Source organism: Corynebacterium propinquum DSM 44285 (assembly GCF_000375525.1).
Classification (GTDB): Bacteria; Actinomycetota; Actinomycetes; order Mycobacteriales; family Mycobacteriaceae; genus Corynebacterium; species Corynebacterium propinquum.
Genome location: NZ_AQXC01000007.1, coordinates 57672 through 115342, shown reverse-complemented (window position 1 = coordinate 115342; position 57671 = coordinate 57672). Strand labels below are relative to the sequence as shown.

56 protein-coding genes and 5 tRNA genes (2 of these 61 cut by a window edge) are annotated in these 57671 nt (G+C 57.0%); 24 read left to right on the top strand and 37 right to left on the bottom strand.

The annotated features are described in order from the left end of the window. The 5 genes from B142_RS14220 to B142_RS12230 form a co-directional block, all read right to left on the bottom strand. A protein-coding gene (locus B142_RS14220; RefSeq protein ID WP_018120914.1) for an acyl-CoA thioesterase crosses the window boundary here: on the bottom strand, nt 1-410 show its 5' portion. Its footprint begins 241 nt before the window's first position; the window shows 410 of its 651 coding nt (coding positions 1-410); it begins with the start codon at nt 408-410; the stop codon falls past the left edge of the window. A gap of 60 nt (nt 411-470) precedes the next feature. Next, complete coding sequence (gene ettA / locus B142_RS0107415) at nt 471-2141, bottom strand: energy-dependent translational throttle protein EttA (RefSeq protein ID WP_018120913.1); 1671 nt, start codon at nt 2139-2141, stop codon at nt 471-473. A 118-nt stretch (nt 2142-2259) separates the two neighbouring features. Continuing rightward, nucleotides 2260-2820 carry a single-stranded DNA-binding protein gene (locus tag B142_RS12960; protein WP_018120912.1) on the bottom strand — a complete coding sequence of 187 codons (561 nt, stop codon included), beginning with the start codon at nt 2818-2820 and terminating at the stop codon, nt 2260-2262. A 241-nt stretch (nt 2821-3061) separates the two neighbouring features. Beyond that, nucleotides 3062-4063 carry a GDSL-type esterase/lipase family protein gene (locus B142_RS12955; RefSeq protein WP_018120911.1) on the bottom strand — a complete coding sequence of 334 codons (1002 nt, stop codon included), beginning with the start codon at nt 4061-4063 and terminating at the stop codon, nt 3062-3064. A gap of 66 nt (nt 4064-4129) precedes the next feature. After that, on the bottom strand, nt 4130-6376 hold the full coding sequence (locus B142_RS12230) for a bifunctional copper resistance protein CopD/cytochrome c oxidase assembly protein (protein ID WP_018120910.1): 2247 nt from the start codon (nt 6374-6376) through the stop codon (nt 4130-4132). A gap of 250 nt (nt 6377-6626) precedes the next feature. Here B142_RS12230 and B142_RS0107395 point away from each other — a divergent pair. From B142_RS0107395 to B142_RS12225, 6 genes are all read left to right on the top strand, one after another. Next, nucleotides 6627-6700 (top strand) — tRNA-Arg (locus B142_RS0107395). Nucleotides 6701-6913: 213 nt separating this feature from the next. Continuing rightward, nucleotides 6914-7711 carry a mycolate reductase gene (gene cmrA, locus B142_RS0107390; RefSeq protein ID WP_018120909.1) on the top strand — a complete coding sequence of 266 codons (798 nt, stop codon included), beginning with the start codon at nt 6914-6916 and terminating at the stop codon, nt 7709-7711. A gap of 57 nt (nt 7712-7768) precedes the next feature. Then, nucleotides 7769-8449 carry an oligoribonuclease gene (gene orn / locus B142_RS0107385; RefSeq protein WP_018120908.1) on the top strand — a complete coding sequence of 227 codons (681 nt, stop codon included), beginning with the start codon at nt 7769-7771 and terminating at the stop codon, nt 8447-8449. A 49-nt stretch (nt 8450-8498) separates the two neighbouring features. Further along, nucleotides 8499-8574 (top strand) — tRNA-His (locus B142_RS0107380). A gap of 307 nt (nt 8575-8881) precedes the next feature. Further along, nucleotides 8882-10405, top strand: coding sequence for a molybdopterin-dependent oxidoreductase (locus B142_RS0107375; protein WP_018120907.1), 1524 nt, complete (start codon nt 8882-8884; stop codon nt 10403-10405). Between the two features lie 70 nt (nt 10406-10475). Further along, nucleotides 10476-10745: a hypothetical protein gene (locus B142_RS12225; RefSeq protein WP_018120906.1), complete on the top strand. Its 270-nt coding sequence runs from the start codon at nt 10476-10478 to the stop codon at nt 10743-10745. 3 nt (nt 10746-10748) lie between these two features. On the opposite strand, the gene B142_RS0107365 is transcribed toward B142_RS12225, so the two are convergent. After that, a complete protein-coding gene (locus tag B142_RS0107365) occupies nt 10749-11999 on the bottom strand; it encodes an NAD(P)/FAD-dependent oxidoreductase (RefSeq protein WP_018120905.1) in 1251 nt (416 codons plus the stop codon). A 51-nt stretch (nt 12000-12050) separates the two neighbouring features. Continuing rightward, complete coding sequence (gene brnQ / locus B142_RS0107360) at nt 12051-13466, bottom strand: branched-chain amino acid transport system II carrier protein (RefSeq protein WP_026167944.1); 1416 nt, start codon at nt 13464-13466, stop codon at nt 12051-12053. A 125-nt stretch (nt 13467-13591) separates the two neighbouring features. On the opposite strand from brnQ, the gene B142_RS0107355 reads away from it, so the two are divergent. Beyond that, complete coding sequence (locus B142_RS0107355) at nt 13592-14554, top strand: ornithine cyclodeaminase family protein (protein WP_018120903.1); 963 nt, start codon at nt 13592-13594, stop codon at nt 14552-14554. A 23-nt stretch (nt 14555-14577) separates the two neighbouring features. Further along, nucleotides 14578-15246, top strand: coding sequence for a GntR family transcriptional regulator (locus B142_RS0107350; protein WP_018120902.1), 669 nt, complete (start codon nt 14578-14580; stop codon nt 15244-15246). A gap of 3 nt (nt 15247-15249) precedes the next feature. Here B142_RS0107350 and B142_RS0107345 read toward each other — a convergent pair whose 3' ends face one another. Together B142_RS0107345 and B142_RS0107340 are read right to left on the bottom strand one after the other, a co-directional pair. Further along, entirely contained in the window at nt 15250-17715 is a 2466-nt protein-coding gene (locus tag B142_RS0107345; RefSeq protein WP_026167943.1) for an ATP-dependent RNA helicase, read from the bottom strand. Nucleotides 17716-17808: 93 nt separating this feature from the next. Continuing rightward, entirely contained in the window at nt 17809-18957 is a 1149-nt protein-coding gene (locus B142_RS0107340; RefSeq protein ID WP_018120900.1) for a L,D-transpeptidase, read from the bottom strand. A gap of 475 nt (nt 18958-19432) precedes the next feature. Here B142_RS0107340 and B142_RS0107335 point away from each other — a divergent pair. Continuing rightward, nucleotides 19433-19505: transfer RNA gene (locus tag B142_RS0107335), tRNA-Lys, on the top strand. Nucleotides 19506-19669: 164 nt separating this feature from the next. Here the strand turns inward: B142_RS0107335 and B142_RS0107330 are convergent. Both B142_RS0107330 and B142_RS12220 read right to left on the bottom strand, forming a co-directional pair. Next, complete coding sequence (locus B142_RS0107330) at nt 19670-20452, bottom strand: enoyl-CoA hydratase-related protein (RefSeq protein WP_018120899.1); 783 nt, start codon at nt 20450-20452, stop codon at nt 19670-19672. Between the two features lie 126 nt (nt 20453-20578). Continuing rightward, complete coding sequence (locus tag B142_RS12220; protein WP_018120898.1) at nt 20579-22012, bottom strand: glutaminase; 1434 nt, start codon at nt 22010-22012, stop codon at nt 20579-20581. A 114-nt stretch (nt 22013-22126) separates the two neighbouring features. Between B142_RS12220 and B142_RS0107320 the strand changes: the two genes are divergently transcribed. Then, nucleotides 22127-22735: a nicotinamidase gene (locus tag B142_RS0107320; protein ID WP_018120897.1), complete on the top strand. Its 609-nt coding sequence runs from the start codon at nt 22127-22129 to the stop codon at nt 22733-22735. Between the two features lie 53 nt (nt 22736-22788). Here B142_RS0107320 and B142_RS0107315 read toward each other — a convergent pair whose 3' ends face one another. Further along, the gene (locus B142_RS0107315; protein ID WP_018120896.1) at nt 22789-23070 is read right to left on the bottom strand and encodes a DUF3618 domain-containing protein; all 282 of its coding nucleotides are present in this window, start codon (nt 23068-23070) and stop codon (nt 22789-22791) included. Between the two features lie 130 nt (nt 23071-23200). Between B142_RS0107315 and bcp the strand changes: the two genes are divergently transcribed. After that, nucleotides 23201-23671: a thioredoxin-dependent thiol peroxidase gene (gene bcp, locus B142_RS0107310; RefSeq protein ID WP_018120895.1), complete on the top strand. Its 471-nt coding sequence runs from the start codon at nt 23201-23203 to the stop codon at nt 23669-23671. A gap of 53 nt (nt 23672-23724) precedes the next feature. Next, on the top strand, nt 23725-24345 hold the full coding sequence (locus tag B142_RS0107305) for a TetR/AcrR family transcriptional regulator (RefSeq protein ID WP_018120894.1): 621 nt from the start codon (nt 23725-23727) through the stop codon (nt 24343-24345). An 18-nt stretch (nt 24346-24363) separates the two neighbouring features. Here the strand turns inward: B142_RS0107305 and acpS are convergent, their stop codons facing one another. The 4 genes from acpS to B142_RS0107285 are packed head-to-tail and all read right to left on the bottom strand — an operon-like array spanning nt 24364 to nt 27870. Further along, entirely contained in the window at nt 24364-24768 is a 405-nt protein-coding gene (gene acpS, locus B142_RS0107300) for a holo-ACP synthase AcpS (RefSeq protein WP_018120893.1), read from the bottom strand. A gap of 3 nt (nt 24769-24771) precedes the next feature. After that, nucleotides 24772-25449 (bottom strand): ATP-dependent dethiobiotin synthetase BioD, encoded by a 678-nt coding sequence (gene bioD / locus B142_RS12215; RefSeq protein ID WP_018120892.1) that lies wholly within the window; start codon nt 25447-25449, stop codon nt 24772-24774. Between the two features lie 24 nt (nt 25450-25473). Continuing rightward, on the bottom strand, nt 25474-26850 hold the full coding sequence (locus B142_RS0107290; protein WP_039734034.1) for an adenosylmethionine--8-amino-7-oxononanoate transaminase: 1377 nt from the start codon (nt 26848-26850) through the stop codon (nt 25474-25476). Nucleotides 26851-26889: 39 nt separating this feature from the next. Continuing rightward, nucleotides 26890-27870, bottom strand: coding sequence for an SPFH domain-containing protein (locus B142_RS0107285; protein ID WP_236658156.1), 981 nt, complete (start codon nt 27868-27870; stop codon nt 26890-26892). A gap of 197 nt (nt 27871-28067) precedes the next feature. Here B142_RS0107285 and B142_RS0107280 point away from each other — a divergent pair, with 197 nt between their 5' ends. From B142_RS0107280 to B142_RS13580, 4 genes are all read left to right on the top strand, one after another. Continuing rightward, nucleotides 28068-28904 carry an SDR family oxidoreductase gene (locus tag B142_RS0107280; protein WP_018120889.1) on the top strand — a complete coding sequence of 279 codons (837 nt, stop codon included), beginning with the start codon at nt 28068-28070 and terminating at the stop codon, nt 28902-28904. Nucleotides 28905-28934: 30 nt separating this feature from the next. Next, nucleotides 28935-29546: a class I SAM-dependent methyltransferase gene (locus B142_RS0107275; protein ID WP_018120888.1), complete on the top strand. Its 612-nt coding sequence runs from the start codon at nt 28935-28937 to the stop codon at nt 29544-29546. 132 nt (nt 29547-29678) lie between these two features. After that, nucleotides 29679-29882, top strand: a complete 204-nt coding sequence (locus B142_RS0107270; protein ID WP_018120887.1) for a hypothetical protein — start codon at nt 29679-29681, stop codon at nt 29880-29882. A gap of 19 nt (nt 29883-29901) precedes the next feature. Continuing rightward, a complete protein-coding gene (locus B142_RS13580) occupies nt 29902-30180 on the top strand; it encodes a hypothetical protein (RefSeq protein ID WP_152671630.1) in 279 nt (92 codons plus the stop codon). 342 nt (nt 30181-30522) lie between these two features. Here the strand turns inward: B142_RS13580 and B142_RS0107260 are convergent. After that, a tRNA-Leu gene (locus B142_RS0107260) sits at nt 30523-30604 on the bottom strand. 72 nt (nt 30605-30676) lie between these two features. Between B142_RS0107260 and B142_RS0107255 the strand changes: the two genes are divergently transcribed. Both B142_RS0107255 and B142_RS0107250 read left to right on the top strand, forming a co-directional pair. Then, nucleotides 30677-31114: a hypothetical protein gene (locus tag B142_RS0107255; RefSeq protein ID WP_018120885.1), complete on the top strand. Its 438-nt coding sequence runs from the start codon at nt 30677-30679 to the stop codon at nt 31112-31114. Continuing rightward, nucleotides 31114-31476, top strand: a complete 363-nt coding sequence (locus B142_RS0107250; RefSeq protein ID WP_018120884.1) for a DUF3817 domain-containing protein — start codon at nt 31114-31116, stop codon at nt 31474-31476. The genes B142_RS0107255 and B142_RS0107250 overlap by 1 nt, the downstream gene beginning before the upstream one ends. 97 nt (nt 31477-31573) lie before the next feature. Here the strand turns inward: B142_RS0107250 and B142_RS0107245 are convergent, their stop codons facing one another. The 8 genes from B142_RS0107245 to clpS all read right to left on the bottom strand — a co-directional run bounded on the left by B142_RS0107245 (nt 31574) and on the right by clpS (nt 37574). Continuing rightward, nucleotides 31574-32215 carry a non-canonical purine NTP pyrophosphatase gene (locus tag B142_RS0107245; RefSeq protein WP_018120883.1) on the bottom strand — a complete coding sequence of 214 codons (642 nt, stop codon included), beginning with the start codon at nt 32213-32215 and terminating at the stop codon, nt 31574-31576. After that, nucleotides 32215-33006: a ribonuclease PH gene (gene rph / locus B142_RS12210; RefSeq protein ID WP_065420306.1), complete on the bottom strand. Its 792-nt coding sequence runs from the start codon at nt 33004-33006 to the stop codon at nt 32215-32217. The genes B142_RS0107245 and rph overlap by 1 nt, the downstream gene beginning before the upstream one ends. 31 nt (nt 33007-33037) lie before the next feature. Continuing rightward, complete coding sequence (locus B142_RS0107235; RefSeq protein WP_026167938.1) at nt 33038-33811, bottom strand: MBL fold metallo-hydrolase; 774 nt, start codon at nt 33809-33811, stop codon at nt 33038-33040. 79 nt (nt 33812-33890) lie between these two features. After that, nucleotides 33891-34724 (bottom strand): glutamate racemase, encoded by an 834-nt coding sequence (gene murI, locus B142_RS12205; RefSeq protein ID WP_018120879.1) that lies wholly within the window; start codon nt 34722-34724, stop codon nt 33891-33893. A 154-nt stretch (nt 34725-34878) separates the two neighbouring features. Then, entirely contained in the window at nt 34879-35589 is a 711-nt protein-coding gene (locus B142_RS12200; protein ID WP_018120878.1) for a rhomboid family intramembrane serine protease, read from the bottom strand. A gap of 15 nt (nt 35590-35604) precedes the next feature. Then, nucleotides 35605-36663: a P1 family peptidase gene (locus tag B142_RS0107220; RefSeq protein ID WP_018120877.1), complete on the bottom strand. Its 1059-nt coding sequence runs from the start codon at nt 36661-36663 to the stop codon at nt 35605-35607. 14 nt (nt 36664-36677) lie between these two features. After that, nucleotides 36678-37211 (bottom strand): DUF2017 domain-containing protein, encoded by a 534-nt coding sequence (locus B142_RS0107215; RefSeq protein WP_018120876.1) that lies wholly within the window; start codon nt 37209-37211, stop codon nt 36678-36680. 51 nt (nt 37212-37262) lie between these two features. Continuing rightward, a complete protein-coding gene (clpS, locus tag B142_RS0107210) occupies nt 37263-37574 on the bottom strand; it encodes an ATP-dependent Clp protease adapter ClpS (RefSeq protein WP_026167937.1) in 312 nt (103 codons plus the stop codon). A gap of 218 nt (nt 37575-37792) precedes the next feature. Between clpS and B142_RS0107205 the strand changes: the two genes are divergently transcribed. Together B142_RS0107205 and B142_RS0107200 are read left to right on the top strand one after the other, a co-directional pair. Next, nucleotides 37793-39136, top strand: a complete 1344-nt coding sequence (locus B142_RS0107205) for a nicotinate phosphoribosyltransferase (protein ID WP_049148541.1) — start codon at nt 37793-37795, stop codon at nt 39134-39136. Further along, nucleotides 39137-41209: an ATP-dependent DNA helicase gene (locus tag B142_RS0107200; protein WP_018120873.1), complete on the top strand. Its 2073-nt coding sequence runs from the start codon at nt 39137-39139 to the stop codon at nt 41207-41209. Here the strand turns inward: B142_RS0107200 and serB are convergent. From serB to nrdF, 3 genes are all read right to left on the bottom strand, one after another. Beyond that, on the bottom strand, nt 41206-42450 hold the full coding sequence (gene serB / locus B142_RS0107195; protein ID WP_018120872.1) for a phosphoserine phosphatase SerB: 1245 nt from the start codon (nt 42448-42450) through the stop codon (nt 41206-41208). The genes B142_RS0107200 and serB overlap by 4 nt on opposite strands. Before the next feature lie 353 nt (nt 42451-42803). Then, a complete protein-coding gene (gene ctaD, locus B142_RS0107185; protein WP_018120870.1) occupies nt 42804-44561 on the bottom strand; it encodes an aa3-type cytochrome oxidase subunit I in 1758 nt (585 codons plus the stop codon). Between the two features lie 415 nt (nt 44562-44976). Further along, entirely contained in the window at nt 44977-45960 is a 984-nt protein-coding gene (gene nrdF / locus B142_RS0107180; protein WP_018120869.1) for a class 1b ribonucleoside-diphosphate reductase subunit beta, read from the bottom strand. A gap of 147 nt (nt 45961-46107) precedes the next feature. Between nrdF and B142_RS0107175 the strand changes: the two genes are divergently transcribed. Next, on the top strand, nt 46108-46902 hold the full coding sequence (locus B142_RS0107175) for a FadR/GntR family transcriptional regulator (RefSeq protein ID WP_018120868.1): 795 nt from the start codon (nt 46108-46110) through the stop codon (nt 46900-46902). Nucleotides 46903-46974: 72 nt separating this feature from the next. Here B142_RS0107175 and nrdE read toward each other — a convergent pair whose 3' ends face one another. The 5 genes from nrdE to B142_RS0107150 all read right to left on the bottom strand — a co-directional run bounded on the left by nrdE (nt 46975) and on the right by B142_RS0107150 (nt 52195). Beyond that, nucleotides 46975-49137, bottom strand: coding sequence for a class 1b ribonucleoside-diphosphate reductase subunit alpha (nrdE, locus tag B142_RS0107170; RefSeq protein WP_018120867.1), 2163 nt, complete (start codon nt 49135-49137; stop codon nt 46975-46977). A 93-nt stretch (nt 49138-49230) separates the two neighbouring features. Continuing rightward, nucleotides 49231-49671, bottom strand: a complete 441-nt coding sequence (nrdI, locus tag B142_RS0107165) for a class Ib ribonucleoside-diphosphate reductase assembly flavoprotein NrdI (RefSeq protein WP_018120866.1) — start codon at nt 49669-49671, stop codon at nt 49231-49233. A gap of 105 nt (nt 49672-49776) precedes the next feature. Further along, nucleotides 49777-50022, bottom strand: a complete 246-nt coding sequence (gene nrdH, locus B142_RS0107160; RefSeq protein WP_026167934.1) for a glutaredoxin-like protein NrdH — start codon at nt 50020-50022, stop codon at nt 49777-49779. Nucleotides 50023-50519: 497 nt separating this feature from the next. After that, a complete protein-coding gene (gene ykgO / locus B142_RS0107155; protein WP_018120863.1) occupies nt 50520-50642 on the bottom strand; it encodes a type B 50S ribosomal protein L36 in 123 nt (40 codons plus the stop codon). Nucleotides 50643-50746: 104 nt separating this feature from the next. Beyond that, a complete protein-coding gene (locus B142_RS0107150) occupies nt 50747-52195 on the bottom strand; it encodes a sugar porter family MFS transporter (RefSeq protein WP_018120862.1) in 1449 nt (482 codons plus the stop codon). A 41-nt stretch (nt 52196-52236) separates the two neighbouring features. Between B142_RS0107150 and nadE the strand changes: the two genes are divergently transcribed. Next, nucleotides 52237-53091, top strand: a complete 855-nt coding sequence (gene nadE, locus B142_RS0107145) for an ammonia-dependent NAD(+) synthetase (protein ID WP_018120861.1) — start codon at nt 52237-52239, stop codon at nt 53089-53091. Nucleotides 53092-53132: 41 nt separating this feature from the next. Here nadE and B142_RS0107140 read toward each other — a convergent pair whose 3' ends face one another. After that, a complete protein-coding gene (locus B142_RS0107140) occupies nt 53133-53936 on the bottom strand; it encodes a fructosamine kinase family protein (protein WP_328706752.1) in 804 nt (267 codons plus the stop codon). 41 nt (nt 53937-53977) lie between these two features. Between B142_RS0107140 and B142_RS12190 the strand changes: the two genes are divergently transcribed. Next, nucleotides 53978-54787: an SNARE-associated domain-containing protein gene (locus B142_RS12190; protein WP_018120859.1), complete on the top strand. Its 810-nt coding sequence runs from the start codon at nt 53978-53980 to the stop codon at nt 54785-54787. A 51-nt stretch (nt 54788-54838) separates the two neighbouring features. On the opposite strand, the gene B142_RS0107130 is transcribed toward B142_RS12190, so the two are convergent. Beyond that, nucleotides 54839-55381 (bottom strand): hypothetical protein, encoded by a 543-nt coding sequence (locus B142_RS0107130; RefSeq protein WP_018120858.1) that lies wholly within the window; start codon nt 55379-55381, stop codon nt 54839-54841. Between the two features lie 96 nt (nt 55382-55477). Here B142_RS0107130 and B142_RS0107125 point away from each other — a divergent pair, with 96 nt between their 5' ends. After that, nucleotides 55478-56668 carry a cytochrome P450 gene (locus B142_RS0107125; RefSeq protein ID WP_018120857.1) on the top strand — a complete coding sequence of 397 codons (1191 nt, stop codon included), beginning with the start codon at nt 55478-55480 and terminating at the stop codon, nt 56666-56668. 574 nt (nt 56669-57242) lie between these two features. Here the strand turns inward: B142_RS0107125 and B142_RS0107115 are convergent. Both B142_RS0107115 and B142_RS0107110 read right to left on the bottom strand, forming a co-directional pair. Then, nucleotides 57243-57315: transfer RNA gene (locus B142_RS0107115), tRNA-Ala, on the bottom strand. 204 nt (nt 57316-57519) lie between these two features. Continuing rightward, nucleotides 57520-57671: the final stretch of a DsbA family protein gene (locus B142_RS0107110; protein WP_018120855.1), read on the bottom strand. 568 nt of this gene lie beyond the right edge of the window; the window shows 152 of its 720 coding nt (coding positions 569-720); its start codon lies off the right edge, out of view; the stop codon is at nt 57520-57522.

Sequence of the window (57671 nt, the reverse complement as noted above, 5' to 3'; positions counted from 1 at the left end):
GATTCCAAACGCATGACCTCGCGCTCTTGCTCAGTCAACGGCCGCGGCATCTGGGTGTCCATGTCGACGGCGACGGAGACAGTTTCAATCACGCACGCTACCCGACCATGTTTATCTTTAATCTCCTGGCGGGTAACGAAAGAAGAATTGCCGACCTCGACAACCTGAGATTCCACAAGCAACACCGAATTGCCCTCTGGCTCAATGGGTTTGCGGAAATCTAAGTCCAGCTTGCGCACGAAAGCGGCGAAGTCTTGCATGCCAGCCGGATCGAAGTAGGCCTCTTTGTACGCCAAGCGAGCTTCCTGTGCGATTTCCACGTAATTGGCATTCATCACATGCCCATAGCGGTCGAAATCCGACCACCGCAGGGGTACACGATATTGATGGATTGCAGGATTATCCGCCATAAAACCTCGGAAACCTTTCTGGAATACTCGCGCGCGGTTGGCAGCCGCGACGCAGCAAAACTAGCGAGTCAGCTTGCGGTGGGTGACACGGGATGGACGCGCAGCATCTTCGCCGAGGCGCTCCACCTTATTCTTCTCATAGTCGCCGAAGTTACCTTCGAACCAGAACCACTGGCCTTCTTCCACATTGCCTTCCCAAGCCAGAATGTGGGTACAGGTGCGGTCCAGGAACCAGCGATCGTGCGAAATGACCACGGCACAACCCGGGAATTTCTCGAGCGCGTTTTCCAAAGAACCAAGGGTTTCGACATCCAAGTCGTTGGTTGGCTCGTCGAGCAGAATCAGGTTTCCGCCTTCTTTCAGCGTCAGCGCCAGGTTCAAGCGGTTACGCTCACCACCGGAAAGCACCTTGGATGGCTTTTGCTGGTCTGGGCCCTTGAAGCCAAAGGCAGAAAGGTAGGCGCGCGAAGGCATTTCGTTTTGGCCGACGTGAATATAATCCAAACCGCCCGAAACAACCTCCCAGACCGTAGCTTCTGGGTCAATGTTTTCCCGGTTCTGGTCCACGTACGACAGCTGCACCGTCTCACCAACGGTGACCTTGCCATCATCCGGTTCTTCCAAGCCCACGATGGTCTTAAACAGCGTGGTCTTACCCACACCGTTCGGGCCGATCACACCGACGATGCCGTTACGCGGCAACGTGAATGACAAGTCCTTGATCAAGGTGCGATCGCCAAAGCCCTTGGTCAGGCTGTCTGCTTCGACAACCTTGTTGCCCAAACGTGGCGGGGTTGGAATCTGGATTTCTTCGAAGTCGAGTTTCTTGTACTGCTCGGCCTCGGCAGCCATTTCCTCGTAGCGCTCCAGACGCGCTTTGTTCTTCGCCTGACGAGCCTTGGAACCTGAACGAACCCATTCCAGCTCGTCCTTCAAACGCTTGCGCAGCTTGGCATCCTTCTTACCGGCAACCTGCAAACGTTCCTGCTTCTTTTCCAGGTACGTCGAGTAGTTACCTTCATATGGGTGCAATTTGCCGCGGTCAACCTCACAGATCCACCCCGCGACGTTATCCAAGAAGTAGCGGTCGTGAGTCACAGCCAACACGGCACCCGGGTAGTTTTCCAGGTGCTTTTCCAGCCAGTGCACGGACTCAGCATCCAGGTGGTTTGTAGGCTCGTCGAGAAGCAGCAAGTCTGGTTCCGACAAAAGCAGCTTCGCCAGAGCTACACGGCGACGCTCACCACCAGAAAGGTTGGTAACCGGTTCATCCGATGGCGGGCAGCGCAATGCCTCCATGGCCTGCTCAATCTTAGAATCGACTTCCCACGCATCCGCGTTATCCAGGTCTTCCTGGAGTTTGCCCATTTCTTCCATGAGCTCATCGGTGTAGTTGGTAGCCATTTCTTCAGCAATAGCTTCGAAGCGCTGCTTCTTTTCGAAGATATCGCCGAGGCCTTCTTCCACGTTGCCGCGAACGGTTTTTTCTTCGTTCAGCGGCGGCTCCTGCTGCAAAATGCCGACGGTAGCACCGGGGTCCAGAAATGCTTCACCGTTGGATGGCTCTGACATTCCGGCCATGATCTTCAAAATCGACGACTTACCAGCACCGTTCGGGCCGACGACGCCGATCTTTGCGCCGGGGTAAAAAGCCATGGTGACGTCGTCAAGAATGACCTTGTCACCAACAGTTTTGCGTACATTTTTCATCGTATAGATGAACTCGCCCATATTTCCCCTTCGCGAAATTAGGTGGAACGACACTAAATCTTTATCTCTGACGAGAATACATGACTTTCACTGCCGCCCCACCACGGATCCCGCACGATATGGGCATCGCTGTGGCTAGCTACCGTGCACCGACAGGTACTGCGGCGTTGTCTGTAGCTTGCTTATTCGCCTTCTTATTATCCGTTGCTGATTGTTCGCCAAACGGAGTCGCTGATTCGTCCGTAAACCCAGATGCAGATGGGCCAGCCAGCGCATCCTGATCAAAGACGACGCCTTCGACGTTAAGAATTACTCCGCCATTATCATCGCGATCTGCTTTCCGCTTGGTCAGCGCGGCGGCATAGTGTGCAAGGTCTGGGGCGATGTGGGTGGCTTTCAACACCGTTTTCGAGTGTCGTTTTTCCTCACTATCTTCCCACTGCTGGGTCACCAGCGAGCCCACCAGCACTACTGGATAGCCCTTGTGCAGGCTCGCAGCTGTGTTCACGGCCAACTGTCCCCAGGCTTCAACGTCCAGAAACAGATTGTCATAATCACGCCAGCCGGATTCTTGTTCATCGTCACGCACGGCACGCGAGGAGGCAACACGCATATCAAGCACGCAATTTCCTCCAGCGACGCGACGCAGGCTGGGTTCTTGGGTAATTCGACCGGTGATGGTGATGTGGTGTTGCGACATGGTTGTGTGCTCCCCTTCCAAATCTTTAGGTGACCAACGCGATCTGCGCTGGTAGCACCTAGTGTCTGGGGAAACGATGCCCGCAACAACTACAAAGACTGCCCGGCTGTGGATAAACAAAGTTATCCACAGAAACTGCAGAAATTGTCCTGGTTGGGTTGCGCAAACAAATGCCCTGCCGCACCGAAGATAACGGTGAGACAGGGCAGCATACGCCACAATCTGTGGCTAATGGTCTAACTTAACGCGCAATTTCAGCGGCTATGGCCTGTGAGCCTTTCACGGTTGGGTGCATAGCCATGGTATGAGTCGGCGCAGTCGTGTCCACCCAGATGGCAGAGACATAGCGCTCCGCATCAGGTGCACAGGTGTGGTGGTCGCGGGTTGCAGAACGGACATCCACAAAACGTGCACCTGCTTCATGGGCAGCCTCACGCTGGATATCCGCTAATGCCTGCTCATAACGCTGCGCGCCCGGAACCACAAACCCCAAAGGCTGATTCGGGATTACATTAACGAAGCAAACGTGCCCTTGCGGTGAGGAAACACTCAAATACGAAGGGATAGTCACCCGCGCATTCGGTGCGAGTTGACGCACCTGGTGAGTGATATTCGCTACGCGGGCTTTGTAGCGGTCAATAACTGCCTGTGGGTATGGAAACGGAACCTCATCCAATTTAAACCGCCACGGATCAAGGCCGCCCACCGCAATCACAACTTCCTCGGTAGCCGGGCCGATATTGCCATCGCGCAAAGCTTGCTCCAGCTGATGCTCAACGACGCTGCGGGACGTTGCACCGTTGCATGAGTAATCACCCAAGCTACGCTCAGTCATGCCTGCCAACTGACGTGGCCAGTTATCTGGATCCTGCCCACACCCACTCAGGCCTAATTCCACCGGCCGGACGAAACCTTTACCGGAATCACTCGAACCAGACGAAGAACCCAAACTTTCTTGCGGGATTCCCCGCTGCAACCAGCGGAAACCACGAATGTGGCCGTTAGCGGTAAATGAATCCCCCAGTGTGACCAATTGCTTGCCTGGGTTTGTGGAATCCCCTGGCGCTCCAACCGCATCGCGGCTAGAGCTTGAACTAGAGCTACCACCGTCGGACGACAAACTGGAGCCCGAGCTCGAGGCCTCCATCGACGGCGACGCAGCAGCAATACCTGGCGTAGCAGTCAAGCAGAGTGCAGCAGTAGCCAATGCGCTCAGCGCAACGGCGAGTGGGCTCTTTTTCATAACGAAAAATTCCTTGGTGGTTGACAGTCAGAGGATTACCGGCAAGTGTTGGTGCGCTCCAAACCGCTATTCCGGGGCGTTCCCCCAACCGGAACCACTCCCGCCACGCTTCTTACGGAAACGGGATTGGCCCATCTCGGATTCGTGATACTCATCCTCGATGTGTTCTCCGCGGCTCATCTTTTCCAACATCGCATTATATAAATCTAATTCATTACCAGAATCGTTACCGAATCCAGAGTCTTTTTTCGGCGTTTTTACAGACTGTTGAACACCAACAGTTTTCTGTGCAGCGAGACGGCCATCAGCGGCAAGGTCGTCGTTGACGAGGTCGTCGGCAAGATTATGATCCGGCACCCGGTCCATCTCCGCATCGATAGCCTCTTGCTGTTCGCGGTCATAGGTAAACAGTTGCCGGAACAGCTCACCAAAGACGACGATCAGCGGGAACGAACCGGCAGCCCAGCCGATACCAGCACCGACGCGCTGGTCCGCCAACAAATCAATCGCCCACGGCAAATTAATCGAGGTATAAAACTCCTCGCCGTAAATTTCGGTCAGCTGCATCATGTAGACACCCAAATACAGGTGGATCGGCATAGAGAAAAACAGCCACGCCAAACGCACCAGCGGCTGCTTGCGCCCCGGCAACGGATCCGGCCCCATGACTTCCCAGAAATAGATATAGCCAGAGACTAAAAATGCCCAGTTCATGATCACGTGCCCGGCATGATCGGAAATCGCTGCTTGGTACCAATCAAAATTCAAGTACAGCGCATAGAACACGAAGATAAATTGCGCCAGGTTGATCGGTGGATATGTGATTATGCTCAGGCCACGGGACTGGCAGAAAGCGCGGGTCCAATCGTGCAGGTTCGGTTTACCAGCCTCACCTGGCTCCCAGGCGGTCATGATCAGCGTGAGCGGCGCACCCAGCACGAGAAAAACCGGGAATGTCATCGACAACAACATGTGGCCGATCATGTGCATCGAGAATGTTGCCGGAATAATCATGCCGACGCCTGAACTCATAATCACCGCCATGCCCAGTGATCCCAGCAAGAACCACGCCGTGCGACCACGCGACCACTCGTGCCCGGCGCGACGCGCGCGACGAACCGCATACAGGTAACCAGCAGCCAGAAGGATTCCCAGTGCGCTGAACATGACGTCGAAACGCCAGATAGTCCACACATTGAGAATGTCTGGCTCAAATGGGATGTCGTAGCCGACGGTGATTTCCATCGTCGACAAGTTCGGGTCATCCGGTGCAGGTGGCGGGGTGCGCCCCATGGTTACTGCGATTCCGGCTGTCAACGCCATGACGAGGACTTCCACGATGGCTATGCGACGGAAAACCCCCGGGTTTTTCGCTAGTTGCGGGATGCTGCGCTGCCGGTGCAACCAGCCTAGGCCGACGAGGACGAGGGTGAGCACGGTTTTGGCGGTGATGATCCAGCCATAGTTCGTCGTAAAGAGATGGTGCGGACCAATACGTAAGGCAGCGTTGACGACGCCGGAAATCACCATGACCGCGGCGGCAAACAGCGCCAAGGTGGAATAGCGGCGAACGGCCAGTGCAAGATGGTCGCCGAGGCGACGCGAGTGTGCGATTAAGGCCGTAAGCCCACCGATCCACAGCACCATGAAAACCAAGTGCCACAGATAGGAGTTTGTGCCCCAGTCGTGGTCACCACCAGATGCCGAGTGGCCTTCCATACCCAACGGGAAGACGGTGAGTACCGCGCCGATCAGCAATATCGGTTGCATGGTCCAGCGTCGCGCGAACAATCCGACGACGCCGACGACAGCAGCCATAAGCGACATGATCAACCACGATTTCGCTTCAGCTACCTGATCTAGGGCCACATCCCAGTGCGCAAAAGTACTGAAAAACGGGGTGCCGGAGACATCAGAAAACGTCATCGACACCATGACCAACGCAACAGCGGCAACGGCGAGCAGACTCAGCGCGCCAGTGCGTGCCGCCAGATGCCCGTCGACGCTTAAACGAGCCTCGGCGAGGCCAGAATTGGGAGTGGGAGCATCCGGTGCTGCTTCGGGCATTCGCGGTGGAATGAGAAATGCCGTGAGCAGGTAGGAGCCGACGGCGAGCGCGACCAGGATCCAGGCAGCCGCGCGGAAAAACGGCAGGCCAAAGGTGGTCAGCATACCTGGATCTGGGATACCCAGCGCTGCGAGTGATTCCGCGAGGAATTGCGCAGAGATAATGCCGGCGGCAAGGCCTGCGATCAGTAGCATTGCCAGGTACCAGGGCCAGGTGGAACGCACACGTTGGGTCGGGGTAGCCATAGGCTCTAACCTACAACTGATCGGTGCGGATCCTGAACCCGTGTGAACTGGCTAGCATTGTTCTCCGGCCAGTCGATTACGCCATCATCCATCAGCAACGCTTTTGTCTGTGCTGCGATCGGTCACTATTGCCTGTGCTGTATCCGGGCGCGGTGACGGCGTTGTCGCTTGCGTGGACAATCCGGTATAGTTTCCACCCGGATCACCGCACAATCACGAGGCATTTTCCTAGATTGCGCGCGGTCTATCGGCCTCCATAGCTCAGTGGATTAGAGCAACGGGTTTCTACCCCGTCGGTCGCGGGTTCGAATCCTGCTGGGGGCACTTTTCGGGGTGAAATCAGAGCAAGCCCAACTGTATGAACTCACAGCGACAATCACAAGCACTGCCGTCAGAAAGCGCAATTACCACTATCTCCAGCCCCGCGCTACTTACGCACCAAGGTAGGGTTGAACCAACAAGATCCCGAAACAGCGAGACCCCGGTGTGCCTTCTCCCGCGACAGCGGTACGGCGCGTCCATTTCATAAGGAGAACCATGGCTCTTCCCCACCCGCGACCAGACTCGTATGCCCTGGTTACAGGCGCAAGTCAAGGCATCGGCGAGGCCATGGCACGCGATCTCGCCAAGGCCGGCCACAACCTCATCCTCGTTGCCCGGCGTGAACAGGTCTTGCACAATCTTGCCGACGAACTTAGCTCCCACGGCATCACTGCCGAGGTTTTCGCCGCAGACCTGTCCGACTACGACGAAGTGACGAGGCTGCTGGATTACCTTGAAAATAAAAAGGTCGTTATCGCAATAAACTCGGCGGGCATTGCGAGCTTCGGCAAATTCGTCGAACAAGATTGGGATTATGAAACCAACCAATTCCACCTGAACGCCACGGCGGTGCACCGAATCACCAATGCGGTTGTCCGCCCCATGAGGGAACGCGGCGAAGGCGCGATTTGCAACGTCGGCTCAGCCGCAGGCAATATCCCGATCCCGAATAATGCCACCTACGTATTCACCAAGGCGGGTGTCAATGCTTTTACCGAGGCGCTGCACTACGAGTTGAAGGGCACTGGCGTCAGCTGCACTTTGCTCGCCCCAGGGCCTGTGCGCGATGCCGTCGTGCCGGACGAGGAACAGTCAATCGTCGACAAGGTCGTGCCAGATTTCCTATGGACCACCTACGAGTCGTGCTCAGCAGAAACCCTGGACGCCATGGCGAAAAACAAACGTCGCGTGGTTCCCGGACCGCTATCAAAAGCAATGAACGTGCTTAGCCAGGTAATACCGGTGCCAGTGATCGCGCCGCTGGTTGGCAGTTTTTATTCCAAGATGGGCTAAACAGGTTTTGCTTAGTTAGAGCCGCCCGCACAATTTTCACGCAAGGAAGTTTTACTCATGACAACTGCTAATTCTGAAAATTCCGCGCCACATCACGCTGCTTCTACAAACGGAATTCCCGCGAAAAGCAACCGTCTAGTGTGGATCGACCTGGAAATGACCGGCTTGGATCCGAAGCAGCATGTCATCGTCGAAGTTGCAGCTTTGGTCACCGATGCCAACCTGAATATTCTTGGCGACGGCTATTCCGCGGTCATTCATGCCAGTGCAGAAGAACTGGCAAAGATGGATGATGTCGTTGTTCGCATGCACCAAGCTTCTGGCCTGGATAAAGAAATTGCGGAGTCCACCACCTCCATTGGCGAAGCTGAGCAAGCTATGTTGGATCTGATTGCGCAGCACTGTGAGGAAGATTGGACGGTTCCATTAGCCGGTAATTCGATCGCTACTGACCGCCGGTTTATCCAGGAATACATGCCAAAGCTGGATCAGCGCTTGCATTACCGCATGGTGGATGTCTCTACGATCAAAGAGCTTTCTCGTCGTTGGTTCCCTCGCGCATATTTCCAGCAACCGGATAAGGGCCAGGCGCACCGCGCGTTAGCCGATATTGTGGAATCAATCCGTGAGTTGGACTACTACCGCCGCGCGGTTTTTGTGGATCCAGACGAGCTTTCTAGCAACGATGCCGCCTGCGCGAAGGACGACGCAACCGCCGCTTACCAGTGGTTTTTGTAAACTCGCAATGATGCGCTAATCTAGTGCGTGCTGCTTTAGAGCAGCGATGGTGGCTGTAGTTCAGCTGGTAGAGCACTAGGTTGTGATCCTAGGTGTCGCGGGTTCGAGCCCCGTCAGCCACCCCAAAGTTTCACCCTCTTGGTCGCGGAAATGCGGCCAAGAGGGTGTTGTCGCGTGGCAGACTACATACATCCGGAACAGAGCGTGGGCGAGACTTTCGCCAGAATAATCCCATTATTTGTTCTATTTTCTGATAACTAACCCTGCACACACAAAGAAAAGCTAAGGCTTTTCAAGCATAAATCCCTAGCTCGCCGAGTGTAACTGACTCTCTTTTTCTATTTATAAGTGTTATGTTATAAAGAGGAATTTTCAAAGATTTTTCTCAATCACGCCCCATGACTGCTACCCCCTTGATTGAAGGAACAGCCAATGGAAATTAATCCAGATTTCCCACTCTGGCTCCGCGCCAGCCACCTCATCAACTTTGTCCTGATCGGCATCCTCCTACGTTCCGGCTGGGAGATGCTCGCCTCCATGCCTCGCCTGTGGTGGCGCAATGACTGCGCACCAGGCACGGAGTGGTTGAAGTTCACCAAGCGTGAGCTTCCCAAAGAAGAAGGCATCTACACCTCCCTAATGGATGAAAAGTCCGCTTCCCCAATTTTCACCCTCCCGGGCCGCGAAAACATCGGCTTAGGCCGTCACTGGCACGGCCTAGGCGTGATGCTGTGGGTGCTTAACGGCGTCTTCTACGTCATTATGCTATTTGCCACCGGGCTGTGGAAACGGCTAATCCCAACTTCCTGGGATGTTTTCCCCGAAGCCTGGGACTCGTTCAAAACGTACATGTCGTTCACCGCGCCAGGCATCGAACACTTCCAGCCTTACGACGCGTTGCAGCAGCTGACGTACTCATTCGTGATCTTCATCCTGGCTCCGTTCATGATGCTGACCGGCGTCGCAATGTCGCCTGCCGTGCGCCAGTCCATGCCGTGGTACGTAAAAATGTGGGGTGGGCATCAAGGTGCACGTTCCCTGCACTTCATCGGCATGGTGATGATGTCCGGCTTCGTAATCATGCACGTCGGTCTGGTCATGCTGGTACACCGCGATCACAACACCACGAACATGGTCTTCGGCGTTATGTCCACTGAACGCGCAGGCCAGGCGCTTTTCATCATGGTGCTTACCGTCGTGCTGGTCGTCTCTTTCTGGATCGGACTTTCCTACTGGTCGCTGTCGGATCGCGTCCGCGCCCACAATTTCTTGGTGCTTACTACCGAATGGGGCCGCAAAATCTTCCTGCAGAAACTGCGCCCACGCGGAGCTAAGCAGAAAGCCTACACTGACGACGATATTTCGGAATTCCACTGGACCAACGGTCTGCCACCAACGGAAGACGAATCCGAGTACTGGATTGAACAACGCGATAGCAACTGGGACGGCTATGAAATGACAGTCTTTGATGATGTCCGTGACGTCAACAAGACCATCACCTTGGGTGACCTCCGTGCCCTTCCCCAGCACTCGTACATCGCCACCCACACCTGTATGCAGGGATGGTCGGCCACGTCGCGCTGGAGCGGTCCGAAACTTACCGACGCGCTGGAGCTATTAGGCGAACGCCCAGAAGGGGCCCGCTACGTATTAATCGAGTCCTATGGTCTGGCGCAAAAGATGATTGATGATCGTCCCCGTGAGCCATTTTACGCCGCTATTGACCTAGAAACTGCCTACGAAGATGACACCATCCTCGCGCTGGACCGTAATGGCGAACCTATCGATAACCACCTGGGTGCACCGGTGCGGTTGCGCGTAGAATCTAACCACGGATACAAGCACGTGAAATGGGTATCGCGGATCGGCTGGATTAAGGATTACCAGGACTACCAAGATGGTCGTGGTGGAACCCGTGAAGATTCCGCACTGCAAGCCTTTAACGGCCGCATCTAGATACTCTTTTCGGTAGTGCTAGAACCTCTCTAGACCCGTAATTCTGGAAATCGTATTTCCGAGGAGAATAATGGCACCATTACAGACCACGCACTTTGCCGTTGCAGGTGTAGACAATAAAGACGGTGGCAAGACAAGCAAGAAGATTTTGCAGGCGCTTTACGACATCTTCAGCAGCGAAGGGATGGGCTATGCTGCCTTCGAATTCTCCCCGGATGCACCCGCACGGTTGATCATCAAGCACAAAGCTGACCAACAACCAGATATCGACGCACTCAACGCGCAAATGGCGAAGGTCAGCAAAGCGGAAATCTCAGAGGTGCTGTTCAAATCACGGTAGGTTTCATCCCAGCCACGTAAACCGTTCCGGATGAATCTTTTTCATCCACTCGGGCATCGTCTCGCCCGCGATCACACCAGCTACCAACTGTGCAGTCCGGGGCGCAAGGCTGATTCCTTGCATCGCATGCCCGGTCGCAACCACGACATTCGGGAATTTCTGCAGCGCGCCGATATGCGGCAAACCATCCGGAGTCATCGGACGCATCCCCTGCCACGGTTCCAGATCAAACTCGTTGACCGGCCAATCGGGAAAGAAGCTTTGCACACCTTTGAGGATGCCACCAGCCCGGACCTGGTTGAGGCTTTCGTCAATCCCACTAAACCCCATCGTTCCGGCAACACGCACGTGATCGCCCATAGGGGTGGCAACCACCTTGGCATCAGTCATGTACAGCGTGTCGGTGAGCCAGCCTTGTTCCACAGGGAAATCAAAACCATAGCCCTTACCTGTCTGAAGGGAGATATTCTGCCCCAGCTGCTTCACTACTTCGCCTGTCCAGGCTCCGGCAGCCACCACAACGTAATCCGGGTCAATAAACGACCCGTCAACAATCACGCGGGCTTTTCCGGAACCACGATCACGCAGCCACGCCCGAGAGGCGACGAATTCTACCCCGGCTTCCTGGCACGCTTTATGCAGTGCAGCTGTAAACTTCGCGGGATCGAGGTGTGCATCCCCGCGCGATTCAATTCCGCCCTGCACGTCTTCCGAAAGCTTCGGCTGGAAAGCACGCAATTCCGCATCATCCATGCGTCGGTAGCTCAATCCCGGAAAGTTCTCCGCAAAGTGCGCAAGCTCATCCAAGCGCGCATCCATGCCTGATGTGTCTTTAAACAATGTGCGCATCGTCGCAAAATCCAGGTCAACGTCGACGCCTTCGTCGACGAATTCGTCGAAAGTGCTAAAAGTCTCTTTGGACAGCTGAATCAGCGTTTCGGTGCCAGCGGCATAGTGCTTACTGCTGGTGTGCTGCAACATCCGCAACAAAAAAGTATAAAAGCGCCAGTCCGTCGACGGGCTAATATACAGCGGCGAATCCTTTTTCCAGAGCCATTTCATGGCCTTGGTGAGTACACCTGGGGCTGGGACTGGCTCGCTCATGGTCGGCACTACCCAACCAGCGTTATGGCTCGAAGCCTTGGATCCCGGCGCGACCGGGTCCACAATTGTCACGTTATGGCCTTCTTTGGCCAATCGAAAAGCACTGGCCATACCGATGGCACCAGCACCGATAACGACGATGTCTTTCATGGTTTCTGCCTTTCCTATCTCGCTGTTGTTGGCTCAAACAGTTTGCTTGCGCTAGCTTTCTGCCTTTTCGTCGGCAAGCTCTTCCATTGACTGTTCTTCGACCACTTCCGGTTTTCCAGCGGTGGCTTGCGCGTAGATATAACCGACCACTGCCCCCAGGATCGCTGGGATAATCCAACCACCGTAGTCAGTAAACAGCGGGATGAACGACAACGCGGCATCAATGCTGCTCATGTCGACGTTGGCAGCACGGATCGCATCAAGAATCGCGAAAGGCGCAGTAGCAATAGTTGCACCCACATAGACGGCGCGCGCTTTACCGAAAACACCGTCGACAAGGGTTAACAGAATCAGCACCATCGAGAGCGGATAAAGCAAAAACAGCACGGGAAGTGCGGCAGAAAGAACCGTCTCCAACCCCAAATTAGCGATGCCAAAGCCTAATCCCGCGTTGATCCAGACCCAGCTTTTGTACCCGACACGGGGGAATACACGGGCGAAATAATCAGCAACGGCAGTAAGGCAGGCAACGTTGGTGGTCAGGCCAGTCAAGAAAACGACAGTACCGATGACGTAAAGGCCGGGTTGACCGAGCAAGTATCGAGAAGCTTCGGCAAGCAATTGACCGCCATTATCCATGCGTCCGATAGCGTCAACGGAGCTTCCGCCTATCCATGCCAACGAAATGTGCAAGATTGCCAGCGCAACGACGGTGAACAATCCGGCTTTGAAAAAGACCGTGGAAATTCCATGGTTGCTGTTCACACCCTGGCTACGAATGGCTTGAATAAATACGCCAGCAAAAACCAGTGCGGCAGCGGCATCCATCGTCAGATATCCTTCGATAAACCCAGTGAAAAACGCGCCATCGGTATATGCGTCCAGCGGTTCGTGCACCTGCCCCATTGGGTTCACGATGGAGGTCACGATGATGATCAGCAACAAAATACCGAAAGCTGGGGTCAGTACCTTACCGATGCGGTCTACCAGCTTGTTTGGGTTTAAAGAGAGCCAGATAGTCGTTGCTATGAAAATAACCGAAAAGATCAACAGTGGCAGACGATGCGCGGTGTCTTGATTCGACAGCGAGGGCACAACACCAATTTCAAACACCACGGAAGTAGTGCGCGGAATGACGTAAATCGGCCCCAAGGTCAAAAACAGCACGAGGCAGAAAACAATCGCATACTTATTGCTTACCCGCGATGCCATTCGGTGTACGTCGCCGCTGGTTTTTGCTAATGCGACGATCGCCAAAAACACCAAACCGACGCCAGTGATTAAGAAACCGGTCATGGGGATCCACATGTCAGTACCGGCTTCTTGGCCGACCATTGGTGCGAAGATTATGTTACCGGCGCCTAGGAACATGGCGAAAAGCAGAAAACCTAATGCCCCAAGCTCAAAAAAATTCAGTTTTTTATCTGATGTCATCGTTGTCTTTCCACGTTGTACAGCAGCAGTCATGCTGAAGTACTCACTTGGTGATGGTCGTGATGTGATACGAAATCTAAAAATGTGCTCATTGTGATCTAGGTGAAACCTTAGAGCGCCAACGGTACAATTGCAATGACACCAGAAAGGACCTGACGATGCCCGAACACACTCCACCGGCTCCACAATTCATTTCCCACGACCAGGTTTATTCCGCGTTTACCCCGGCAGACGCCGTCGCCAAGCTTCGCGATACCCTGCGCAACGGCTTCGACCCCGCAGGTGATCAGTCACGTTCCGCCATCCCAGTCGAAAATGGCGAATTCCTGATCATGCCGTCCACCACCCCATCGGCATTCGGCATCAAGCTGTTATCGGTAGCCCCTCCCGGATACCAGGACGATCTGCCACGTATCCAAGGCTCGTACCTACTTTTCGACGGCACCACCCTGAGCCCGAAGGCACTAATCGATGGCATCGCCGTGACCAATTTGCGCACCCCAGCTGTGTCCATCTCGTGTGTCTACGATTTTCTTGCCGACGGCTCAAGCGAGTCACCTGCCCCACTCCACGTCGCCATCTTCGGCACCGGACCACAGGGGCGGGCCCACGCAGCTACCGTGGAATCCACCTTTCCCCATCGGGAAATATCCATCACGTTCCTATCGCGCACGGAACCGCACGATCTCGAAGACCGCTACACCTGGGTGCAAGCGGGAAGCCGCCAGGCTCGCGAGGTCACCCGTGCAGCCGACCTGGTTCTGTGCACCACCACCGCATCGAAACCGATACTGGCCAAAGATGATGTTTCGGACAGTGCGGTCATTGTCGCGGTCGGATCGCACTCACCACAGGCGCGGGAGCTGGCATCTGACCTCGTTGCCTCCTCCACGGTCATCGTGGAAGACATGGGCGCTACCCTGCGCGAAGGCGGCGATATCATTCAGCCGCTGAACGAAGGCGTCATTAGCAAAACTGATTTGCTGAGCTACGCCGACGTCGTCAGTGGAAAAGTTCAGGTTGCCCGCGATAAACCCATCGTTTTCAAATTCACGGGCATGCCTTGGGAAGATCTAGCACTCGCAGAAGCGATCGCCGAGAAGGTATCCGCTCAGGGCTAATCAGCGACACGTAAACTTGCACCATGACTCACGCTCAGATCCCCCAGATTTCTGCTCGCGCGGCGTCCCTGCGTGATCAAGTATCCGAATCCATCCGCGCCGGGCTGATTTCCGGCGAACTCGCCCCCGGCCAGATTTATTCGGCGCCACAACTGGCTGCGCAAATGGGGGTTTCCGCGACCCCAGTGCGCGAGGCCATGCTGTTTTTCGAACGCGAAGGCATGGTCACCAAAATGCGCAATACCGGGTATAAAGTCACCGAGCTTTCCGACGAGATCCTCGACGGGGCCGCCGAGGCCCGCATTCTGTTGGAAGTGCCCACTATGGCGAAAGTCGCGCGGATCTGCACCGGCGAAATCGCAGAAAAAGTCGAAGATTTACGGGCCCTGGCACATGAGTTGAATGACGCCGCCGAACGCGGGGACCTGGTCTCTTATTTGCAGGCGGATCTGCGCTTCCATTGTGATTTCCTGGCACTAGCCGGAAACCCGGTCATCGTGGAAACCGTTTCCAGTCTACGCACCCGCAGCCGCGTCACCGGCCTGCGTCGGCTCGCCGAAGCTGACAGTTTGGTTGCCAGCTCCCGCGAGCACGAAGCCATGATCGACGCTGCGCTCGCACAAGACGCCAACGCGATGGAAGCCATCGTGCGCACCCACATCGGGCACGTGCGCAAGGAATGGGCTGACTAAGCATTAGTTTTTGCGCAGCTTCGCATTTGTTTTTGCCGTCGCGGTTGCCTGCCACGGATCTTCCGGCCATGGGTGCTTTGGGTAGCGCCCCCGCATATCTGCGCGCACCCCGGCATAAGGCCCGGACCAAAAACTCGCCAAATCATCAGTAATCGCGAGCGGTCGCCCCGCTGGCGAAAGCAAGTGAAACTGCACCCGTTTACCGCAGTACGCCGGCGATTCCGCCAAACCGAAACATTCCTGCAATTTCACGCTTGCCACTGGTCGCTCCCCAGACCAATCCAACAGCACACCTCTTCCCGAAGGCACCGGCATCCGCTCTGGCGCTAACTCCTCCAACCGGGTGGCCTCCGGCCAAGGCAAAAGGCGCTGCAACGCGGGGTACAGATCCACCTTGGCAATCTGCATTCCTGAAGCGACCTTGTCTAATTCCGGAGCCAACCAGATAGCTGGGTCTGCAGCTGCCACATCCGGCCACGGCAAGCCGTAGTGCTCGTGCAGGTGGCGCAGCCGGTGGTATAAGTTGCTTGCCGACGCCGACCACTCGAATAATCCGAGCCCGTATTCCCGAATGCTTTCTGCCAATGCCTCGGCAGCGGCGTCGCCAGTGACCTGCACCGGAGTCGAGGACAGCTCGATTGCTCCGGCCATTTTTCGCTTCCGGCCACGGATCTTGCCGCCGTCCACCGTCGCGGTTGTGGTTTCTTCCACCCCGATGGCTTCCAACGCATCATCTTCCGTAATCCGCGCGGCGGACCGGATGATCGCGTTTCCTGCGTTCGACAACGAAATCTCGGAAACCGCAAGCCAGTCTGCATCCGCCAGACCGGAATCCGCCAACAAGCGCGCCCGCGTACCGCTCGCCAGAAGATATTCGCGGCTAGTCCCAGCCCCAGCGCTAGGGCCAGAACCAGAGCCCGAACTAGGACCAGAGTTAGAACCAGATGCCCCGGCAGACACCGCGCGGGCTACTTGTTCCGGGAAAGCGGCAGCCACCACTGCTCCCGGATCCGCCGGCCCCAAATCTGGCACCAAAGCCGCCAGCCGCTGCACTAACCGTTTCTGGGCACGCGCCCGAGCGATATCTCCGCGCGGGTTCTCATCCATTTTCGCGACGGTGTCCGCGGCCCCGGCACCATAACGCAATAACGCGGCACCCAGGCGCGGGTCCGTCGGCAAGAGGGCTAATTCTTTGTTGGCGCCAATGCGTTGCAAGGTGGTGCGGGCGGCAGCCATCGCTGTGGCCGGCGGCTGGTCCAATAACGGGAAATCCTGCCCAGCGCCCCAGGTGTCCAAAAATAGGGCGGCTTGTGTGAGGTCCGCACTAAGAATTTCTGGGGTCGTATGCGGCGCGAAGTGCTGGTAATCTTCCTGCGAATAGCAGCGCACGACGGTTCCCGGCCCTTCGCGCCCGGCACGTCCTGCACGCTGATCCGCACTAGATTTGGAAGTCGACGACGTCACCAACCCCGACATTCCCCTCTGCGCGTCACGCCGCGGCATACGAGCCAAGCCAGCATCGACGACAGCCCGCACCCCGGGCACCGTCAGCGACGATTCCGCGATCGAGGTTGCCACCACGATGCGCGTGGCATCGGTAGACAACGCGCGGTCCTGCTCTTCGGTGGATTGCTGGCCGTGCAGTGGGAAAACGGGGAGGTCAGCGTCGACAAACGTGGCTAATTCCGCGCACACTTGGTTGACTTCCCGCACCCCTGGCACGAAAACCAACGTCGACCCTGCGCTCGGCTTTCGTTGCTCAGACGCGTGCCCGCTCATCGGCTGTGCTGCCTGCTGTGCGTCTTGTTGGGCTACTTGCTGTGCTGCTTGTTCTGCGACGTGGCGGTAAAAACCACGCTCTCCTGCTGCCCGGCCGGGCGCCGGCGCATAATTGATTTCCACAGGATGAATGGCTGCCTCAGTGACGTGTATCGGTGCATCCATGAGCTGGGAAAACCGCTGTGCATCGACGGTGGCAGACATAGCGATCACGCGAAAATCTTCGCGCAACTCGGCCAACTCCAAGCACATGCCCAACACCAGGTCGGTATCGAGTTGGCGCTCGTGGACCTCATCAATCGCCACAGCTGCTACCCCGGGAAGCTCTGGATCACGCAATAAACGGCGTAGTAACACCCCCGGGGTCACAAATTCCACTGCTCTACCCGGCACGGATTCGCCCCGAATGGCATGGCCGACAAGCTTCGGCTGGCCGGACAGGGCTCGCAGCCGATGCGCGGCTGCACGCACCGCAACCCGGCGTGGGGCAGTCACGATAATCTTGCCGACGCCCGATGCGGTGTGTTCGGCCGCATGATTGTGCGCTGCCTGATTTGCCAGCGCTGGTGGAATCAGTGTGGTTTTACCGGTCCCTGGCGGGGCTTGCACGACGACGTTGCCGTCGGCCGGCAGGCTAGCAATGGTCTCGGCAACAGGCAGGCCTGCACCGATGCGTGTGAGATCAAAAATGCGCGTCATAGTTATTCACGCATTCTAGTGTTGCCGGTCCCGCTGTTAGGCTTGGCCACGACGGGGGTGCTGCAGCCGCGTCTGGCCTGGCGGCTACCAAGAGCCGATCTCGTCGGTGTTACCCGCCGACCATGTTTCCCAGTCAATATTCCAGTCACCCAGCCCGTCGTAGCCCGACAGGGTGCCACCGCTGGTGTTTTTCACCTCAATGACGTCACCGCGCTTGACGGTGTTCATAAACCACTGCGCATCGGCATCGGTGACGTTAATGCAGCCGTGCGAGGTATTCGATTTGCCCTGCGCCCACTCCGACCACGGTGCTCCGTGCACGTAGATGCCGGAATACGACATCTGCGTCGCAAAGTTCACCTCGGTGCGATACGAGCCTTCGCCGGTCAGCCCGAAGGTCGTGGAATCCATCACCAGCTCGTTGTGCTGATCGCCAACCAAATAGGTTCCGTTCGGGGTTGCATACTCCGGACGGCCCAACGACACCGGCACGCTGCGCAGGGTCTCACCATTACGGGTAACCGTCATGGTTTTGGTGGCATCGTCGACGACCGCGCGCACATCATCACCAATGGTGAAGCTCGCGGAGTTGTCCTTACTACCCCACATGCCGTTGCCCATGTCTACGCCATAAATATCGGCGTCGACGCTGACCTTGGTTCCTGGCTCCCAGTACTCTTTCGGGCGCCAGCGCAGCTCACTGTTGCTGATCCAGTAGAACGCACCAACGGTGTCATTGGACGTCTCAATGGTGATGGCATCCTGCACCGCCTGGCGATCGTACACCGTGCCAGCGAAACGGAAGTTGATTGTCTGGCCGATGCCCACTGTGGAATCCGGAAGCGGCACCATCGACACCGCGGACTGACTGGTTGGCTGTGGCGTCGTAAAGCTTGCCGACGTCGTGTTGCCCTCCACATCAGTAGCCTCGATGGTGTAGCTGCGGTTATAGCCGAGGACTTCGTCGGTCTTCCACGTTTTTCTGTCATCAGAAAGAACGGATTCCACCTCATAGCCAACCTCGTTGACCATCGTAACGGATTTCAGCTCGTTTTCGCCGGTGACCTCAACAGGAACGGTGGGGTTTACTTCCGTGGCGCCGTCTTTCACGCTGATCGACGGCGGGGTTTCCAAACTCTGACTTTCTGCTGCCGATGAATGCTGCGTGTCAGAACTGGTATCCGCGCAGGCCGCAAGGCCTAACACCAACCCTCCGATTGCGAGGGTGGACACTGTTTTAGACCAGAAGGTCAACGCGGAGCTCCTTTCGCAGCACACAGCTGCATTTAGTTCAATATCGGGATGGCAATAAGGCCTGCCCAGCAGGCAGGCCGGTAATTAAGCACTGCTAGCGAGACTAACCCATTGATGCTGGTTTTCCAGCACTTATGGACATGAGTTATCCAGTTTTAACCGAATCGTTGCATAAATGGAGTGTTATTAATTAATCGCTTCCCACATCCGTTGTGTTAACGCCTAACGTTTTGTTAACACCTAAGGAGATACCGCCCGAAGAGTTAGCGCAAAACCATGCCCCTACATGACACCGCAGATAACCCTAGAAGCTTCACATAAAGGGTGAAAAACCGCAGCTCAGCGGTGCGATTTTTCTTATTCCAGAACCACTGCTAGAGTACTTATTCGTTGCACACGGTACAGTGTTTTACACAGAGTGTTCAACAGTAAGGGTTGAGTGATCAACACTTACGCGCCATTAGCTCAATTGGCAGAGCAACTGACTCTTAATCAGTGGGTTCGGGGTTCGATTCCCTGATGGCGCACAGTATAAGCAGGTCAGATGATTGTGATTTCAATCACCTGACCTGTTTTCGCATAGCGGCCTCTAAACCACAGTTGATGCACATGCATAGTTAGCTCACGTGATCGTAGCCGCTACACGCCACTAGCTTAGTAGCCGAGCGCGCTAGCCAGCTAATTAAACCAGTTATCTAAACCGAGGCGCGCGACGCTCCGCAAAGGCCTGCACACCTTCGCGGTGTCCCTCACTACGCAGCAACTTCGGCTGTTGTTCAGCCTCATGTGCCAATGTTTGCGACAACCGCCCCAGGCTGGCCGCGTTTACCCCACGTTTAGTAGCAGCTAGCGCTTCCTGCGAAGCCATCTGCAGCGCCGCTGCACACCCTCTGGCGGCATCTAACGCACCACCGTCGTCGGCAAGCTCAGCCAATAAACCCGCTTGGTGCGCAGCCGCAGCCGGCAAAGGCTGCTGCAACAACGCCATGCGCATCGCGACTGCCCTCCCGAGCGAAGCCGCTAAAGTCTGCATCACGCCGCCGTCGGGAAGCAGCCCGATCCGGCCAAAAGGCAACACAAAAAACGCACTGCGCGCAGCCACCACCAGATCACACGCCAACGCCAACGACGCCCCCACCCCAGCTGCGGCACCTTCTACGGCCGCAATAACCGGCACCTCTGCTTCGACAATAGTGCTGATCATGGAGTTAAGCTCACCCATCGAAGCCTGCATGTGCTCATCACTAACAGAACTCAATGACACACTTGCAGTCAGATCCAAGCCGGAACAAAAATGCTCGCCCGCACCTGTAATAACGATCGCGCGCACCGAATCATCAACGGCTAGCTCCGCGACGGTATTCGCGATCTCGCCGAAAGCCGTGTGCGTGAGCGCGTTGCGTTTATCCGGATTAACAATCGTGATGGTTGCCAGGTTGCCGTCGATGTTTTGCTGAATGAGCTCGTGCGCCATGTGCGCCCCTTTGTGCGTTTGTGTTCCACTTCTGGGCACCACAATAGCAAAGTTTGAGTGATCTTCCACACATAAACTTTAGGGTTGGCGCTACATCACGAACACATTGGCTAGCTCATTACAGCATTAGTTAACGTCAGCGGGTTCCTTCGGCGCAGCAGACTCAGCTTCTGCGCTGGGATCTTCTGCACCGTCTTCTTCTGCACCGTCAGCCCAGTCTTCCCAGTTATCCGGGCGTTGTGGCTGGTCTGGGTCCGGGCAATCGTCGTCATGATAGCGATCGTCTTCGCGCTCTGTAGCAAACGGCGCGGATTCCTGCTCGTTGACGTGGATCTCCGTACCATCCACCCGTCGGTAATCGGGCACGTGATCGTCCGGGTCCACAATCGAGATGCGGAAGCCTTTTTCTTCCAACAGGTGCATACCTTCTTTGAGCAGGTACCTGCCCATCTTGCGGATGCCAGAAACCCGAGTCATATCGAAGATGACGTGGTCCCCGGAGATCTCATGCTGCGAGAGCTCATACAGAATAGACTCCGCCGAATTGAAATTGATCATGCCCTGCAACGTGACGACGGTATCTTCCTGGTAGGTCACGATCGAGCGCACCGCATCCACACCCGCTCGGTCATCGGCCGCCATCAAGTGCAAGCCCATGTCCTGCGAAAGCAGCTTGAAAATCCGCACACCACGCACGGAATTGCCGTATTCATTCAGCCGCGGTGAATACGACGCAAAGCCCAACTGGCCCGGCAAAGTTCCCAGCAAACCACCGGAAACACCGGATTTTGCGGGGATTCCCACGTGCGCCATCCAGCGACCAGCTTGGTCATACATGCCCGCTGAACTCATCACCGCTAGCGTCAACCGGCACACATCCGGCTCGAGCACCCGCTTGCCATTCAACGGATGCTTGCCACCATTGGCCAACACGGCAGACATAAACGCCAGGTCACGAGTGTTCACAATGATCGAGCACTGCGCGGTATAACTGACGACGGCATCGTGGGCATCATCCTGAATAATGTCGTAATTACGCAGCATGTGCGCCAACGACAGGTTACGGTCCGCGAATTTCAGTTCGGATTCGCACAAGTCATAATCCACCCGCAGCTGTCGGCACGCCATCTCAGATAGGAAAGAGCGAATCATTTCGATACGGTCTTCCACCGTGGCTTCCGTACCACCAATCAACTGGGTTACGGCAATCGCACCCGCGTTAATCATGGGGTTCACCGGACGGTGGCCCTCGCGGTCCAGCGAGAGCTCGTTGAAGGCCTCACCGGATGGCTCCATGCCGACGATTTCGCTGACCACATCAATGCCGTGTTCCTGCACAGCCATGGCGTAGACGAACGGTTTAGAGATCGATTGGATGCTAAATTCCACCTCTGCATCACCGGCGCTGTAAATATGCCCGCTGGTAGTGCACATCGCCGCGCCCAAAGCATTCGGGTTTTTATCCGCCAATTCCGGAATATAGTCGGCGTTCGCGCCTGCGTCTTTGTAGCGGACCTCGTCCAGGATGGTGTCGAGGTAGGAAGAAATAGGTGCTTTCACAATCACTCTCCTGGAAAATTCAATCGAAAACGAAAACAGCGGCAAAATCCTGTGCCAGAATACGCGTTCCACGCACGTGAACAAACAGCCGGGGGAATACTAGACTGGAAAACTATGAGCGACAACACTGATACCCCAACTGATACCCCAGAAAACACTGCGCACACCGCCCTGATCGTCGTCGATGTGCAAAACGATTTTTGCCCGGGAGGCTCCCTGGGCACCGAGCATGGCGACGACGTCGCAGCGCGCATTGGCGCACTTGATACCAGCGGTTACGATCACGTCGTGGCGACGATGGACTGGCACATCGATCCGGGCTCACACTTTGCGCCAGAAGGTGAGGAACCGAATTTCACCACCACGTGGCCAGTGCACTGCGTCGCTGATTCCCACGGTGCACAGCTACACCCCGGCGTTAGCGCGATGGAATTCGACGCAATATTCCGCAAAGGCGAATACACCGCAGCATATTCCGGATTTGAAGCCGCAAATTCCGAGGGCACCGGATTAGCCGAATGGCTGAATGAACGCGGCGTTACACAGGTGGATATTGCAGGCATTGCCACCGATTATTGCGTGCGCGCGACGGTGCTGGATGCATGCGAGCAAACACAAGCCCGCGTGCGCGTACTGCGGGATCTGTGCTCACCGGTAGCGGAGGAAACAGAACGCAGCGCTATCGAAGAGATGCGCGACGCGGGTGCGGAGATCGTCGACTAGGATCGTCGACTAGCTTTTCAACGAGCGCGACCTAGTGAAACACGCGTGACGGGCTAGACGTCGTGTTCAACGATCATGCGCTTGAGCTCGTGAATGTCTTTCTTGCGCTGGCGGCCTTTAAATACGTTGAAGGCAATGCCAGCGGCAACAACGGCGCCGACACCAGCCAGGACTTTCTGCACCTGCGGGTCCTGCAGTTTTTCCAGGAGATTGGATTTGGCATCGTTAACTAGGTTCGACGGCTTGGTGCGCTGTGCAAGCTCATCAAGCGTTCCCGCCAGCTGCTTGCGGGTGCGTTCAATATCACGCTGAATATCGTCAATTTTCCGTGCCACGTGCACTCTCCTATTAATTCACTGCTGTCGTTCACTGTTCACAGTTTCCTGGCAATTATGTTAGCTAGTCTACGTCAGACTACCTTTCTGCGCCTACCCGGTGGCCTGCTAACCCGGTACTGTGTTGGGTATGAGCAATATTCAACTTGGCGTAGGAGATACTGCACCCGATTTCGAGCTGCCGAACGACGAAGGCGGCACCACGAAACTCTCGGATTATTCGCGGGTACTGGTCTATTTCTATCCCAAGGCCAACACACCTGGATGCACCAAAGAAGCGTGCGACTTCCGCGATTCTTTGGGTCAGCTCAATGAACTAGGCATCGACGTCGTCGGCATCTCGCCGGACAAGCCGGAGAAACTCGCGGAGTTCAAAAAGGACCACGACCTGAACTTCCCGCTGCTTTCCGACGTCGACAAGAAGGTCATGGAAGCTTACGGAGCATTCGGCGAGAAGAATAACTATGGCAAGAAGGTCCAGGGCGTTATTCGTTCCACGTTCATCGTCAACAACGGCGCGATTGCGATGGCGCAGTACAACGTCAAAGCCACCGGCCACGTCGCCCGTGTGGTGCGTGATTTGCCGGATCTGGAAAGCTAAACCAAAACCACGACCAACCATAACGACGTTGAAGACAGGCAGGACGAAAGCCGATGTCAGAGATTCTGGTGCCGCGGCGTCGGCCGTCGCAGGCGCGTAGCCGGGAGCGTTTTCACCGCATCCTGCAGGCCGCGCGCAGCGTGCTTGTCGACGTCGGCTTTGAATCTTTCACTTTCGACGAGGTGGCCCGCCGCGCCGAAGTGCCGATCGGCACGCTTTATCAGTTTTTCGCGAATAAATACGCGATGATCTGCGAACTCGATCGCGTCGATACCGCAGAATCCATCGGCGCGTTGCAGTCTTTTTCTGAGCAGATCCCCGCGCCCCAGTGGCCCGAGGTGTTGGAAGGGTTCATCGATCACCTCGCCCGGATGTGGAGTGAGGATCCTTCCCGTCGTGCCGTGTGGCATGCCATCCAATCCACCCCGGCTACCCGCGCGACAGCAGCAGATACACAACAGGAAATGCTGGCGATCATCGCCCAGGCATTGCGCCCGCTGGCACCGGAGATGGCAGAAGATGCGCGCTTGGAGATGGCTGGTTTGCTGGTGCACACGGTGGTCTCTTTGCTGAATTACGGCGTGCAAGACGAAGATCCTGCAGCACTTGCCCGCACCGTCGACGAGACCAAGCGCATGCTGGTTGCCTACCTATTTAGCGTGGCAACGCTATAACGCTGTAACGCTAGTGGCCTAGTAGTACAGCACACAGGTCGCGGTGGCATAGTCACCATCGTGGCTGATGCTGATGCTGTGCTGGAATTCACCAAGTGCCGTCGTGATTTCTGCCCGCAATTCCGGCGCGAAATCTAATGCTAGCCTGCCCCAGCGATCCGGACGCACCGTGATCGCGGACCACACGATCTCTTCTTCTGCCAACCACGGTGGACTGCCATACCGGGCCTGCGCCCAGGCCTTCACGAATGCTTCTTTCGCCGCCCAGCGACCCGCTAAATGCACATAGCGCCCATGCGCACTGGCCGTCGCGCTGCGCCATTCAAAATCACTAAACACCCGGCGGAAACTCGACCCCGGAAGCTCCAACTGCTCGCGCAGCCCAGGCACATGCACCAAATCAGTACCGATTGCAATGTGCATGTCTTACAGCCCCATCAGCGGTAATCCCGCCACGGAATGAAAGGCAGGAACACCGAGCTTGTCGACGCGCTTGCGAAATTCTTCCGGCGCGCACGATCCAATCCCTTCCGGCAGGCTAAACCAGAGATTTTTCCCAGTCACCCGGGGCAGTTCCTGCATGTTCAGCTGCGTCGCCAAATCTGGTTCTTCCGGCACGCTGCCACCAACAAGCCCGGCGACCTCTACACCAGCGGATTCTGCCGTGCGCACCGTCAACTCGGCCATATTCAAACTCCCCAGCCCAGTGCTGGTCACCACCACGAGTTTTTCACCTAAGTCTTTGGCCAAATCCAGCGCACTAAAGTCCCGGCCCCGCGCATCCGTGCCCAGGCGCACCAATAATCCACCAGCACCTTCCACCAAACAGATGCCGTGTTGCGCGCGAAAATCCGAGATCCACTGGCCGACCGACTCACGATCGGCCTGCGGCATCTCGGCTCGTTTGGCGGCTAGGTTGGGAGCCAACGGGTCCGGGTAGCGACGGTAGACATCCCCGGCAATTCCGGTGAATTTCTCTACGACCCCGGCATCGTCATCCGCACCAGTCTGCAATGGCTTGAGCACCGGCTGCTGCCAGGCCCATCCCAGTGCCGCCGCCGCGATAGTCTTGCCGACGCCCGTGCCAGTCCCAGTAATGATCATGCAGATTCCTTTGTTCTTGCTGGTTTAGTGCGCAGCCTGCGCAGGGCTGCCGCAGGCTGCAACGATACGCGCTATCGCCCGGCAGATGGTGGCGATCTCGTCGTCAGTGCAAATATACGGTGGCATCGTATAAACCAGCCGCCCGAAAGGACGAATCCACACCCCTGCCGACAATGCGGCAGCGGTGGCGGTGGCCATGTCCACATCATGGTCCATTTCCACCACTCCGATCGCCCCCAGCACACGAACGTCGGCCACGCCTGGCATTTCGCGCAGCGGATCCAGCCCGTCGACAAGCCGAGCCGCAATGCGTGGGACTTGTTCACGCCAGTGGCCTTCCCGGATCATGGCTGTCGCCTCGCTGGCTACCGCGCATGCCAACGGGTTGGCCATAAACGTCGGTCCGTGCATCAGCGCTGCAGGCTGCATAGTTTTGGCGATTTCTTTTGTCGCCAACGTGGCTGCCAAGGACATAAAACCACCAGTCAAGGCCTTGCCAACGCACAAAATATCCGGGGTGATTCCAGCAGCATGGGTGGTAAATAGATCGCCGGTACGGCCAAAACCGGTAGCGATTTCATCGGCAATCAACACGATTCCGTGCTTGGTGCACAGCTCACGGATGCCAACCAGCAACTCGTGGTCATGAAAGCGCATGCCTCCGGCGCCCTGTACCACTGGTTCGATAATCATCGCGGCGATCTCGTCGGTCATGGCCGCCTCGACCACGCGCAAGTAATCGGTACGCTGTTCTGAGCTAGCACCACGCGTCGGCGGTGCTGGGACAAAAGCTTGTTCTTTCACCGTCCCGTTCCACAGCGAATGCATGCCACCATCCGGATCGCACACGCTCATCGCCTGGAATGTATCGCCGTGGTAACCCGAGCGCCAGGTCAACAATTTATTCGGGGTGCTTGTGCCTGTGCTCGTGCTCGTGTTTGCACTTGTGCTGTCGCTGTTTTTACCGCGGGCGTACTGCAACGCCATCTTGATCGCGACTTCCACCGACACCGAACCGGAATCCGAATAAAACACCTGCTGGTAACGGTTTTCGGTCAGAGCAAACAAGTTCTGCGTCAACTGCGCGGCAGGTTGGTGTGTCAGCCCACCGAACATAACGTGACTCATCGCAGAAATCTGGCGCTGTGCCGCATCCACCAAACGCGGGTGGGAATGGCCAAAGCAGGCAGCCCACCACGAACTCATGCCATCAATCACCCACTGTGATTCGGGTTTCGCAGGGTGTTCTGCGGTTGCATCCGGTACTGCGGTGGTGGAGGCGTCGGCAAGCTCGAGATAAATGCCCTCGGTCGAGCGCACCACGCGGGTCGGCTCGCCAGGGGCGGCATACGGGTGCCAAATGTGCTGGGCATCGATCGCGGAAATCTCACTGGCAGGCATCCGGGAAGGCGGCAACGGCGCATCGGTGTCGGGCACAGGCTAGTCCTTCGTGGTGTTGTCGCGCTGCTGAGGAAAGCGCTTGGTCTTTGGGGATTTATGAGCAGCACTCAGCTGCGTCGAGTACAACACATTACGCATGCCGTCGAAAAGCTCACCCATACCGCCCGGATTATTAGGCATGAACATGACATTGGAACCGCCATTACCGGCGACATCAACCATCGCATCCAAATACTGCGAGACCAACATGAGCACTTCCGGGGATTCCTCGATGCCCGCCTCGCGCAACAACTCGTACTGCGCAGCGATACCTTCGACGATCTCTTTGCGCTGATCAGCCACACCACGCCCCTGCAATCGGCGGGCTTCTGCGGCACCTTCGGCCTCTTTGACCACGCGGATCTTTTCGGCTTCTGCCTGCGAGACCGCAGCATCACGTTCACGTTGGGCGGCGTTGATGGCGTTCATGGAATCGCGCACCTTGGAATCCGGGCGAATATCCGTGACCAGGGTATTGACGAAGTGCCAACCATATTCCGCCATGTTGTCACGCAGAGATTCCGCCACGTTGCGGGCAATATCATCCTTGGAAGAAAATGACTCATCCAACTTCATGCCCGCTACGGAAGAACGCACATTATCCTGTACATAGGCGATGATCTGCTGCTCGTGATTGGACAGTAAATAGTACGCCTCGCGCTCGCGGCCTTCCACGACTTGGTACTGCACCGCGACGGGGATCTGGACGAAGACGTTGTCTTGTGTTTTAGTCTCCACCATCACGTCGAGCTGTTGCACCTGCAACGAGATACGATCACGCACCTTGTCGACGAACGGGATCTTGATATTCAGCCCGGCATGCGCGACATGGTGAAATTTGCCCATCCGCTCAATCACGGCGGCCTGCCGGGTTTGCACCGTGAAAATCGAAGACGTGGCCACCAAAATCAGTAATACGAGGAAAATCCCCACCGTCGAAAGCAAAATCATGCGCGTGTCCTTTCCCATAGGTCTACTCATCCAATAGGTCTACTCAAGTGGCTAACTGCGACTGTCGGCTGACAACCCAGAATCAACACACCATGAGCGCCATGCGTACTATCGCTAATCCTTTTCCTATTTAAACGCATTTCCGGCGTCTGCGTAACCCTTTGCTGCATTTCCGCAAACCTGTTAGTTGCAACACAAATAATAAAAATGTGGCGTAGTCTATGAGCATGAGCTCAGCACAGAACAAATCCACAAACGCACAAACCGCAACCAGCAACTCTCCCACCAGGGCCACGCCACGCAGCATTTTCGTGTCCGGGGGCGCAACGGGCATCGGCAAGGCCGTCGCCACGAAGTTCCTGGACGCAGGGTGGGTGGTCGGCGCCTATGACATTGACGACGAGCACCTGCAGCAGTTCCAGTCCGAATACCCACAGCTCATCATTGGACACCTGGATGTCACCGACGCTGCGCAGTGGGAAGATGCCCTGGCAGATTTCACCGCGCATACCGACGGAACACTAACCGTCCTGGACAACAACGCCGGTGTCATCGGTTTTGGCGATATCACTGAGCAAGACCCTGACCTGATCGCAGCCCAAGTAAGCATCAACTGCACCGGTGTCACCCTAGGCGCACGCGCCGCACACCAGTACTTGAAGAAAACTCCTGGTGCGCACCTGGTGAATATGGGATCGGCATCCTCCATTTACGGGCAACCACACATCGTCCCATATTCGGCGTCCAAGTTTTACGTGCAAGGCTTTAGCCAAGCGCTGGATCTGGAGTGGGAAAACGACGATATCCGTGTGGTCAACATCATGCCACTATGGGCAAAAACAAAACTGTCCAGCGGTGATGCACAATCCATCAAACGGTTGGGTGTACACCTGACACCAGAACAAGTCGCGGACAAAATCTGGCAAGCAGTGCACCCGTCCCACGGGCTCACCCGCCGCCGCATCATGTATTCGGTAGGTCTGCCGTCGCTGCTTCTTCGCTACGCCGCACGGTTTGCACCATCCATTGCGGTGCGGTTTATGAACAAGCTGATCGCGCAGTAAATCACAGCACCCACGCACTAGAATGGAGACATGCCTACCTGGAATGACCTCACCCGTAACAATCCGTCGCACTCAGAAAACTACGCTGCGCGCTGGAAACGCTTTATCGCAGAAGGCAAAGACATCGACGGCGAGGCGCGTTTTATCGACGCGCTGAGCCAATGCGGCGCAAGAATTCTCGACGCTGGGTGCGGCACCGGGCGTGCCGGCGGCCCATTGATTGACCGCGGCCACACCGTCGCCGGAATCGATCTGGACCCGGTGCTTATTAACCATGCGAAGCACGATTTCCCGAATGGCGAATGGCACGTCGGCGATCTGGGTTCTGCCACTTTGTACGATCAGCCCGAGCTGGGGCACATGCGCGGCAGCTTCGACGTGGTTTTTAGCGTCGGCAACGTACTTGGCTTTATTGATCCAGTAGATCGCGAGCATGCCATCGAGAATCTCTATGCGCCATTGCGCCCGGGCGGTCGCGCAGTATTGGCCTTTGGCGCTGGCCGCGGTTGGGGCTTCAGCGAATTCCTGGATTCGTGTACTGCGGCTGGTTTCGCACAAGATCTGCTGCTATCTAGTTTCAACATCGAGCCATTCGATACTGACTCCGACTTCCTCATCGCAGTTTTGCGTCGTCCGCGGTAGCGACCGTGTGCGCCTAGCGAAAATAATTATGTAAGTTCATACATGATCAACGCTTTTTAAGTATCCCCCAGAGCTGTACCCCCGGAACAAAATGTCGAAACATTGGATACAAAGAGGAGGAGGTGAGCTAGATTGAGCCAATTACTGGCAGCTAATGCGCGCCAGCAAGGCGACTGCATAGGCTTTCAAGACGCACATAGTCGTATGACCTGGGTCCAGCAAGACGAAGTCGATGAGACAAACAATGAACTGTTCTCTGACCCCAATGCACTAGCCCAGTTCAACGATGGACTGGAAGACTTCGCAGACGGGCGATTCATCGACTTTGAGCTCTAATGCAGCGCATCAGCATTAAGTGGACGCCAACCGCCTGCGAAGACACGCAAAAATTTTTGCGCAAACAGCCGGAGAAGAAAAAAGAAACTTAAGAAAGCTCTCCGGCTTCTCTCCGAGCAAGGGCCGCAGTATCCCAGTTTTGGGTACGCATGCGATGAGCGGTGTGAAAGCTACGGACGGCTCAACTATTTACATCTCTTATGTGGAAAACCACACCCCGACTGCATGGCGCCTGTACTGGTCGTACTGGGGTAAAAATCAGATTGCCGTTATCTATGCTGGCCCTCACCCCGAGTAGTTACGGGTTTAGCGAATGAGCCAAGTTTTTTGATGAAGTGTCCCAGGTTTTGTTCCGTTTGCGTAGACGGGGAAATCTGGAACATGCCAGGCCGTTGAGCCAAAAATGGGCATTTCTCTGCCTAAGGTCGAGCCGGAATTTTGGATCGGAACCCGTGGGTAACGAGATAATGATAATTAAGGCAGATACCCCAGGAACAACACCCGGGCGATTTCAACCCGGACATTTTTGACCCATTTTTGACCGAGAACGACCCTTCCCGAACCCAAACCGGCCCAAACCAGAAAAACACAAGACCCCCGCCTACATGGCAAAACACCTGGTAACGGGGGTTAAAAATTGTGCGCCCGGTGAGACTTGAACTCACACGTCCGAAGACACTGGAACCTAAATCCAGCGCGTCTGCCAATTCCGCCACGGGCGCTTGCGAAAATATAGTTTAGCGCACACCACGGCTACCGCCAACTCCGGCACCTAGTTCGGTAACCTTGAAGCCGTGAAGGACTCGCAGAATGACAAGCGCACCACCATCCGCGTGCGGTGGTGGCACATCATCCTGCTCGCCATCGTCGTCATCTGTTTCTTCGGGCTGGCCTGGTGGCAATGGACCCGATTCCAATCCGGTTCCGGCACCTTCCAAAACCTCGGCTACGCACTTCAGTGGCCATTATTCGCGGCCTTTGCGGTATTTGCCTACCGTATGATCCTGCGCTACGAAAACGAGAAACTGGCCGAAGAAAATGATCCCGAGACCGACAACCAGCCCTATGTCGCGGATAGACACAAGCTAGAACAACAAGTCACCGCCATCGACGACGACTTCCTGCCCACCCGACGCAACGATAACGTGGAAGCCTTCAATAAACTGGCAGACCCGGCAGCACGTCGTCGGCAAGCGCATCAACAGCATTCAACCCAGAAAAAGGACAGCTAGTGAGCACTCAGAAATCCATCAACCCCGAGCGGCAAAAACGCGTGCGCAGCGCACTGACCATTTTCTCGGCGCTAGCTTTTATCACCGGTTTCTTCCTGCTGTTCTTGGTCGGCCGCATGATCAGCGAATACATCCTGGGCCTTGAGATCCCCGTGTGGGCGCGCTATATCGGCGTTGCCCATGGTTGGGTTTATGCCGGGTTCGTGCTCAGCGTGATCAACCTAGGGCTGAAGGCCCGCTGGGAGCCGGTGAAATGGCTGAGCACCGCCCTATCCGGCGTGGTGCCGTTTTTCTCGTTCTGGATGGAAGCCAAACGTCGCAAAGAAATCACTACTCAATTTCAGCTTGCCGACGTCCGGTAGCAGCTCGGTGGCTGTCAGGTAGCAGTCCGGTGACTGTCTTGGTAAAAGGCAGGCACCTGCGAGTCACTGGCTGGCGTCTATGCCACCCATTCACCATTTAGCGCAACAAATCCGCCAGTGTCGGCACCAGCTGCGCCAACGCCTTGCCCCGGTGCGAGGCGGCGTTTTTCTCTTCCGGGCTTAACTGCGCAGAACTCCGCGCCTGCTCGATGCTGCCGACCTGCGCGATTTCTGTATCCGGGACAAACAGCGGGTCATAACCAAACCCATTTTCCCCGCGCGGGCTGCGCAACAGCTGGCCTTCCCAACGGCCTTCCACCACGTGCTCGGCCCCATCCGGTGTCACCAGCGCGCACACGGACACGAATGCGCAGCTGCGACGCTCATCCGGGACATCAGCAAGCTGGGCCAATAACAATTCGTTATTCGCAGCATCATTGCCGTGCTCGCCACACCAGCGCGCAGACAACGCACCCGGCATGCCGTTGAGCTCGTCGACGGCCAGGCCGGAATCATCCGCGATGGTGATAAGCCCGGTGTTTTTCGCCCCAGCGCGCGCCTTAATCAACGCGTTATAGGCGAAAGTACGGCCGTCTTCCACCGGCTCATCATAGGCCGGGGCATCCGCGGTGCCGATGACCTCGACGTCGCCAAGATCGGCCAATTCCGGGGCCTCGGCGACGATCTTACGCAGCTCAGCCAGTTTCTTCTGGTTATTCGAAGCAACCAGGATGCGCACTAGGCATCGCCTCCCCGCTCGCCATCATGGGCATCTGACTGCGCACCAGCAGCTACAGGTAACGGCTGTGCCAACGCTTTACGCTGCGCCTCGATCAACTCATAGCAGCCTTTTTGCGCAACATCGAGCATCTCGTCCAATTCATCGCGGCCAAAGACGCCGTTTTCACCGGTGCCCTGGATCTCCACGAAATCGCCGTGCGCATCCATCACCACGTTCAGGTCGACTTCCGCACGGGAATCCTCCTCATACGGCAAATCCAGGCACACGTGGCCGTCGATAATGCCCACGGAGATCGCGGCAATCGGATCCAGCAGCGGCTCGCCCGGAACCACACCCTGGTCTTGTAGCACGGCGATGGCGTCGGCAAGCGCCACATAAGCACCAGTGATTGCGGCAGTACGGGTACCACCGTCAGCCTGCAGTACGTCGCAGTCCAGGTTGATGGTGTTCTCGCCCAGCTCGCCCAGATCCACCGCGGCACGCAACGCACGGCCCACCAAGCGGGAAATCTCATGGGTGCGGCCTTTGACTTTGCCGCGCATGGACTCGCGCGGCATGCGCTCGTGGGTAGCAGAAGGCAGCATCGCATACTCGGCGGTCAACCAGCCTTCGCCGGAGAATTTCTTGAAACGCGGCACGCCTTCCGACACCGAAGCCGTACACATCACGCGGGTATTACCGAATTCGACCAACACGGAACCAGCCGGGTTGGAGGTAAAACCACGCGTGATGCGCACTGGGCGCAGTTCGTCAAGGGCACGTTGATCAGCTCGCTGAAAATCAGACATGCCTGCCAGCATACCCGCGCGCGGTGCCGATTTAGAGCGTGTATTCGTTGCCCGGCAAAGCCACCTGGACCGGGCCCGCAAAATAATTTTCCGCCGCCTGCACGGTGGCGGCAGTATCACCCCAGGGCTGCAGGTGCGTCAACACAAGGTTGCGCACCCCGGCTGCGGTAGCCAGTTCACCAGCATCAGCACCGGACATGTGCATACCGGAAACTTTATCTGCTGCGGTGGCACCCCACGCGGCTTCACACAAGAAATATTCGGCGTCGCGCGCGCAATCCACCAAGTCTTCGGTATATGCAGTATCCGCCGAATACGCGATCACCTTGCCGCTGGCGTGATCTTCAATGCGCAGCGCGAAAGTCTCCGTCGGGTGCACGGTGCGATACGGGGTGATCGTGGCTTGTTCAAAAACCTGCGGCACCCCGTGTTGGAAAGGCTGGAACTTGAAAGTATCGGAAAGATCGTCGACCTCGTCCAAGAAATTGCCGCTCATCCGGCCCAGATGCGTGACCGTGTGGCTCGGCCCCAACAGGCGGTGACGTCGACTAGCGCCCCGAGTGGGATGAAAACGACGCCACACCAGCAAACCGGGAAAGTCGCTGCAATGATCTGCATGCATGTGACTCAGTACCATGTGGCAATCGCCGGGCTCGCCGATTTCTTGTAGCGCAGCGAACACGCCGGAACCAAAATCCACCACAATCGGAGGAGCCGAAGGATCACTAAACGTCAGCAAATACCCGCTGGCCGGATTGCCCGGCGCGGGTACCGATCCAGAAGATCCAAGGACTGTGAGTTTCATGACGTCTATCCCAGTTGCATCCCAGCTTCATCACAGCTGTCAGTTAATCGCTGACAACTTTTTACTCGATTCTCATAGTTTAGGCCTTGCCGACGCCCGTTGCAGATTGAGTGACCTCCCCCACACCCAGGCCCAAAAACCGCTGGGAAAGTTCCGCGAATTTCTCTGGATCGCCCGTGGACTCAAAAACGCGCTGTTGATTTTTCCCGGTAGCCAACAGGTCCAACTCGGTCAGCCGCCGCAGCACATCTTTCGCGGTCTCCTCCGCCGACGAGACCAGCGTGACGCTCTCGCCAATCGCCAGCTGCAGCACACCGGATAGCAGCGGATAATGTGTGCAGCCCAGCACGAGCGTGTCGACGCCTGCCGATTGCAGCGGTTCCACATAACCTTGCGCCACCCCCAAAATCTGCCGACCGGAGGTAATACCGCGCTCGACGAAATCCACGAACGACGGGCATGCCACCGCCTGGGCCGTCACCGCCGGGTTGAGCCGGAACATATCTTGATAGGCGCCCGATTTCACGGTTCCTTCGGTACCAATGACGCCGATCTTGCCGTTTCGGGTAGTCGCCATCGCGCGACGTACCGCGGGTTGGATGACCTCGACGACGGGGACGTCGTAACGCTCCCGCGCATCATGCAAGAAAGCTGCGGTGGCGGTGTTGCAGGCGATGACCAGCATTTTGCACCCGCGTTCCACCAGCTCATCGGCGACCCGCTGGGCGTGGCTTCTCACTTGGGCAATCGGCAATGGGCCATAAGGGCCGTGCGCGGTATCACCGATATACAGCACCGATTCATTCGGCAACTGATCCATGATAGTGCGCGCTACCGTCAGCCCACCGACACCGGAGTCAAAAATCCCGATCGGTGCTTCCCGGTCCAGCTCGCGCGGGGTGCGGTTGCTCATGGGCGCAGACAACGTGCTTAGTACGGGGCTTTCGCTGGTGGTCTCGGATGTGCTCACGGGTTGTAGTTTAGCGGCTGCACAAAATCAGGTTACGCAGTCTTGCCGACGCCTGCTGGTAGACAGGAAGTCGTGCGCACACGCCCACTGCCGCTGGCTATTTCGTGTTGCGCACCATGAATCCGGCAATGATGCCGCCGATGAATCCGCACAGGTGCGCCTGCCAGGACACGCCCGGCATCGTCGGGAAGATGCCCCAGATCAATCCCGAGTACACGCTGGCAATGACCACACCGATCGCCAGTTGTGCCATGCTGCGATTGAAAATGCCGCGCACCAACAAGTAGGCAAACCACCCGTAGAGCACACCTGAAGCACCAATATGCACCGTGCCCACGCCACCGATCAGCCACGTGCCCATGCCTGCAACCAGGGTGATGATCAACGTCGATTTCAGCCACACGTGCTTGCCCGAGGCCGCAATCACGAACGTGAATAATGCCCCTGGGATGGTATTAGAAATCAAGTGCGCGAAGTTGCCATGAATCAGCGGCGCCGTAAACACCGTCCACCAGGCGGTGGTATCCAACGGGTGGACTCCGTAAGCCAGCAGCGATCCGCCGAGCACATACTGGTTGACGATATGCACCGCCCAAATCACGACGACGTAGGTCACGGCATAGGATGTGCCCGCTTGTAAACGCTGGCCGACGCCTAGCCGCGCCGGTCCTCCCCCACCGTGGCGGGCCGGTTGGTTCGTGTGATACGGCATCATCCCGCCGGTATGGCCAGGGTTTCCCTGCCCGGTGTAATTCGGGTTGTACTGGCGGAAACTGTCACGGGGTGGTCGGCGAAAACTTGGTTCCATCGGCTGGTCATTCTCCTAATTCGAGGAATTCGCTGGCTTAGCCAGCTGCGAGTACGTCGGCAAGCCGTAACCGGGTTCCGCATGGACCACGGCATGCACGATGGCATCGCAGACCACCTGGGAACTTGCCGCGCACAGGGCAGTCATTGTTTCTGTGGTGATGGCTGTTACTTGCAGAGCTGATTCTTCCGACGCTGTTGAGACTGCAAACAGCGTGTCCCCATCCAACGGGCTATGGGCAGGCCGTACGGCCCAGGAAATCCCATCGTGACCGCACATCGCCAACCTGCGTAACTGCGCTTTGTTGAGCGGCGCGTTGGTAGCGATCACCCCGATGGTGGTATTCAGTGATGCGGCTGGACTGGGCAAATCAGCGAATTTTTCCGGGTCCACGGGTGCGCGCTCCGGGGCACCGAACAATCTGCCGGTAGCTGCATCGACGACCTCACCGACGGGGTTGGCTACCACCGCGGCAGAGACTCGGTAGCCTGCAACTTCCCGGCTGGCTTGGCCAAACCCGCCGCGTAGCTTTCCGGCGGTAGCTCCACAGCCAGCGCCGATGTTGCTTGTCGGTGCTGTACTTGTCGACGTCTTCCTTGTCGATGCTGTGCTTGCCGACGCTGTGCCTGCAGCGCCATCGAAGTTGTCCAACGCACGAGCAGTAGCACGCTGCCCGTCTGCCGCGGTCGGTCGGTGTTGCGGATCACCTACGGCAAGATCAAAAATCACCGCCGCGGGCACGATTGGCACCACTGGCCCATCGCTATCCGGGCCGAAAACGCGAAAACCAGCCCCGCGTGATTCCAACTCCGCCATCGCGCCGTCGGCAGCAGCCAGCCCATACGCAGAACCGCCGGCCAGCACAATCGCTTGTACCGCACCGACGGTATTTTCTGGCGCCAACAAGTCTGTCTCGCGGGTTCCGGGGCCGCCGCCGCGCACATCAACGCTGGCCACCGCGCCTGCGCCAGAACCAGCTGCGGCGAAACTCAGCACACTCACCCCGGTATCACCGAGGCTTACATGCCCGATGCCCACACCGGGGCAAAAGTCCATTTCCGACCGGTTCGACATACGCATCTAGTCTTTTAGTCTTCCATCATGGCGGTGAGCAGCGAATCCTGGTTATACGCCAACCATTCCACCAGCGCATCCCGGTCTGAGATCAGCTCTGAGACTTTCTTATCGGTATTCGCCAGATACAACCGGGCGTCGTTCAGGCCCGCAACAAAGGCCTGCACCTCGGATTCATCCACGCTAATTTCCACACCGTCATTGACCTTTTCGGAGACCAACTGCAGGTTTTGTAGCTTGGCACGCGCAATGTCATTTTCGTGCAACGAACGCAACAGGGAGCGATCGCCGTCGTATTCCTCGTCGCCTTCGCGCTGAAAATCCGGGAACAACCGCGCCAGTGCGGGATCATCCGGCGCTTCTTTGTGGCCGGAAGGCATATCCATCATCTCAGCCAGCTCGTCTTTCGGCGCGGACTGCGCGCGGGCGATAATCGCTTCCACGACAGCGGCGATAATATCGCCCAGGGCTTCACGCTCAATGGGGTCGAGAACGGTCTGGAATTTCGGGCTGCGTCGCAGGCCCTTCTTCTTACGCCACGGTTGCATGGTCTCGAAAGCTCCTCTAGTCCTTAATTGCTCGGAATATCGCGCCGGGGATTAGCCCGCTTGCTGCATCGTCGCCCACAGCCCAGCGGTGTGCAGCTTTTTCACATCGGCTTCCACCTTATCGCGCTCACCGGAGGTCACCACGGCTTTGCCTTCCGAGTGCACCTGCATCATCAGCTCCTGCGCGCGGGATTTCGAATAACCCAGCACGGTTTGGAACACGTAGGTCACATAGCTCATGAGGTTGACGGGGTCATCCCAGACGATGCACATCCACGGCAGGTTCGCACTCGTAGCAACCTCAACGTCAATTTCTTCATCCAGCTCGGGGCTGGCCATTGGGCTCGATGCGTGCACTTCCATGGCGGAGGTTTCTCGTTCTACAGAAACTTCCGACTCGTGAACCTCAGACTTGCGCGTATTCATGATTGCTAGTTTACTGACTCGCCCCCGCGATTTCTGCGTACTAGAAACCCAAACAGCTCAAGAAGTCTGAAACCTCCGGGGCCGATGAACCCGCGCAACCCTCTCAACTCTCTCAAACCTCTCAGCCCTCCCGCAGCCACCAGCCGTCGGCAAGAATGCCGGGTGTATCCTTAGCGAGTGTGAATTCATTGCAGCATCCTGCCGCTTCCACCGCGCTATTAACCGATAAATACGAGCTGACGATGCTCGAAGCCGCGCTTGCCGACGGCACCGCCTTCCGCAACGTCACCTTCGAGGTTTTCACCCGGCGCTTGCCCACCGAGCGCCGCTACGGCATCGTCGCTGGCACGGCGCGAGTGCTGGAAGCAATCCGCGATTTCCGCTTCACTGAAAAACAACTGGAACAGCTCGATTTCCTGCAACCGGAAACCATCGAGTACCTGCGTAATTATCGTTTCCGCGGCCAGGTAGATGGCTACCGCGAAGGCGAGCTCTACTTCCCGTCTTCCCCCATTGTGACGGTCCGCGGGACTTTCGCCGAATGCGTCGTATTGGAAACCGTCGTGCTGTCCATTTTGAACGCGGATTCTGCTGTGGCCTCTGCCGCTGCCCGCATGGTCTGCGCTGCGGATGGGCGCTTCATGCTGGAAATGGGCTCGCGGCGCACCCACGAATACGCTGCGGTCACTGCTGCCCGCGCGGCTTATCTCGCTGGGTTCGACGCCACCTCTAACCTGGAAGCCGCCAGCCGCTATGGCATTCCGGCGCAGGGCACGGCCGCGCACGCATGGACCCTGCTGCACGTCGACGAGAATGGCCAGCCGGATGAAAAATCGGCTTTTGCTGCGCAGGTGCAACGCCACGGTGCATCGACGACGCTGCTGGTCGATACTTTCGATATCACCCAGGGAGTAGAAAACGCGGTCACTGTTGCGGGAACCGAGCTTGGCGGCGTGCGCATCGACTCCGGCGACTTGGGCGCACTAACCCGCCGGGTGCGCAAGCAGCTTGATGGGCTCGGAGCGACCAACACCAAAATCGTGGTCTCTTCTGACCTGGATGAATTCGCCATCGCTGGTTTGCGCGGTGACCCCGTCGATGTCTTCGGCGTCGGCACCTCCGTGGTCACTGGCTCTGGCTCACCGACGGCATCGCTGGTGTACAAGCTGGTGGAAGTCGAGGGCAAACCCGTTTCGAAGCGTTCGTCCGGAAAGGTCTCCGACGGCGGCACCAAAGCCGGCGTGCGCACGTACCGTGAAACCGGAGTGGCGGTAGAAGAAATCATCTACCCGCTTGGCGGCGAGATACCTGCGCATTCCGGTGCAGAAATCCGTGAATTGACGGTTCCGTTGATCCGCGACGGCGAGATCGTCGACGGCTTGGATGACCTGCATACCTCCCGCGAACTAGTCTCAGCAGGCATTGCCAGCCTGCCGTGGGAAGGGTTGGCTTTGGGCCGTGGTGAACCTGCGGTTCCGACGCGTCTGGCTGGGTTCTAAATGGAGTCTGCCAGCACTAGCAACAGCACCGGGAACAACGCCAGCAACGGCACCACCAGCACCGAAGAACTTCTCGCCACTGCCGTGAGCGGTTTCGGTGGTGCAGACCGCCCGGGCCAGCGCCGGATGGCCAACGCCGTCGAATCCGCCCTTGGTTCCGGGCGTCACTTGGCAGTCCAGGCTGGCACCGGAACCGGAAAATCCCTGGCCTACCTGGTCCCGGCGTTTCGCCACGCGCAAGAAACCGATACCTGCGTCATCGTCTCCACCGCGACCCTGGCTTTGCAGCGCCAGCTCATCGAACGCGACCTACCTCGGCTTGCCGACGCCCTGGAGCCGGTGATGGAACGGCGGCCAACGTTCGCAATTATGAAGGGCCGGTCCAACTACCTGTGCATGAACAAAATTGCGCAAGCCCAACTGGAACCGGAATTAGAAGCTGCTGCCGAAGATGCGGCTGCAGCTTCCGGACATACAGCCGAACAAGCTGCCAGCGAAACCCCCGCACGCTCCGGCAACCCGCAACCAATCACCTGGCTAGGCAAACAAATCGCCACCCTGCACAACTGGGCCCAAGAAACCGAGACCGGCGACCGCGATGACCTAGACACCAGCGTCAGCGATGCCGCCTGGCGGCACGTTTCTGTCAGCTCCCAAGAATGCCTCGGCGCTTCGCGCTGCCCACACGGCGTAGAGTGTTTCGCCGAACTCGCCCGCCAGGAAGCCCGCGAAGTCGACGTCGTCGTCACGAACCACGCCATGCTCGCCATCGACGCCATCTCGGAGATCGATACCCTGCCCGAACACGATTGCGTCATCATCGACGAGGCCCACGAACTCGACGCCCGGATTACCTCTGCAACCACAGCGGAACTCTCCCCGCGCTCGCTAACGCTGGCCGCTAATCGCGCCGGGCCGCTTGGCGCGGAAGGCAAGGATTCCCGTTTGAAGGATCTTGCCGAGCAATGGCGGATTACCACAGAAGATCTTCCCGACGGGCGCTGGACGGAATTGGATCAGGCCGCGGATTCAGAACTGAGCGCCATCGCGGAGCTGTTGTCGTCGCTGCGTGCCACCTTGAAAGACGCCCCAGAAGGCGAAGCCACCAACGAACCAGAAACCGCCGCCGAGCGCAATAATCTGCGCAATCACTTGGCCACGCTCGAAGAGACCGTGCACCGGATCCAGGAAGTCTTTGATACCGACGACCCGGCCGCCCAAGACGATGTGGTCTGGTTGGATCGCAATGAGCGCTACGGCGACACACTGCAGGTCGCCCCGCTGTCGGTGGCGGATTTGCTGCGCGATCGGCTCTTCGGCGAAAACACCGTGGTGCTGACCTCTGCCACGCTCACCTTGGGCGGGCGTTTCGACGCCATGGGTGCACAGTGGGGTTTGCCCAAGGGTAAGTGGGACAGCTTGGATGCTGGAACCCCGTTTGATCCGGCAAAGTCCGGGATTTTGTATGCTCCGAAGCATCTGCCGCAGCCGGGCAGAGATGGCCTGGCACCAGAAACACTGGAAGAGATGCGCGAGCTGATCATGGCAGCCGGCGGGCGCACGCTGGGCTTGTTTTCGTCGAAACGCGCAGCAGTGCAGGCGGCCGACGAGTTACGCCCAAAGTTGCCTTTCCCGGTCTATGTGCAGGGCGAGGATTCGATTGGAGCGCTCGTCGAAAAGTTTGCGGCAAAAGAGCACTCGGTGCTGTTTGGCACTTTGACGCTGTGGCAAGGCGTGGACGTGCCCGGCAAGGCGTGCTCGCTGGTGTTGATGGATCGCATCCCGTTTCCGCGGCCCGATAATCCACTGCTGCAAGCGCGCTCGGAGGCAGCCCAGGCAGCGGGACGAAACGGTTTTATGGAGGTCTCTGCTACCCATGCCGCGCTGTTGATGGCGCAGGGTGCGGGACGTTTGTTGCGGTCGGTGACCGACCGCGGTGTGGTCGCGGTTTTGGACAACCGTGTGGTCACGAAACGCTACGGGCAGTTTTTATTATCGTCGCTGCCGCCTTTTTGGCGCACCCAAGATAAAAACACGGTGCTGGGTGCGCTGAAAAGGTTGGTGCAAAGCTAGTCCAGTGCGACGCGACGGTAGCTACCGTCTTCGCGGTCCGAGGTATCGATCTCTGTGCGTGGGATGCCCATGATGTAGAGCACCTCATCCAAAAACGGGTGGCTTACCGACGTATCCGCGATTTCCCGCAACGCGGGCTTCGCATTGAAGGCCACGCCCAGACCAGCGGCAGAGATCATGTCGATGTCATTGGCACCGTCGCCGACAGCCACGGTTTGTGCCATCGTCAGGCCCGAATCAGCCGCAAATTCCGCCAAGAAGTTTGCTTTCGCGGCCCGATCCACTACTTGTCCGATCACCCGGCCGGTGAGCTTGCCGTTTTCAATCTCCAGGGTGTTGGCCCGCACGTAATCCAGCTCAAGTTCTTCCGCGAGATCCTCCAAGACCTGAATAAAGCCACCAGAGACCACCGCAGTGCGGTAGCCCATGCGGTTCAGCGTGCGCAGCGTGGTGCGCGCACCTGGGGTTAGTTCGATGGCGTCAGCAACTTCCTGCACCACGGAGGCATCCAATCCGGCCAGTGCTTTCACTCGCTCACGCAGCGATTCTTCAAAGTCCAGCTCACCGCGCATCGCGCGCTCGGTCACCTCTGCTACTTCCGCTTCCCTTCCCGCGTGTGCAGCCAACATTTCGATGACCTCACCGGTAATCAACGTGGAATCGCAGTCGAAGCAGACCAGTCGTTTACCGCGACGCGCCAAGCCAGCACGCTCGATAGCGATATCGACGCCCAGGTTGCTGGTCAGTTGCGCTAAAGCGGCGCGAAGGTTTTCACTAGCACCTGGTGCTGGGTTGGCCACCGAGACGAAAATTTCTAGCCCGGTCACTGGATAATCGGCGATGCCGCGCATGCGGTCGATATTCGCGCCGTGCTTCGCCAAGGTCGCACCAATCGCCGAGATCGCCTGTGCCGTGACCGGATTACCTAACACCACCACCACGTGGGTGGAACGCGGGGCAGGCGCAGGAGTCCCTTCGTCCGTAGCCGAATACTCAATGGTCACCTGCTGGCCCAGCGGGGTTAATGCATCAGTCAGTGTCTCGGATAGTTCTGCGAAATATTCGTCTTTGATTCCGGTGAATGCTGCCAGTTGCAAATGGCCCAAGAATTCCGACTGCTGTACGTCCAAGAGCTGGACACCATAATGAGCGAGCACGCGGAAAAATTCCGCGGAGACACCTTTTTGGTCTTTGCCGCTGACGATCACTACGGCAGAACGAAGCCCCTCCTGCAAACGCACGGTGGGTTCAACTTTCGTACCCACCGTGGCCGCCGTGGCGGCCGTAGCCGTCGTAGCCGCCGCGGGTGTTATAGCCGTCGTGTGCGTCGTGCTGGGCTCTGATTGGTTCACAGGTTCCTCAATTCTGTTACGCGATAACGAAATGTTGCCGGTCCGGCCGTTTCTAGAATAAGCGAAACCCCCGCTGCCCACTAGGAGTGGATGGGCGCGGGGGTTGGCTTGTTAGCAGGTACTAGTTGGTGCTGGCGCAACCGCTGTGGCTGATTTGTCCAGAACCATACTGTTTAATTCTGCTGTGCCTATGTGCAACGCGAGAACGTGTTTTCCGCTCGCTCTAGCATTGCTTGTATGCATTAGCTTTTGGCGTGTGCACCTGCCGGTTGTGCAACCTGACGTGGGTCTTCGTGTGCTCCGGACTCGTGAGCACCAGAGTGTGCTTCGGCGCGCATACGCTCGACCATGTGCGGGTAGTGCAGCTCGAATGCTGGACGCTCCGAACGGATGCGTGGCATCGACACGAAGTTGTGGCGTGGTGGTGGGCACGAGGTTGCCCACTCCAGGGAGTTGCCGTAGCCCCATGGATCGTCGACGGTGACGACCTCACCGTAGCGCCAGGACTTAAAGACATTCCATACCAGTGGGATAACAGAGGCACCCAGTACGAAGGCGAAGACGGTGGAGATCTGGTTGTAGATGGTGAATCCGTCAGAGTCCAGGTAGTCAGCGTAACGACGTGGCATACCCATGTTGCCGACCCAGTGCTGCACCAGGAAGGTGCCGTGGAAGCCGATGAAGGTCAACCAGAAGTGAATCTTGCCGAGGCGCTCGTCCAGCATACGACCGGTCATCTTCGGGAACCAGAAGTACAGACCCGCGAAGGCGGAGAACACAACGGTACCGAACAGGGTGTAGTGGAAGTGAGCGATCAGGAAGTAGGACTCTGCCAGGTGGAAATCCAGTGGTGGCGAAGCCAGCATGACACCGGTCATACCACCGAACAGGAAGGTGGTCAGGAAGCCCATGGCCCAGATCATTGGGGTTTCCCAGGTGATGTGGCCCTTCCACATGGTGCCGACCCAGTTGAAGAACTTCATACCGGTTGGGATGGCGATCAGGAAGGTCATGAACGAGAAGAACGGCAGCAAGATGGCGCCGGTAACGAACATGTGGTGTGCCCACACTGCCATCGACATACCACCGATGGACAGCGTCGCGAAGACCAAGCCGATGTAGCCGAAGACTGGCTTGCGGGAAAAGACTGGAACGATCTCGGAGATCACACCGAAGAATGGGATCGCCAGAACGTACACCTCTGGGTGGCCGAAGAACCAGAACAGGTGCTGCCACAGGATGGCGCCACCGTTGGCAGGCTCGTAGATGTGGCCGCCGAGCTGGCGGTCATACAAAACACCCAGTGCGGCAGCGGTCAGAACTGGGAAGATCATCAGCGCCAGGATGGCAGCAACCATGATGGTCCAGCAGAACACTGGCATACGGAACATGGTCATGCCCGGTGCGCGCAGAGTCAGCAGGGTGGTCAGCATGTTCACGGCCGAAGCGATGGTACCGACACCGGTAGCACCAACACCGACGATCCAGAAGTCAGCGCCCAAACCTGGGGTGTGGATCGAGTCCGCCAAAGGCATGTACATCGTCCAACCGAAGTCAGCGGCACCACCTGGGGTCAGGAACCCGGCCAGCATGACGAAGCCACCGATGGTGGTGATCCAGAAACCAAAAGCGTTCAGCCGTGGGAAAGCCACATCCGGTGCGCCGATCTGCAGCGGCAGGATGTAGTTAGCGAAACCCCACACAACCGGGGTAGCGAACAGCAGCAGCATCACGGTGCCGTGCATAGTGAACAGCTGGTTGAACTGCTCGTTGGACAGCATCTGCAGGCCAGGGGTGAACAATTCGGCACGGATCAACAGTGCCATCAAACCACCGAGGAAGAAGAAGCTGAAGGACATGATCAAGTACATGATGCCCAGCTGCTTGTGGTCGGTGGTTGAAAGAATTGTCAAAGCCTTAGACCCGGTGCGTTCATGCCCCGTTGGCTGGGGGCGAGTTGGCTCGACATAATCATCAAGCCGTGGCGCCACAGCGGTCATAATTCCTCCTAATTACGAAAGCATTTGCCGCGCCAGCAGCACCGCTCTTGAGAGCACGCTGAAGGTGCAGAAAATGCCAATTAATTACGTGTATTTATATTAGGTCACTGCGAGCTTTTTAGGTAACCACTGAGTGTTTTTGTTTCTGTGCTCGCCACGGCATCAATCAGCCGGTTTACCTAGCCTTAGCCAGGCTCTTTTCGATGACTACTCCCCCACCGCCACGGTTATTGTCCCTATAGACGGCTTAAGTGCGAGAACGCGAAAANCCCCNCCAGCCATACCGGGTCAGGCGACTAGGTCTGAAGCACATGCTTCGTGAGCCACCCCACTGTGACTGTTGAGGTTTGTGTGAAAAGTTCGACTTTCCGGAACTCATCCGTTCCCCCGGTTGGTGTCAAACTTTCGACGGGTCTTAGAAATCCCAATCGTCGTCGGTTGTCAGCTCCGCTTTGCCCATGACATAAGAGGAACCGGAACCGGAGAAGAAATCGTGGTTTTCGTCGGCATTCGGCGCCAACGCCGACAAGATTTCTGGGGACACGCGAGTCTCATCAGCCGGGAACATGCCCTCGTAACCGAGGTTATTCAGCGCCTTGTTCGCGTTGTAGCGCAAGAAACGCTTGACGTCTTCGGTCCAGCCGAGCTCGTCGTAAAGATCCTCGGTGTACTGCATCTCGTTTTCGTAGAGTTCATAGAGAAGCTCGAAGGTGTAGTTCTTGAGCTCTTCCTGACGCTCTGGCGATTGCTTTTTCACCGACTGCTGGTACTTGTAGCCAATGTAATAACCGTGTACGGCCTCGTCGCGAATGATCAACCGGATGATATCCGCGGTGTTCGTCAGCTTCGCACGCGAGGACCAATACATGGGCAAGTAGAACCCGGAATAAAACAGGAACGATTCCAGGATCGTCGAAGCTACCTTGCGCTTGTCCGGATCATCGCCGTGGTAGTAGTCCAACACGATGCGTGCCTTGCGCTGCAGACGCTCGTTTTCTTCCGACCAGCGGAACGCGTCATTGATCATCGGTGTCGGCGCCAACGTCATGAAGATATTGGAATACGATTTCGCGTGCACCGATTCCATGAACGCGATGTTCGTCATCACGGCTTCTTCATGCTGCGTTTGGCAATCCGGCAGCATGCTCACCGCACCAACGGTGCCTTGGATGGTGTCCAGCAGCGTCAAGCCGGTAAAGACCCGCATGGTGGTCTCTTTTTCTTTTTCCGTCAGCGTCTTCCACGTCGGAATATCGTTGGATACCGGAACCTTTTCTGGCAACCAGAAGTTACCGGTCAGTCGATCCCAGACTTCCTGATCCTTATCGTCCGGGATAGTGTTCCAGTTGATGGCTTTGACCGGCTTGTTCGGGTCAATATGCGCAGTACCAGGAGCCATGGGAGCCCTTCCTCCGTCGCGGATGTGTGCAGTAAAATTGGGCTCGAATACTACGGGTGCACGAGCCCAATCTCTCCTTACTAATCTAGCCGGTTGCTCGCCTCCGTGACGAACTCCCAGCCAACCACCACCAGCCAAACCACAACGATGAAAGGCAAATCACCTGTGACCTCGCCGACCCATCCCCACGGTGCGACTGCTCCCACCCCACTGCTGGGCTCGGTCTTTGATGAACTCGGTCGGGAAATAGTCGCCGGTGAACACGCCGTAGGTTCGCACTTCACGCTGCAGTCCATCTGTGAGCGCTTTGGAATTTCACGCACCGTGGCTCGGGAAACCATGCGGGCACTCGAACATGTCGGGCTGGTGGAATCCGGCAGGCGAGTCGGCATCACGGTGCTGGAACAGCAACACTGGGCGTTATTTGATCCTGCGGTGATCAGCTGGCGGTTGGCAGCTTCCAATCAGAGGGGCGCACAGTTGTCTTCACTCAATGAACTCCGCATGGCGATAGAACCGGTTGCAGCACGGCAAGCCGCCGAGCACGCGAGTGCCGAGCAGCGCGTAGAAATCCTAGAATTAGCCGAACGGTTACTGCAGTTAGCAAGAAAGCCAGCCGAAGCGGGCTCAAAAACGAGCACAGAAACGGGCACAGAGCAAGACTCTGAGCACGACTCTGCTGCAGAGTTTTTGGAAACGGATCTTCGCTTCCATTCGCTGCTCTTGCAGGCTTCCGGCAACGAAATGTTCGCAGCGCTCGTCCCGGTATTTTTTGCAGTCCACAGCGGCAAGACCGTTTTTGGTGTGGATTCTGATAAACCAGTGGCCAACACCCTAGATCTGCACCAGGAGTTGGCCCAATACGTCAGCGACGGCGACGGCATCCACGCCGAACGCACCTCGCACGCGTTACTGCACGAGGTGGCGCGTTCGCTGGAATAACCCGTAAACCAGCAGACCCGCGAACCAGCAGCTAGGCCACTATCCGACCTGCTACTGCGGCGAGGGCAAGCCCTACAGCATGCAGGAAACGCAACCTTCGACCTCGGTGCCTTCCAGTGCTTGCTGGCGTAGCCGGATGTAGTACAGCGTCTTGATGCCCTTGCGCCATGCATAAATTTGCGCTTTGTTGATATCACGCGTGGTCACGGTATCGGTAAAGAACAGCGTCAACGACAGGCCTTGGTCTACATATTTTGTGGCCTCGGCGTAGGTGTCGATGATCTTTTCATAGCCGATTTCGTAGGAGTCCTGGAAGTACTCTTGGTTATCGTTATCCATGTGCGGCGCCGGGTAATACACACGGCCGACTTTGCCTTCCTTGCGGATCTCAATCTTCGACGCGATCGGATGGATCGACGACGTCGAGTTGTTGATGTAGGAAATCGAGCCTGTCGGCGGCACTGCCTGCAAGTTGCGGTTGTACAAGCCATGCTTGGCGACGTCGTGCTTCAGCTGTGCCCAGTCCTCCGCGCTCGGGGTGGTGATCGACGACTTCGCGAAAAGCTCTTTGACCTTGTCGGTCTTTGGAGCAAACTCCGCCGGGTCGTAGCTGTCGAAGAAAACGCCACTGGCGTAGTCAGATTCTGGGAATTCCGCGAAGTACTCGCCACGTTCACGCGCTAGCTTGTTCGACGCCTTCAGGCAGGCATACATGACGGACGCGAAATACGCGTTGGTGAAATCCAGTGCTTCTTCGGAGCCATAGTAGATGTGCTCGCGGCCCAAGTAGCCGTGCAGGTTCATCTGCCCCAGGCCGATGGCGTGCGAGCTGTTGTTGCCCTCGCGCACAGACGGTACGGAATCGATGGAGGTCTTATCAGCCACCGCGGTCAACGCGCGGATAGCCATCTCGATGGTCTTCTCGAAATCCTGCGAGTCCATGGCTTTCGCGATATTCAGCGAACCAAGGTTGCAGGAAATATCGTGGCCGATGGAATCATACGTCAGATCGGCATTCAGCACCGAGGGGCTGTTAACCTGCAGAATTTCCGAGCACAAGTTGGACATGTTGATCCGACCGGTCTTGACCGGGTTCGCACGGTTGACCGTATCTTCAAACATGATATACGGGTAACCGGACTCAAACTGCAGCTCAGCGATGGTCTGGAACAGGTGGCGCGCATTGATCTTGGACTTGCGGATGCGCGGGTCTTCAACCATGTCTTCGTAGTGCTCGGTAATCGAGATATCCGCGAACGGTTTACCGTAGACACGTTCGACGTCATACGGCGAGAACAAATACATGTCCTCATTGCGCTTAGCCAGCTCGAAGGTGATATCGGGAATCACCACGCCGACGGACAGCGTCTTGATGCGGATTTTCTCGTCCGCGTTTTCGCGCTTGGTGTCCAAAAACGACAGAATGTCAGGGTGGTGTGCGTTGAGGTACACTGCACCCGCCCCCTGGCGTGCGCCGAGCTGGTTGGCGTAGGAAAACGCGTCTTCCAACAGCTTCATCACTGGGATCACACCGGAAGACTGGTTCTCAATGTGCTTGATCGGTGCGCCGGATTCGCGAACGTTCGACAGCAGCAGCGCCACGCCTCCGCCGCGCTTGGACAGCTGCAGGGCGGAGTTGATGGAACGGCCGATCGATTCCATATTGTCTTCGATACGCAGCAAGAAGCACGAAACCAGCTCACCGCGCTGGGCCTTGCCTGCATTCAAAAACGTCGGGGTGGCCGGCTGAAAACGCCCCGACATGATCTCATCGACCATGGCCTTGGCAATCTCCTCGTCGCCGTCGGCAAGAAACAGCGCGGTCATGGATACGCGGTCTTCAAAACGCTCCAGGTAACGACGACCGTCAAATGTCTTCAGCGTATAGCTGGTGTAGTACTTGTAGGCGCCCAAAAAAGTCTGGAAACGGAATTTGTATCCATAGGCCTGCTTGAACAGCGATTTGATGAACTCGAAGTCATACTGCTCGATCACAGCCGGGTCGTAATAGGCGTTGTCTACCAAGTAATCAATTTTTTCTTCCAGGTCATGAAAGAACACGGTGTTCTGGTTGACGTGCTGGATGAAGTATTGGTTCGCCGCTTCGCGGTCCTTATCGAACTGGATCTGTCCGTTTTCGTCATAAAGGTTCAGCAACGCGTTCAGCGCATGGTAGTCGAGCTGCTGATCGGTGTTGACGGGTTCGGCGACGGTTCTGCCGACGTGAGTGGTCACGGAAAACCTTCCTGCTTGTTGTCCTGCTTGTTGGTCCTGTTGCACGAGCGTGCAATTACTCAGTGTGTGTGTAACTGGAGGGTGTATATGAAGTTAGGATGCGAGACCTTCTACTAAGCCAAGCCGGTGGGCGTTGTTATCTAGGCCTTGCCGGACGAGCTCCACGTCTTCTGCGGTGCCCATGAGTTCGAAGCGGTAGACATACGGCACGTTGCACTTGGCAGCAATGATGTCTCCTGCTTTGCCGTAATCGGCACCGAAGTTGCTGTTGCCACCAGAGATGACAGCACGCAAATATTTGCGGTTGTCCGGATCATTCAAGAATTTAATGACCTGCGGCGGAACCGGCTTGGCGGTGCCTCGAGTCAACGAAACCCCTCCCCCATAGGTTGGGCACACCAGCACGAACGGCTCATCGACACTGAGGTGACCTTCTTGTGCCGGGCGCAGCGGAATGCGTTTGGAGCGATAGCCTAGCTTGTCGACGAATCGCTTGGTGTTTTCCGTCGTGGAAGAAAAGTACACGATCAACATCGTGGGCCTTACTCCTGTCTCTGCGGTCTATGGGAGAGGGGGGGATATGGAGTTATCACAGGTGGTGCTTGTCAGGCGCTACGCGCGGAGCACCCTAAGCGCGGTCTAGGCAGACGCGGTGGCTACGGTCTCAGCCAGTGCGCTCAAACGCTCTGGCCGGAATCCGGACCAGTGCTCGCCTTCTGCCTCCACAACTGGGGCCTGCAAGTAGCCCAGTGCCATGATGTAGTCGCGGGCTTCATCATCCATGGAGATATCGACAACGTCGTAATCCAGGTTGAGAGCGTCCAGCTTCTTTTTGGTCATGGTGCACTGCATGCAAGCTGGCTTGGAGTAAACGGTGATTGCCATGGGAGAGACTTCCTTGTCAGTACGCAAGTGGGCGAAAAATTCTAGTACTTAATTCTTTGATTGTGCGGTTTGTGAGGCAAGCGCTGCGGCTCGCTTCGACCTCATCGACACTATACTTTGTGGCGAATCGGCGCAATAACACTATATGTAGTAGTTACAACTGTGGAATCCCCTGCTGGTGATTTTCACAGCCCCCACATCTAGCTCGCCCCAGACAATTCCCGCTGCCGTCAAGAACCCCCCATCCGGCCATCGCCAGCATTTTCCCAGGATGCCCCACCAGAGCGTTATCAAATCGTTATACAAGGATGTAATTTCACAGGATGTGACAAGACTGTGAACAAATTGTGGAAACTTCTCACGGGAGTGCAACCAGAACTGAGCCCAGACAGAGGCAACGGGCTCCGGGGCTATGGAGGTATAGCAAAAACCGCCGACCCACTCTATTCCGAGTGAGACGGCGGCTTGCATAAAGCTTCAGAAGAAACCCAGGTGAATTAGCCCTGACGTGCCTTGAAGCGTGGATCTTTCTTGTTGATCACGAAGGTTTTACCGTGGCGGCGGATAACCTGGGCGCCCGGTTTCCTCTTCAGCGACCGAAGCGACTTGCGGACCTTCATCGGGCGCTCCTTTCTGTACGCGGCTACTACACAGCGTGTAGACAATAATTATCAGTGGCCACCCAAAAGCAGTGACCATAACACAAGCTGACAGTCTACCTATCTCACACCTGTTTTCCCAAATCCCACCGTTTCTCCATCACTTCACCGACTTCTTCCAGGCTGCGGCCCATGGTCTCCGGAATGAAGACCCGAACAAAGCCCAGCGCCACCACGCCCAGCATGGCGAAGGCGACGAAGGTTCCAGATCCACTCAAGACCTCCGTCAATGGCAAGAAGAACTGCGCGACGGCCCAGTTGGCTACCCACAGCGCCACACCGGCAATACCCATGCCCAGTCCGCGAGCCTGCACAGGCACGATCTCGGAGATCAACAGCCAGGTCGTCGGCGAGACCGCCGCCTGCTGGAAGGCGATAAACACGGCCATCATGCCCAACGAGATCAGCGCCCAGGTGGTGTTGCCGTCGGCAAGCGAATAAGTCACCGCCAAAATCAACAACGAGACGATATTTCCGGTCAACCCCCACGTCAGCAGGCGTTTACGGCCTACCACGTCAATGATTTTCAGCCCGACCCAACATGCAATCACCGAGACCACACCAATGACGATGGAGGTATAGACCGCGTTAGTCGTCGAGATGCCGACCTCGCTCATCATCGTCGGGGCGAAATAAATCACGGCATTGACCCCAGTGATCTGCTGCGTCACACCGATGAGCATCGCCAATAAAATGGTCACGCGCACCCACCGCAGCTTCTTGAATGCTTGGAATTCCTCGGACGTCTTCGCGTGTCCGGCAGCCGCGCTTTCCGGCACGCCACCTGTGCCTGCATCGTGTTGCTCGGCTTCGACGACGATGGACAGCTCTTCCAGCGACATGCCCGCACGGGCAGCTACCGCGCGGGCTTGTTCGGTACGGCCCCGGCGCGCCAACCAGACTGGGGTATCCGACAAAAAGATCATGCCAGCGGTGAGCATGGCACCCGGAATCGCGGCCATGCCCAACATCAAGTGCCAATTGCCCGTCGGCGCCAATGCGGAGTTGACCAAATAGGCCAGCAGCTGGCCGACGACGATCATCAGCGTATTCAGCGAGACCATGCGCCCGCGCACCGCAGCGGGAACTTTTTCTGCGATATACATCGGCACCACGATGGAGACCGCGCCAACCGCGACCCCCAAGAATGTGCGGGCGGTCGCTAATTCATTAACTGAACCGGCCATCGCGCACCAGATGGACCCAGCACAAAAGATCACGCCGTTGATGATCAGCGTCATGCGCCTGCCCCACCAGTCCGCCACACGCCCGCCGAGCAACGCACCGATGGCAGCTCCGACCAACAGCATGGCCGTTACGCGGCCCTCTTCGGCGGCAGACATGCCAAATTCCGGGCTGATATACAGCAGTGCTCCAGACATCACGCCGGTGTCATAGCCAAAGAGCAGGCCACCGATGGCCGCGAATGCAGCGACCATTTTTACGTAGCGGCGGGTCTCGGCAGTCTGCGCGCCGGAAATATCGCGCGCACTAGTCTGGTTATTCTCGGTCATTTTCACAAACACACATTGTGTCAGGCGACTAGGCTAAAACCATGCCGAAAAACCCCAGCAATAAGCAAGAATCAATCATAAAAGCCCTGGGTGTGAAGCCCTTAATCGATCCAGAAGAAGAAATTTCCCGGCGCGTTGGCTTCCTCGTCGAATACCTGCAAACCACCGGCGCGCACGGTTTCGCGCTCGGCATTTCCGGCGGGCAGGATTCCACTCTGGCAGGGCGCTTGGCGCAGTTGGCGGTAGAAAAAATGCGGACCGAAGGCCACCGCACAAAAGGCCACAGCGCGGAATTTTGGGCGCTGCGCCTGCCGCACGGCCACCAGCATGACGATGCCGATGCCCAGCTGGCGCTGGAATTCATCCAGGCTGATCACACCGCCAGCATCGATATTGCTCCCGCCACCACTGCCTTAGACCAGGCAGCCGCGGCGGCAGTTGGTGAGCCTAGTTTGAGCGATTTCAACCGCGGCAACGTGAAAGCTCGTCAACGCATGATCGCGCAGTACGCCGTCGCTGGCGCGCGCGGTTTATTGGTGATTGGCACTGATCACGCCGCGGAAAACGTCACCGGGTTTTTCACCAAATTTGGCGATGGTGCCGCGGATATTCTGCCGCTGGCTGGGCTGAATAAACGTCAGGGGGCGGCACTTCTGCAACACCTCGGCGCCCCAGAAGCGACCTGGCAGAAGGTTCCGACGGCGGATCTGGAGGACGACCGCCCGGGCCTTCCCGACGAAGAAGCGCTGGGTCTGCGGTATTCCGAGATCGACGATTATCTGGAGGGCCGCGAGGTCAGCACCGAAGCTGCTGCACGGATCGAACAGTTGTGGGACGCAGGCCAGCACAAGCGGCATTTACCAGCCACGCTTGCCGACGACTGGTGGCGCGGCTAGCCCCAGAATTAGCCCAGGGTTAACCGAGAATTAGCCCAGTATTACCCCAGAATCCGCAAGGTTGCCTGTGCCGCGCGCTGCAACGGGCCCGCATACGCGGGGCCGTGGGTCAGGCTGTGTACTGCCAGTGGGTGCAGCTGGTGCATCGGAATAAGTTCGCGCCAATTTTTCGGCAACGGGGACACCCCGTGGTAGCCGGCGATGATTTCGTCGAAATGCGGGGCCCCGAATAGATCCAGCATCGCCAGATCAGTATGCGGGTGCCCACCGTGGGCTGCGGGATCGATGAACACGGGAGCGTCAGTGCCAAACAGCAGGTTGCCCGTCCATAAATCGCCGTGGATGCGGGCGGGCCGCAGATTCCATTCGGTAGCACGAATGGCTTCGCAGGCGCGCATAACCTCGGCTAGTTCGTCGTCGGCAAGATTGCCTGCCCGGTGAGCCGCCTGTGCGAAAGGCTCCACGCGTTGGCGGGTATAAAACTCGCCCCACTGATCGCTCGGGGTGCATTCTTGCTGTTCGGTGCCGATATAGTTCGGCCCATCCCAGCCTTGGGGTGGTGCGCCAAAAGCCGGGGCTCCAGCGCCGTGAATACGGGCTAACTCACGGCCCGCTCGGCGAGCTACCTCCGGGGTAGGCGCAGCTGATTCCACGTAGGCGGTCTCTAATTCGTTGCGTTCTGAATTCAGTGACACCACTGCTGGCACGCATTCACTGGCCTCGGCCAACCAGCGTAAGCCGGCCGCTTCTGCCTCGGCGGCACGGTATTCATTCGGGCGTTTCACGAATGTTTGTGTCATATCAGCCGATGATACGCGCGGTGCCAAACAGCAACAGGCGTGAATCCCAGCACTATAAAACGATAATGGTGCTATAAAAGATCGATATGAGCGATGGAACCGCGGATGCGAATCACACCGGTAAGGACAGCACGGACACAGATTCCTGGCAGCAAGAACTGCCCAGTTTCATGCGCAATTTCGAGCGCTTCGACTGGATTCTGTGGGGTCTGCTGGCAGCCTCTGGAATCTACGGCCTTGCGCTGTTGCCGTTCCGCGCAGTGTTGCTGATCGATTACACCTTCGTATACACGGTGCTCAGTGGATCGAGTTTGTCAGTGCTGGCGCTCACGGCAGAAAACGAAGATAACGTCGGACTTATCGTCGCTGCAGTGCTGGTTGCAGCCGTAAGCATGGTGAAATTCCTGCCGCTGTTTTATCTCATCGGCAAACGCTGGGGCCCGATGTTTATCGATTATTCGTTCATGGGGCACCCGCCGTTGTGGTTCCGGAAGCTGGAGAATTTCATCTACCGGCACCCTGGTTTTTGTTTGTTGCTGTCGTTTATCCCATTTTCCCCGATCCCTGCGACGATCATTGTGGTCATCGCCGGTATCAAACGCACCAAAGGCTGGGTTATCGGTACGTATGTGCTGGTCTATGCCATCGCCCTGAAATGCTTCTACGTCTATTTGGGCCTAACTTTTGGTGCCACGGTGCGCGAAACCTTGGTGACCATCGAGCGCTATGTCACCTGGATTACCTTCGCGTTATTGGGTTACATGTTTTTCACGATGTGGCTGAAATCCAAGCGGAAGAAGGCACGTTTGCACACCATGGACGACGCCCATGGACTCAGCAATACGGACGGCAGGGCTGAGAAAGACGACCGGATCACGAAAGACGACGCGAACTAGTGGGAGAAGCTCGGTGCTAGCTCGCCGACGGGGCGACCCCACTAACAACAGCTAGCCCAGAGCCTGCGGGTTTTTCGGCAGCAACCGGCGAGTAACTACCACCATGAACGTGATCAGCAAAATAAACAACGCAGCATCAGCAGCAACGTAGAAATAGTGCGTGGTCGAGCCACCTGCAAAATTTCCGGCCAGCACGGCATCGGTACGGATATTGAGGATCGGGCGAATCACCAGAATTTTGATCGCCAACACCACGCTAATCGCGATGCCCAGGCCCCAGAGTTTCTGCCGCGACGGCCGCCCCAGCAGCCGCACCAGCGTCGTAATGAGTACGACGGCCAGGATGACCTCGACGATGTTCATCGCGAAAAACACCCGTCGGCCAATGCCCAGCCCCAGTGGAATCGTAATCCCTGGGGCGGTGAATTTCAGCGGTGCCTCGATCAGGGAAATGCCGATGATCAGGCCTAACCAAATCGCAGGCAGGAAAAACAGTAGGCTCCGTTTTCCGCGGCCACCTCCGATGGGTTCCGAAGCCAGCTTGCGTGCACTGCTTTTTCCGGCGCTTTTGTTCGAACTAGCAGTCTTTTTCATGCCTCCAGTTTAGCGGTTTGCCCTACTGCTATTGGCCAGAATTTTCTATTTCACATTTCTTATTTCAACAGAAAAATTTCTGTTAACCTCGAAATTGTGTCTGAAAAACTACCTTCTTCCCCTGACAAGCTAGACATTCGCACTTCCGACCCGGCCGGGCGTGATCCGTTGGCTTATTCCCACGACGTCCATGCCCATGGCTGCCCGATTGTGCATGACGACGCCGGAGATATCGTCGTTGTCGGCCACGCAGAAGCCACCCGCGTCGCCCAGGATGCCGAAACCTTTAGCTCCGCGGTCTCGCGTTATTTACAGATCCCGAACGGGCTGGATGGCGACAAGCACAGCGCTTTCCGACGCTTGCTGGATAACTACCTAAATGCCGACGAGGTTGCTCGTTACAGCGCAGATTTTCACCGGGTGGCCCGCGAGGTCATCGACGGATATCTTGCCGACGCCCCCGCTGCCGGGGATGAAGTAAGCGTCGATGCCGTGCAAGATTTGGGCTACGATTTTGCGGTGCGCGCCATGGTCGCATGGCTGGGATGGCCACGTGCGATTGAGCCCCGGATGAAGGAATGGGTGGAGAAAAACGCGGCCGCCACTCGCTCTGGACAGCAGCACCGCACCGCCCGAGTGGCCCAAGAATACGACGAGATCATCAACGAGGTCGTCGGCGAGGTTCGTGCTGCCGGGCAGGATTGCGTGACCTACCGCTTGATCAATGACACCAGTTTGGGCCGCGAGTTGGAATTCGAAGAGATCGTGTCCATCCTACGCAACTGGACCGGCGGTGATCTTGGTTCGATGGCAAAATGCGTGGGAGTTCTGTTGCACGCGCTCGCAAATAACACCGCCGTACAAGAGCGCATCCGCTCCGGCGTGTCTTCCGAGGAGCTGGTGGCGCTTGTCGACGAGATCTTGCGCATTGACGATCCGTTTGTTTCTAACCGGCGGGTCACCACCCGCCCAGCAACGGTGGGTGGCAAGCAAGTCGACGAAGGCCAGCGAGTGTATTTGCACTGGACTGCTGCAAACCGTGACCCGGAGACATTTGCCGACCCAGACGGCTTCGATCCAGAGGCGAATGCCGAGAAGAATCTGGTCTGGGGCACCGGGCCACATGCGTGCCCCGGCAAAGATCTGTCGATGGTAGAAATCGGCGCTTTTGTCGAGGAGCTGCTCGCAGTAGCCACCGTGAAGGCGAGTTCGCAGGCAGGCGCAGAACGCGATGAGCACCCGGTCGGCGGCTGGAGTAGCTTGCCGATTACTCTGCAACGGCGCTAAAAGCATAGCGCAAAATTCCGGCGCCTCTGCCTGGATTGGATCCGCGATAGTTAGCTTTACTATTGCTATCGCCTTGCTATCGCCGCTCGCTTAGCTCTTCTGCGCGTTCGCTATTTGGCTATAGACCCATTCCGCGCAAAAGAAAACAAGCAACGAAATACCCACTGGCCACACGCCGCCTATCCTTCCTGCCAACGCTAGCACCCCAAAAATGGCTGCACTAAGACCAGAAAGAAAAATAACAGCGGCGCATAGCTGCTTCTTTAACTGAAGCATTGGTTTTTGACCTCCATGATTCCTGAGGAGTCTCGTCCACGCACGAACTTACAATGTGTGCCGGTAACACAACAGACCCCTGCTCGGCTGATTAGCTGCCGCTTTCCGTATCTGTCCAAACCGGCTATTGCTACCTGCCATGAGTGGCATCACGACCGAAAAACGTGTCTCCATTGTGTCGAATATAAGTCGATGCCGGTCCCCTACAGTCTGTTTTACACAAACAAGAATACCCCGAATAACCAGCGTAGATACAGCAAAACCCCAGGCCATTAACGACCAGGGGAAATACAAAAAGTGGAGCTAACGGGACTCGAACCCGTGACCCCCACACTGCCAGTGTGGTGCGCTACCAGCTGCGCCATAGCCCCAGATTGAAACTCACAGCGATGATCAGTTGTTTTTCGCGGTCTGTTCAACGAATGTTGAGTTTACACTTTCACCTTATGCGCAAACAAATCCCGCGCTCAGCATAGGTTTTCGGAAGATTCTCTTCTACCCCAGGCTGAGTGCGAGAGGTGTCTGTGAAGCTGTGCTAGCTTTCGAGATCCGCACTGTTCTTAGCGCGCAGCGTATTACTTGGACCCAACAGCGACCTTCACCCAGTCGTTGATGTCGTCCACTTCCAAGTCTTTGCCATCCATCAGAACGCGTGGGGTGGAAACGCGACCCACCTTGGATTCCAAGTCTTTCCCATTGGCCTCGCCAGCTTCGCGGGCCTTCTCTA

What these genes read in the sequence shown, in the direction of transcription:
- ettA (WP_018120913.1), bottom strand. Translation starts at nt 2,141, where the DNA reads ATGGGCGAGTTCATCTATACGATGAAAAATGTACGCAAAACTGTTGGT.
- B142_RS12960 (WP_018120912.1), bottom strand. Translation starts at nt 2,820, where the DNA reads ATGTCGCAACACCACATCACCATCACCGGTCGAATTACCCAAGAACCC.
- B142_RS12955 (WP_018120911.1), bottom strand. Translation starts at nt 4,063, where the DNA reads ATGAAAAAGAGCCCACTCGCCGTTGCGCTGAGCGCATTGGCTACTGCT.
- B142_RS12230 (WP_018120910.1), bottom strand. Translation starts at nt 6,376, where the DNA reads ATGGCTACCCCGACCCAACGTGTGCGTTCCACCTGGCCCTGGTACCTG.
- cmrA (WP_018120909.1), top strand. Translation starts at nt 6,914, where the DNA reads ATGGCTCTTCCCCACCCGCGACCAGACTCGTATGCCCTGGTTACAGGC.
- orn (WP_018120908.1), top strand. Translation starts at nt 7,769, where the DNA reads ATGACAACTGCTAATTCTGAAAATTCCGCGCCACATCACGCTGCTTCT.
- B142_RS0107375 (WP_018120907.1), top strand. Translation starts at nt 8,882, where the DNA reads ATGGAAATTAATCCAGATTTCCCACTCTGGCTCCGCGCCAGCCACCTC.
- B142_RS12225 (WP_018120906.1), top strand. Translation starts at nt 10,476, where the DNA reads ATGGCACCATTACAGACCACGCACTTTGCCGTTGCAGGTGTAGACAAT.
- B142_RS0107365 (WP_018120905.1), bottom strand. Translation starts at nt 11,999, where the DNA reads ATGAAAGACATCGTCGTTATCGGTGCTGGTGCCATCGGTATGGCCAGT.
- brnQ (WP_026167944.1), bottom strand. Translation starts at nt 13,466, where the DNA reads ATGACTGCTGCTGTACAACGTGGAAAGACAACGATGACATCAGATAAA.
- B142_RS0107355 (WP_018120903.1), top strand. Translation starts at nt 13,592, where the DNA reads ATGCCCGAACACACTCCACCGGCTCCACAATTCATTTCCCACGACCAG.
- B142_RS0107350 (WP_018120902.1), top strand. Translation starts at nt 14,578, where the DNA reads ATGACTCACGCTCAGATCCCCCAGATTTCTGCTCGCGCGGCGTCCCTG.
- B142_RS0107330 (WP_018120899.1), bottom strand. Translation starts at nt 20,452, where the DNA reads ATGGCGCACGAGCTCATTCAGCAAAACATCGACGGCAACCTGGCAACC.
- B142_RS0107320 (WP_018120897.1), top strand. Translation starts at nt 22,127, where the DNA reads ATGAGCGACAACACTGATACCCCAACTGATACCCCAGAAAACACTGCG.
- bcp (WP_018120895.1), top strand. Translation starts at nt 23,201, where the DNA reads ATGAGCAATATTCAACTTGGCGTAGGAGATACTGCACCCGATTTCGAG.
- B142_RS0107305 (WP_018120894.1), top strand. Translation starts at nt 23,725, where the DNA reads ATGTCAGAGATTCTGGTGCCGCGGCGTCGGCCGTCGCAGGCGCGTAGC.
- acpS (WP_018120893.1), bottom strand. Translation starts at nt 24,768, where the DNA reads ATGCACATTGCAATCGGTACTGATTTGGTGCATGTGCCTGGGCTGCGC.
- bioD (WP_018120892.1), bottom strand. Translation starts at nt 25,449, where the DNA reads ATGATCATTACTGGGACTGGCACGGGCGTCGGCAAGACTATCGCGGCG.
- B142_RS0107290 (WP_039734034.1), bottom strand. Translation starts at nt 26,850, where the DNA reads ATGCCTGCCAGTGAGATTTCCGCGATCGATGCCCAGCACATTTGGCAC.
- B142_RS0107285 (WP_236658156.1), bottom strand. Translation starts at nt 27,870, where the DNA reads ATGAGTAGACCTATGGGAAAGGACACGCGCATGATTTTGCTTTCGACG.
- B142_RS0107280 (WP_018120889.1), top strand. Translation starts at nt 28,068, where the DNA reads ATGAGCTCAGCACAGAACAAATCCACAAACGCACAAACCGCAACCAGC.
- B142_RS0107275 (WP_018120888.1), top strand. Translation starts at nt 28,935, where the DNA reads ATGCCTACCTGGAATGACCTCACCCGTAACAATCCGTCGCACTCAGAA.
- rph (WP_065420306.1), bottom strand. Translation starts at nt 33,006, where the DNA reads ATGTCTGATTTTCAGCGAGCTGATCAACGTGCCCTTGACGAACTGCGC.
- B142_RS0107235 (WP_026167938.1), bottom strand. Translation starts at nt 33,811, where the DNA reads ATGAAACTCACAGTCCTTGGATCTTCTGGATCGGTACCCGCGCCGGGC.
- murI (WP_018120879.1), bottom strand. Translation starts at nt 34,724, where the DNA reads ATGAGCAACCGCACCCCGCGCGAGCTGGACCGGGAAGCACCGATCGGG.
- B142_RS12200 (WP_018120878.1), bottom strand. Translation starts at nt 35,589, where the DNA reads ATGGAACCAAGTTTTCGCCGACCACCCCGTGACAGTTTCCGCCAGTAC.
- B142_RS0107220 (WP_018120877.1), bottom strand. Translation starts at nt 36,663, where the DNA reads ATGTCGAACCGGTCGGAAATGGACTTTTGCCCCGGTGTGGGCATCGGG.
- B142_RS0107215 (WP_018120876.1), bottom strand. Translation starts at nt 37,211, where the DNA reads ATGCAACCGTGGCGTAAGAAGAAGGGCCTGCGACGCAGCCCGAAATTC.
- clpS (WP_026167937.1), bottom strand. Translation starts at nt 37,574, where the DNA reads ATGGAAGTGCACGCATCGAGCCCAATGGCCAGCCCCGAGCTGGATGAA.
- B142_RS0107205 (WP_049148541.1), top strand. Translation starts at nt 37,793, where the DNA reads ATGCCGGGTGTATCCTTAGCGAGTGTGAATTCATTGCAGCATCCTGCC.
- B142_RS0107200 (WP_018120873.1), top strand. Translation starts at nt 39,137, where the DNA reads ATGGAGTCTGCCAGCACTAGCAACAGCACCGGGAACAACGCCAGCAAC.
- ctaD (WP_018120870.1), bottom strand. Translation starts at nt 44,561, where the DNA reads ATGACCGCTGTGGCGCCACGGCTTGATGATTATGTCGAGCCAACTCGC.
- nrdF (WP_018120869.1), bottom strand. Translation starts at nt 45,960, where the DNA reads ATGGCTCCTGGTACTGCGCATATTGACCCGAACAAGCCGGTCAAAGCC.
- B142_RS0107175 (WP_018120868.1), top strand. Translation starts at nt 46,108, where the DNA reads ATGAAAGGCAAATCACCTGTGACCTCGCCGACCCATCCCCACGGTGCG.
- nrdI (WP_018120866.1), bottom strand. Translation starts at nt 49,671, where the DNA reads ATGTTGATCGTGTACTTTTCTTCCACGACGGAAAACACCAAGCGATTC.
- nrdH (WP_026167934.1), bottom strand. Translation starts at nt 50,022, where the DNA reads ATGGCAATCACCGTTTACTCCAAGCCAGCTTGCATGCAGTGCACCATG.
- ykgO (WP_018120863.1), bottom strand. Translation starts at nt 50,642, where the DNA reads ATGAAGGTCCGCAAGTCGCTTCGGTCGCTGAAGAGGAAACCGGGCGCC.
- B142_RS0107150 (WP_018120862.1), bottom strand. Translation starts at nt 52,195, where the DNA reads ATGACCGAGAATAACCAGACTAGTGCGCGCGATATTTCCGGCGCGCAG.
- nadE (WP_018120861.1), top strand. Translation starts at nt 52,237, where the DNA reads ATGCCGAAAAACCCCAGCAATAAGCAAGAATCAATCATAAAAGCCCTG.
- B142_RS12190 (WP_018120859.1), top strand. Translation starts at nt 53,978, where the DNA reads ATGAGCGATGGAACCGCGGATGCGAATCACACCGGTAAGGACAGCACG.
- B142_RS0107130 (WP_018120858.1), bottom strand. Translation starts at nt 55,381, where the DNA reads ATGAAAAAGACTGCTAGTTCGAACAAAAGCGCCGGAAAAAGCAGTGCA.